Genomic DNA, 57,671 nt, shown 5'->3' on the forward strand with positions numbered 1-57,671 from the left:
AAAGAAAATACATACAAAAAGTAAACAAAAGCCTGAAAATTCAATCGTATTGATATGTATATATTGGAATTAACCTTTTATAATTAAAGTAACAAAGTGCCTTTAGAACCTATTTCTTGGCCTCTTTATGAAAGGGCTTACAAATATAGAGAATGACAAAGGGGCCAGCGCTCTTTTGATCGTGTCAAGTGAAAGCGCTTAACTATTCATAACGAAAGCAGGGATTGAATATGAGTCTAGTAAAAAAAACCTCTATCACAGAAGATTTTACTCTTTTTGAAAAAATGTCTGAGCATGAACAGGTTGTTTTCTGTAACGACCCGGCAACAGGACTAAAGGCGATCATCGCGATTCATGACACTACACTCGGTCCTGCGCTGGGCGGCTGCCGGATGCAGCCTTACAACAGCGTCGAGGAAGCGCTCGAGGATGCTCTTCGTCTTTCCAAAGGAATGAGCTATAAGTGTGCAGCGTCCGATGTAGACTTTGGCGGCGGAAAGGCAGTCATTATCGGTGACCCGCAAAAAGATAAATCTCCTGAATTATTCCGAGCTTTTGGCCAATTTGTTGATTCTCTTGGCGGCCGCTTCTACACAGGTACAGATATGGGAACGAACATGGAGGATTTCATTCATGCGATGAAAGAAACGAACTGCATCGTTGGTGTGCCGGAAGCATACGGCGGTGGCGGCGATTCTTCCATCCCAACAGCCATGGGTGTTCTATACGGCATTAAAGCAACGAACAAAATGCTATTTGGCAAAGACGATTTAGGCGGAGTCACCTATGCGATTCAAGGACTCGGCAAAGTAGGCTACAAAGTGGCAGAAGGCTTGCTGGAAGAAGGAGCTCATCTGTTCGTGACAGACATTAACGAGCAGAGCTTACAAATGATTCAAGAAAAAGCGAAGGAGACACCGGGTTCCGTAACGGTAGTAGCCAGCGATGAAATTTACTCCCGGGAAGCGGATGTTTTCGTTCCATGTGCCTTTGGCGGAGTAGTCAATGACGAGACGATGAAGCAGTTCAAGGTAAAAGCGATCGCAGGTTCAGCTAACAACCAGCTGCTGACAGAAGAGCATGGAAGACAGTTAGCGGATAAAGGCATTCTTTACGCTCCAGATTACATCATCAACTCCGGCGGCCTCATTCAAGTAGCCGATGAATTGTACGGAGTGAACAAAGAGCGTGTACTTGCTAAAACAAAGCACATTTACGATGCCATTTTAGAAGTATACCAGCAAGCTGAGCTTGATCGGGTAACGACAATGGAAGCAGCGAACAGAATGTGTGAGCAAAGAATGGCTGCTAGAGGCAGAAGAAACAGCTTTTACACTTCTTCCGTTAAGCCAAAGTGGGATATTCGCAACTAATATCGTTCGGGGAGGATACTATGAAGACTCAATATCCAATCAAAAGAATTATCGATGATGAAGGGAATTTAGTGGACGCTTCTTATGAAGAACAGCTAGATGAAGAGCTTGTCAAAACCCTTTATTACCATATGCATAGAATCAGAACGTTTGATAGAAAAGCAATCAGCTTGCAGCGTCAGGGCCGTCTCGGTACGTATGCCCCATTCGAAGGACAGGAAGCTGCTCAAGTCGGCAGTGCACTGGCACTCGGGGCAGACGACTGGATGTTTCCAACTTACCGTGATCACGGAGCAAAGCTGACGTTCGGCGCTGATATGACTAAGACCTATCTTTACTGGAACGGCCGGGTTGAAGGCTGTGTGCCTCCGGAAGGAAAAAAGATTTTCCCGCCCGCTGTACCGATCGCAACCCAGCTGCCGCATGCAGCAGGAGCCGCTTGGGCTGAAAGGCGTAAAGGAACGAAAAACGCGGCGATCGCTTACTTCGGTGACGGGGCTACGTCAGAAGGGGACTTTCACGAGGGGTTAAACTTTGCCAGCGTGTTTAAAGTGCCGGCGGTCTTTTTTAACCAGAATAACCGCTACGCCATTTCGGTCCCGATTGAAAAGCAGATGAACTCGGAAACGATTGCCCAAAAAGCCGTCGCCTATGGCATTCCAGGTGTACGCATTGATGGCAACGATTGCTTCTCGGTGTATTTTGAAGTGAAAAAAGCATTGGATTATGCACGCAGCGGCAATGGCCCAACACTTATTGAAGCGGTCACATGGCGTACAGGTGCCCATACTACAGCTGATGATCCGACGAAATATCGTCCAGAAGACCAAGGAAAAGACATCGTGGAACCACTTTTGCGCATGGAGCGTTTCATGAAGAACCATGGTTACTGGGATGAAACGTGGATGGCAGGCATTGATGAAAAGATTAAGGCAGAAGTAGAGTCTGCTGTCGAGGCAATGGAGAGCTATCCGAAAGCAAATGTTGAAGATTTATTCGACCACGTATATGCAGAAATGCCGGCTCAGCTTGCTGACCAGAAGGAATCCTATCTCGCGCATTTGAGGAGGGGGTAAAATGGCAATGGAAATGGAAGTAAGAGACGTATCGCAAAAAAAGGAAACGACTCAATTTCTCACGATTGTGCAGGCCGTAAATGATGGCATGAAGACTTTGTTGGAAACAGACGACAGCGTCATGATCCTTGGGGAAGATATCGGGAAAAATGGCGGAGTGTTCCGGGCTACAGAAGGGCTTCAGGAAAAATTCGGTGCCGACCGCGTGGTGGATACGCCGCTTGCAGAAGCCGGCATTATCGGAACATCGATCGGTCTTGCCGTGAATGGGTTTAAACCGATTGCGGAAATTCAATTTCTTGGCTTTATTTATCCAGCCTACGAGCAAATCATGACACACGTTTCTCGTATCCGGATGAGAACGATGGGGCATTTTACCGTACCGATGGTCATCCGTGCACCATATGGAGCCGGTATTCGTTCACCGGAGATTCATTCCGACAGTACGGAAACACTTTTCACGCATATGCCGGGAATTAAGGTCGTATGCCCATCCACTCCGTACGATGCAAAAGGCTTGCTGATCGCCGCGATGGAAGATCCGGATCCTGTGATTATGCTAGAACCGATGAAGAGCTACCGCGCTAAGCGGGAAGAAGTGCCGACTGGAAAATACACAGTGGAAATCGGCAAAGGGAAAAAAGTAAAAGAAGGAACAGATGTCACGCTGATCGCCTGGGGTGCGATGATGACAGTTGTCGAAAAGGCAGCCGAACAAGCAGAGAAAAAAGGCATCAGCTGTGAAATCATTGACTTGCGCACGCTGTATCCGATTGATCGCGACATTATTGCAGAATCTGTTCAAAAAACAGGCAGAGCCGTCATCGTCCATGAAGCCCAATTAACGGGCGGGCTTGGCAATGATATTGTCTCCATCATCAACGACACCTCTTTCTTACACTTACGGGCACCAATCGAACGCGTTACAGGCTTCGACGTCCCCGTTCCATTCTTCGCTCTTGAAGAAGACTTTCTTCCAACACCAGCACGTGTATTGGAAGGCATTGAAAAAGTTGTTCATTTCTAATGTTCCGGCTTAAGGCGCCACTAAGCGGGCGCCTTACGCTTTTATCTTAGAAGATTACATTTTTAAACTTATTTAGTTCCAAGTGCTAACGGCCTGAGGTTATAAGCCGTTAAGCGAGCGCCTTACACTTTCAAATAAAGGAGGAGAACGCATTGCTAGAAGTGAAACTGCATGATATTGGGGAAGGGATGACGGAAGGCGAAATTCTTCATTATCTTGTGAAACCAGGAGATCGGGTAACGGCTGATCAGCCTCTTGTTGAAGTACAGACGGATAAAATGGTAGCCGAGCTGCCATCACCAGGCGCCGGTACGGTAAAGGAAATCGTGATTGACACAGGTACAACGGTTCAAGTCGGCACGACGCTGCTGTATATTGAAGGAGAAGGCAGTCCGACAGCGGCAGAAGTAAAAACAGCACCGAAAACAGAAGTCCCGGCTGCAAAGAAAGAGGAGAAGAAAGCCTTTATTTCTTCTTTTAACCGTGTGCTGGCCACTCCATATACACGAAAAATCGCCCGCGACAACAACATCAATATTGAAGATGTGACACCTTCCGATCCTTCTGGCCGGGTAACAGAGGAAGATGTGTACCGGTTCTTAAAAGGAGAACAACAGCCACAGAAAGAAACAGCCCCAACAGCTGAAGCGTCTTTTTCCAGACAGAAAACAACACCGGATGAAATTCCATTCCGCGGCATGCGCAAGCAAATTGCGAAAAAGATGACGAAATCACTGTTCACGATTCCGCATGTTACTCACTTTGATGAAGTGAACATGACGAACCTGCTTAAATTGCGAGGAGAATTGAAAGCGGCAGGTGTATCAGTATCCGTACCGGCGTTCTTTGTCAAAGCGCTTGTCATTGCGTTAAAAGACTTCCCGGTATTCAACGCCGAACTTGATGAAGAAAATGAAAAGATTTTATTGAAGAAGGAGTACCATATCGGTATGGCAGTAGATACGGAAGACGGCTTAATCGTTCCGGTTGTCCATGATGCTGATAAAAAGTCCATTAAAACGATTCATGATGATATTAAGCAGCTAAATGAAAAAGCACGGGAAGGCAAGCTAAAGCCGGCGGATATCCAAAACAGCACCTTTACTGTCAGCAACGTCGGACCGCTTGGCAGCATTGGGGCAACACCGATTATCAACTATCCGGAAACGGCTTTAATCGCGTTCCATAAAACGAAAAAGGTGCCGCTCGTTAACGAGCATGATGAAATCGTCATTGGCCATATGATGACACTGTCTATGTCATTTGACCATCGCGTTGCGGATGGAGCCACAGCTGTTGCCTTCACGAACCGGTTTGCCAGCTTAATTGAGCAGCCGAACAAACTGATGCTGGAGATGATATAAATGGTTGTTGGAGAAATCAGTCAGGAAAGAGATCTTGTTATTATTGGCGGCGGACCGGGCGGCTATAGTGCGGCGATCCGGGCCGCCCAGCTCGGTTTGCCGGTCACATTGATCGAACAAGCGGATCTCGGCGGTGTTTGCTTAAATAAAGGCTGCATTCCGTCTAAAGTGTTTACATATGCAGCGAAAAAACAGTCAGAAATGAGCCATATGGAAGAGCTTGGCCTTTCAACAGGAGAAAGCACATTTAATGTGGAAAAGCTGCTTTCTTACAAGTCGAAGGTGACAGAACAGCTTCGAAAAGGCGTAGAAGCCCTTTGCAAAGCGAGCAAAGTAGAGGTCATTAAAGGGAAAGCAGGTTTCATTGCCGAAGATCGTGTCGGTGTTGAAAATGGCCACCAATTTGATATTTTTGTGTTCAAGCAAGCAATTATCGCCACAGGAAGCTCACCAGTTCTACCACAAGGAATATCGAAAAACGGTGAACGTATTTTACTTTCCCATGAAATTTTTGATTTACAGGAGCTGCCTGAACATTTAATTGTGTACGGCAACGACTATATTTCTCTTGAAGTGGCGACAAGCTTTCACGCTTTAGGGACTAAAGTGACGATCCTGTTAGAAAACGCAGCCGATTTTCCATTTGATGAGTCAGTCAATAAAGAACTAAACCGATTGCTTAAGAAGAAAAAGATCAAAACGATAAAAGAAGCAGCTATTCAATCAGCGGAAGAAACAGAAAGCGGCGTACGTATCATGTTGACAACTAGCGAAAAAGCAGAAGAACTAACCGGCTCTCATGTATTTATCGCTGGCAGCCGCAAGCCGAACGTACAAGATCTGGGCCTCAACCGCTTTGGTGTCGAACAAACAGACGAAGGGTTTGTGAAGATAAATGGAAACATGCAGTCTTCTATTCCTTCTATCTATGCGATTGGCGACGTAACGGAAGGTCCGCTTTTAGCAGTTAAAGCGATCAAGCAAGGAAAGGGAGCAGTAGAAGCGATCGCTGGCGGCAAGCCGGAAGTAGACTTAACGTTCTTGCCGAACATCGCTCACTCGATCCCGCCGATTGCCTCGGTCGGATTAACGGAACAACAGGCACGCGAACTTAGCATCGACATCCGTGTCAGCCAGTTTGCTCTTGGCGGAAATGGCTACGCCATGATTATGGGTAAAAAGGATGGCTTCGTTAAAGTGATTTCCGATGCTTCTAACGAGATCATGCTCGGCGTTCATATGATTGGCGAAGGAGCAGTTGAATTATCCAGCACATTCGTACAATTGCTTGAAATGGCCGCCAAAGAAGAAGACGTAAAATTTCCGGCCTACGCTCACCCAAGTTTTAACGAAGGCTTGCTTGAAGCAGTCGAAGGCCTCATCGGACAGGCGATTCACATGGTGCCGAAAAAATAAAAGCAGTCAGGCTGTTCCTTTTACGGGAACGGCTTTTTTTAGCAGGAAAAACTCAGCCGGAACGATAAACAAACCCTTATAAATGTGAGCAACCGAACTGCCATACAGAACAATTTTGCATTTTAGCGAAAAGAGATGCAAACAAGCGCTATATTTAATAGAATAGAAGAAAAGCTTTTTACTACGAGAAACAAGGGGGTGACTTTTATGAAAACGGCTATTGTAACGGATAGTACGAGCTACCTTTCGAAAGAATTGTGTGACGAGCTACATATACATATGATCCCGTTAAGTGTGGTAATCGGGCAGGAAACATATAGAGAAGAACTAGATATTACGGCAGAAGAATTTTATGAAGTCGTCCGCACAGAGGCGAAGCTGCCGACGACGACGCAGCCGCCGATTGGCGAGTTTGTGAAATTGTATGAGTGCTTGGCAGATGAAGGCTATGAGGCGGTAATCGGCATCTATTTATCGAGCGGGATCAGCGGTACGTATCAGACGTCTATCGCTGCTGCTGATATGGTGGAAGGCTTAGCCGTCCACTCGTTCGACTCGGAAATCAGCTGTGGTCCGCAGGCGTTTTATGCAATTCGTGCTGCTGAACTGGCTTTGGAAGGAAAAGGGCCGGAAGCGATTTTGCAGGAGCTGGAAGCGATGCGGTCATCTGTGAAAGCGTATTTTGTTGTCGATGATTTAAATCATTTGAAGCGGGGCGGGCGATTAAGCAGTGCTCAGGCTTTAATCGGCGGGCTTTTGCAAGTGAAGCCGTTGCTGTATTTTGTTGATAAGGTCATTGTGCCGTTTGAGAAAATTCGCACGAGCAAAAAAGCACTCAAACGGGTCGCTGATCTATTCGGAGAAGACTATGAAAAAGGTGAGCCGCTAGAAGCGGTGATTATTCATGCTAATCGGGAAAAAGAAGCCCGTCTTTGGGTAGAAGAGCTGAAGGAGCGATTCCCAGAAGCTACTTTCACGATTAGCTACTTCGGTCCAGTTATTGGAACCCATCTTGGTGAAGGCGCCTTTGGTTTTGGCTGGACAAAGAAGCGGGATTAATGTGTTTCGCTAATAAAATGGTGATGTTGGATGATAAAATTGATTTTTGGCTAATAAACTCGATTATTCCGATAAAATAAACAAGCGGCCAGCTAGCTCATTATCTATGAAAAAGCAGAGAGGGGTCGTTTCATATGTTTGACATTTCAACTTTAGGTACATTCATCGCGGTTGTAATGGGGCTGTTTTTAATTCCGGGCCCTGCTGTTTTTCTGACCATTACCCGGACGGCACAGAGTGGGCGTAAAGCGGGCATTATGGCGGGCGCTGGTATTGCGACCGGGGATTTTATCCATACGGTGTTTGCGGCTATTGGACTTTCCGCCATTCTCATGACATCTGCGCTCGCCTTCAATATCGTGAAATTTGCGGGTGCTGCTTATTTGCTTTACATGGGCATCCGGGCGATGTTGGAAAAGCCTGCTGATCCGGAAATGCCTAAGGTTTCACCGGTTTCGAGCGCTAGCGTATACGGCCAGGCGATTATTGCTGAGGTACTCAATCCCAAAACAGCTCTTTTCTTTTTAGCCTTTTTACCGCAGTTTATCCATCCAGAGCAAGGAGCTGCGATCATACAGTTCCTTGTGCTCGGTCTCATTTTTGTATTCATGAGCTTTACGTATACCACTCTAATCGCTGTCGGCATGGGTCCGCTTGGAAGATTAGTCAAGCGGATTTCCTGGATCGGCAGATGGAGCGGTAAAATTGTCGGCACGATTTATATCGCACTCGGTTTGAAAGTAGCTTTTCAAAATCAGTAAGATACAGGCTCTCCCTTCTCCTAATTAGGGAGAGCTATATAATAGAAGAAACTCATCAAAAAGGAGATAAAACATGCATCCCTCTCATTCTTCCTCTTCAATCGCCGCCTTTCTTTCCGGCCGGCTCCTGCTCCAAGAAGAAATCCCCTTTCCACTCCCAGACTCTCCGAACACCGAGCGGCTTCCCGGTATTTCAAAGAAAAAGCAAACTTTTTATTGTGAGCGTTGCGGCAATGATCAACAAGACCGATTTGCTGTTTTTCCATGTGCTCGCTGTAAAACAATGTGTCCCTATTGCCGCCATTGCCTGATGATGGGGCGTGTCTCCGGTTGTACTCAGCTCGTTCACTGGACAGGTCCAGAACCGCCGCATGAAGGAAACGGCACGCTTCAGTGGAGCGGCCAGTTATCAGAAGGACAGTCGGCTGCCTCTCGTGCTGTTGTTCAGGCTGTTCGCCATAACAGCGAACAGTTAATTTGGGCGGTATGCGGAGCCGGTAAAACAGAAGTGCTCTTTCGTGGCATCGAATCCGCCTTGCTTGCAGGAAAACGCGTTTGTATCGCCACTCCGAGGACAGATGTGGTCCTTGAGCTGGCTCCGCGTCTGCAAAAGGTCTTCCCTGGAACAACTGTTACGGCTTTATATGGCGGCAGCCCTGACCGTCACCGCTACAGTCCGCTCGTTGTCTCTACCACTCACCAATTGTTTCGCTTCTATCAAGCATTTGACGTGACGATTGTCGATGAAGTCGATGCTTTTCCTTATTCCTATGACACCTCCTTGCAATTTGCTGTTCAAAAAGCCCGCAAACCTGAATCCGCTCTTATTTACTTAACAGCCACCCCAAACGAAACGTGGCAAAAAGAATGCCGCCAAGGCAATAGGCCATTCGTCAAAATTCCTGCCCGCTTTCATCGCCAGCCGCTGCCTGTTCCTCTGCTCAGCTGGTGCGGCAACTGGAGAAAGGCGACTCAAAAAGGACGATTGCCAGCCAATGTAAAAGACTGGACGATGAAGCGTCTGCAGGAGAACAAGCAAGCCCTTCTCTTTTTCCCGCATATTGACTCTATGCAGAAAGCTCTCCTGTTGTTTCAACAGTTAGACCCTTTGATCACCTCTGTGCATGCAGAAGACCCCCAGCGAAAAGAAAAGGTCGCCCTTATGCGTACGCGGCAGCTGCCGCTTTTATTATCTACGACCATCCTAGAACGTGGAGTAACATTCCCGAACATTGACGTCGCTGTGATCGGCGCAGAAGACGATGTGTTTACTGAAAGTGCGCTCGTGCAAATCGCCGGACGTGCCGGCAGAAGTGCAGATTTTCCGGACGGGGAAGTTCGCTTTTTTCACTACGGTAAAACAAAAGCGATCGTGAAGGCGGTTTCCCATATTGAACAAATGAACAGAGAAGGGATAGAAAGGGGGTGGCTTGATCGATGAATAAGTGTTTGCTATGCGAGGAAGAAACAAATAGGATATTAAGCTGGCATCAATTTTTCCTGCTGGAGGACCCGCCTGTCATTTGCGAGAAGTGCCGGCAGTCCTTTGAAAAAATAAAGGGAGAAGGCTGTCGAACTTGTTCACGTCCGCTTGCTGCGCTTGATTCGTCTTTTATCATTGAAGGGGTTTGTCTAGACTGTGTGCGCTGGGAAGAAGATCCGCTTTATCGGGGAGCGCTTGTTGAAAACCGCTCACTATACGTTTATAACGACGCGATGAAAGAAGTGATTGCCCGTTTCAAATATCGGGGCGATTATGTGCTAGCTAAACTATTTGCCAAAGACATCAGAGAAACAGCGAAGCAGATGACGTATGATCTAGTTGTCGCCGTGCCACTTAGTGAAGAGCGCCTATATGAACGGAGATTTAATCAAGCTGAAGCATTGGCCGAAGAAGCCGGACTTGAAATCACTCCTGTTCTTGAGCGTATCCATTCTGAAAAGCAATCAAAGAAATCCCGTGTGGAACGCCTCCAAGCTCCTCAAGTTTTTAAAATAAAAGAAAAATCCTCCTTTTGTCATAAAAAAATTCTCATCCTGGACGATATATATACTACAGGCTCTACCCTAAGGCAGGCCGCTTACTTGTTGAAACAGGCAGGAGCAGCGGAAGTGAGTGCACTCACGCTTGCCAGAGGACAAGGAACCTAAGTGATTGTTGGAGGTATTAATATGGGGGAAATTGTCAACTGTCCGCGTTGCGGTGATCTTTACATGGAGAATGCATTTCGTGATGTTTGTGCGAAGTGTGCAAAAGAAGAAGAACAACTGTATGAAACAGTCTATAAATTTTTACGCCAGCGGGAAAACCGGGCAGCTACAATTGAACGAGTTGTAGAAGTGACAGGAGTGGATGAGGTGCTCATTCACAAATGGATGAAAAAAGGCCGACTCCATGCAGCCCATTTTCCGAACCTCGGCTATCCATGTGACCGATGCGGAGCCATTATTAACAAAGGCAAGATTTGCGGGAATTGTTCAAACGACATTGAAACGGATTTAAAGCAAATCCAGCGTGAGGAAGCCTTTGCAGCCGAAAAAGTAAAACATGAAAAGCACACAACTTATTTTGCGGCGAATAAAAGAAATTAAAAATAGAGATAGTAAAAATGACCCGATTTTCTTTTTTGAGCGGCAATGGACCTTTAAGAAAAATTGATAAAAACCGCCTATGAAACCGCTGTTAACTTTTTTTCCAAAAAACCGATATAATGAGTAATCAAATGAGAAAATCGGAAAAAAAGAAAGAGAGGGATCAACAGACGTGAAAATTAACCAGAATGGCGTGTCCGGCATCAATCCGTACCAAAGACAGCTAAACAAAGTGCAAGAGGCAAAAAAAGCGGTCGAGGCGCCAAAAGATAAACTGGAAATCTCTTCAGCGGCAAAAGGCATGCAGGAAGTGTCTAAATTGACAAAAGAACGTATGGAAAAAATCGCAAGCCTGAAACAACAGGTAGCCAAAGGTGAATATCAGCCGCAGCCGGAGAAAATCGCTGAGGGCATTGTGAAGTTTTATAAGAAATAGAAAAGAAGAGAGGGTCTGCTTGCAATCAAGCCCTCTCTCTTTTTTAAGTCAAACGAGCGATTGTGCTCAAGGTTGAGCAATTTTTTGTTAAATAGGACGAATGATTATCCATTTTATTGGAGAGTGAAAAATATGCAGGTGAATTTGGATCCTAAGCTTTCAGCCGTCTCATCAGAAGGGACTTCATTGATATTGAAGGAAGGAGACGTTTATCAAGCAAAGGTAAAAGAGAAACTGCCGGGTAATGAAGCTATACTACAGATTAGAGGCAAGGACGTCACAGTAAAAGTAGAAGGGGATTTGCCAGAGAGCGGAAAAGTAGCAATAGAAGTCCTTCAGACAAAAGATGGGATGCCAGTAGTCAAAGCAGCTGAAGCGGCTGGAAGGCCGGCAGAAAAAATGACGGCCGATCAACTGCTTGTCCGATTGAATAGCGGTCAGCCATTATCATCCGACGTCAAAGCCGCAGTGAGCGTTTTAATGGAAAAAGGAATACCGTTAAATAGAGAGACTCTTCAAGAGATCAAGTTATTTGTCGGGAAAGCAGAAGGGTCTCTGCCGCAAAAGCTGGAAACTATAAAAGCAGCTGCTAATAAACAGCTAGAGATAACTGCCAAACAGCTAAGCTATGTTCATGATGCTCTTCATAAAAGCTCAGTAGGCGAGTCAGTTAGCCAATTACTTAAAGAAACAGGGCTGGAGCTGGAGACGCAAGCTAAGCCTGCATATACTTCACAGAAATTAGTTGAAACAGCTATCCAAAAACTAACGGATGTATTGCAGGCGGTAGCAAAACAAAGACCAAACGATCCTGTTATTCAGCAATTAATCGAAGCACTAAAGCAAGGAGAAAGCGTTAAGAAAGTCGGAGAAGCAATCAAGCTGCAATTTGCTAAAGAATTGTTAACTTCTCCGCAAATTTCAAAAAGCATAGACGATGCTATTAAACTAGAAATGCTAGCTAATCGTATGTCCCCTGCAACAGCGGTAGCAGCAGAAAAAACAGAAATAACAGCTGCGCAAAAATTAACAGCCATCCTACAGACATTGGGGAAACAGAATCCGGGTTCCATGGCTATCGGACAATTGATTGAAGAGTTGCAGCAAGGAGCGGACCTAACTGAAATTAGTGAAGCAGTTAAGGATAAGTTTTCCAAAGAATTATCAGCTTCTCCGCAGTTGTTAAAAGAAATAGACCATCTAATTGGACAGGAAAAAGCGAAGGCAAACGTTCAGCCAGATGTTAAAGCGATTAACGCAAAAACAGAGATTAATGAAGCAATTCGTATGGTCAAAAAAGAGCCAGACATGCAAAAATTGTTGAGACAGGTTCGTGACGGACTGCTAGCAGATAATAAATTGCCTGCTGGCTTGGGTAAATCAATCGAATTAGGTGTTGAAAAAGCAGAACAGGAAATGGCAGGGGGGAAAGAGCTTGCTGCGCGTGGAGAACTAATGCACATTCTCCAAGAGGCAGATGCGAAACTGCAGCCAGCATCCCTTATTCCTGCCGATGAGGTATACACAATACCCAATGAAATAATCGCGTCTCTTCCTGCTCATTCGAAAGACTTAATTGTTACCAAAATCACTGAAAAACTTTCGCAAATGACAATCGATTTCAAACAAATAAAGCGGGACATTTCTCGGAATCTGCAAATGATGGACGGACTGATAAACCAATTCAAACAGCGTTCTCTCCCGCAAGTAAAGCCTCTGCTGGAATCGACGATTAAAATGCTTGATAAAACGATTCTAAAAGGAGACTTTCTGCTATATACAGACATGGCAACGGAGAAGAAGCTTCTAAGAGCCAGCTCACAACTCTCCGAAGCAAAACAGCTGCTTATGAAGGGACAAACTTCGGAAGCTAGTAAAATTGTTAGTGAAGTAAAAAAATTAATAGAGAATGTTATATTCAAACCGGCCGATGTCCGAGTAAAGCATTTCGTTTCAAAAGAATTGCTTCAATTTGAACCGCCATCTTTAAAAAAGGAAACAGCTGAAGGTATCAGTCAATCCTTGCGCATGATGCATGATGAGCCAACGGGCCGACGAGCATTTGAACACATGCGTACAATGGGATTGACCTACGAACATGAGCAGGCGAATGCTCTCTTATCGAAGGGGAAACCACAAGAGGAGCTAAATGCTTCATTGAAAAATATGTTAATGCGGATGGCTCAGACGGATGAAGGCAGTGCGGGTGGAAAAACAGATCAGTTGCTTTCACAAATTACCGGTCAACAGCTTTTAAGCAAAACAGATACAGGCGGCCTGCAAAGTATGATGATGTCACTGCCATTTTTACTGCAAGACAAAGTAGAAAACTTTAAAGTCTTCATTCAGTCAAAAAGCGGTCAACAGACAGTTGATTGGGAGAATTGTAGTCTTTATTTTCTATTTGAAACAAAAAAGCTTGGCGAAATAGGTGTGTCTTTAACAGCAGTTGACCGATTGTTATCAATAAAAGTGAAAAATGATAAGCCAGGTTTTAAAGAACGGATGTCTCCTCTTGCAGAAGCAGCAAAAGAACGTTTGGGAGATATCGGTTATCAAGTGGGAGCTATTCAATTTGAAGAATTGACAAAAGAAGCTGCTCCTTCAGCCAGATCTAAGAAGGAAAAATCAGAAAATACACTTCTCCCAGTGATGACAGAGAAAGGATATGACTACACAATATGATGCCAAAATATTTTAATCAGGTCAGCCGAAAGCGTATGAATGGTCCTTCTGCTGCGGTCATTCGTTATGATGAAGGCAGCGATACACCCACTGTCGTCGCCCAGGGAAAGGGGCAGCTTGCCGCAAAAATCATTGAATTGGCCAATAAGCATAATATCCATATGGAGGAAGATGAGAGCTTATTGTCCAATCTTCTTGACATCGATCTCGGTGACAGCATTCCTCCTCAGTTATATACGGCTATTGCGGAAATTTTGATTTTGATAGAAGAAATGGAAAAAAAGTATTAATTATTCTTAACGCTGTCCGATAAAAAAGATAGCTAGGAGGGGAATGGAAGTGGACTTTTTAACAAAAGAAATGATTTACCAAAAATCCTCACAAGAACTGACTGCTTTACTTTATGAAGCGGCAGTGACTAATTTAAAAACGGCAATTAAACAACTTGAAAACCAACAATACATTGAAGCAAATCAAGCGATGCAAAAGGTAAATGATATTTTACATCGCCTTGGTGTGGGGCTTAATTATGAATCTGGCATTATCGCAGATCAGCTTGATGCTTTATATAATTACATGGCAGATCAGCTTATTGAGGCAAATATTAAAAAAGATGCATCACTTGCTAAAGAAATACTGACTATTTTAGAAGAGATTACTGGTGCATGGACAGCAACGATGAAGGCTAAACCGACTCTAAAACAATCATCATTCCGGAAACAATCCAGTGCGTATGAAAAGCATGTCATGGTATCTGATCGGGAGCTAAATACAGTGGAAGTGGGGAAATAAACATGCGGATTAATCACAACATTCAGGCTCTGAATGCCTATCGTAATTTGAGCCAGACGATGTCCAGCACATCAAAAAGCTTAGAAAAACTATCGTCTGGTCTACGCATTAACCGTGCAGCTGATGACGCGGCAGGACTAGCGATCTCTGAAAAAATGCGTTCCCAAATTCGCGGACTAGATATGGCGGAGAGAAACTCCCTTGATGCTATTTCGTTGATTCAAACAGCAGAAGGAGCCCTTTCATCCACACATGAAATTCTACAGCGGATGAGAGAACTAGCCGTCCAGGCAGCAAATGGTACTTTGGAAGATACAGATCGTGAAGCTATCCAAAAAGAAGTTAACCAACTGACGTCAGAAATAAACAGAATTGGGAATTCGACTGAGTTTAACACAAAGAAATTATTAAACTCTAAAATGTCTCCTGAAGCTAGATCTTTGGAGTTGAATGGGACACTTAATAAAGGCGCGACTCAAATTGATGGCTCCACAGTCAAGTTGAACTCGGCTACAACCGAATTAGCAGACGGGGATTACCAAGTAATAATTAAAGATATTAATACAAAAGACATTTCAGTAACCCCAACAGTTGAGTTCCCGGAAGTGATGATTGATCCTACTTCCAGTCTTATTCCCGGAACCTATCAAATCAATACTTTAGAAAGCCAGACAAAGACTATTAGTGAATCTTCACAGTTGATTACAGCTTCTAGCATCTTACCTACTTCCAGCTTAGTTGATGGGGATACTAAACAAATCACATTAAAAAAAGAAAACAGCCTTGATGTAACTGGAAATACTTTGGGTATTACTAACCTTGCTGTTTCAGATGCCAATAGCATCAATGATTCCGATCAATTTGAAGTGAAGATAACAAGCGGTAATACGGCAATCACTAACGGAACTGCTTCTGCGAGTAACTTTATTACACATTTAGATATCGACCCTAGTACCTTTACTCAGACTGGAAATGGATTTCGATTAGAATTCAATGAACCTACCCCAGGACAATTCACTGTTACTTTAAAAGATGGAGCTGGTGCCGATCTTTCAAAGGCAGTTACGTTAGATTCTAGTGTACAGAATTATAAGTTTTATAAAGCAGATGGTACTGAACTTGGTGTTACTTTCACCACTGCTACAGATATTAACAGTGCGTTAACGGGAAATGACGGTAAATATAACGAATTTAATATTGAAAGAAAACTTGAATTACATCTAAACGGCGCTAAAATAGGAGAAACTTTGGCCGAAGATACAGCTGGAGACACCGTTATCACCGCTAATGGGATTGATTATACCTTCAGCCATAACGGGTTCACAGATACTCAGTTAAATCAAAGCTCGACTATTAATACTACGTCAACGTTTTCATATGAAGGTGTCGAGTTTGCGTTAGGCGATGAGATTTCTGTTGGTGATGGAATTTTGGTCAAAACCTCTATCGATCCAAGTCAATATAGTGCAGGTAATAATGATATTACTTTGACGATTGGCACGAAAAGTGTGTTTACAGGAACTCTGGTAGATGGAAACGGCAACCCAGTAGCAGGCGAGGACGCTATCACTATTGATCAAAATGGTTCTTTTACTTTTGGAGACCCAACAAACATTTCTTTTAAGACTGGTAATTTGACTGATGGTAGTTCAATTAGATTTGAGGTAGAAGGAAAAACTGTAACGAATGCAACACTGCAAACAGTGGGCGGTACAGTTGTTGATACAATCGAGAAAATCAAAACTTCTTCTACTCTTTCTTTTGTTAATGGCGATTTGACTATGGGCATTGGCGATCTATCCAATGGAACAGCTGGTTTTACGGTTAAAGGTGGCACAACGGATTTATCTATTGACCTCCAAATTGGTGCTAATGAAGGGCAGTCTTTAAAGCTAGGAATTAAAGATATGCGATCAATGGCTCTAGGTGTTTCTGCTGATCAACCTGGCAAAACAATGACTATTACCGGAAAAGATGGAGCACAACACATTATTCGCTTCACAGCGATTTCAGGTGTAGAAAATGGCAAAGAAAATGAGTATGCTGTAGATATATCTACTACAGAAAGTGCAGAGGCGGCCATCATAGCCTTTGACCAGGCAATTGCCAGAGTATCGGCAGAACGATCGAATTTAGGTGCGATTCAAAACCGATTAGAGCATACAATTGCGAACTTGCAATCTGCGAATGAAAACTTAACATCTGCAGAATCGCGTATCAGAGACCTGGATATGGCGAAGGAAATGTCTAACTTTACGAAGAATAACATTTTGAATCAGGCAGGCCAGGCAATGCTCGCTCAAGCTAATCAGCTTCCACAGGGCATTTTACAGCTATTAAACGGCTAATATAGGATAAGTAAGGAGGTAGGTCTTTTATGGCTCCTCCTTTTTTCTATAAATAAGATAAAATAAGATAAATTAATCCTCTATAGGAGGGATCTCATGGAAGTCCAGAGAGTCTCAAAAACAAATGTGAGCAATGTTCAGCATAAAGAAGAGGTAGCTAAAGAATCCGTTTCCTTTTCAGAAGTCATGTCCAAGAAAAAAGGAGATACATTGCTGGACAAAATGACGGCAATGACGAAGGAAATTGAAGAGCAAGGAAAAAAGCTTAGCAAGTCACAAACCGTTGAAGATTTAAAGAAATATAAAAAACTTGTCAAGAAGTTCATGGAAGAAGCCGTCAATAATGGTCTGCAGCTTGAGGAACAGCGGGGCTTCAATAGACGCGGGCGCACAAAAGTTTATAAGATTGTGAAAGAAGTAGACAGTAAGCTGATCGATTTAACAAACGCGGTACTTGATAAAGAAAAGAAGGGATTAGAAGTACTAGGGCTTGTTGGAGAAATTCAGGGGTTGCTCATTAATATTTATACGTGAGCCTTAAAGTGTTCAAAAAAAGAATGTGATGTCGATATAAAAGAAGGATACCTTTCTATAATTAAAATTTAATTCGTTTAGAAGCGAGGAGAAAACATCTATGTCTGTCCAATCGCTCATAGAAACACTGGGAAAAATGCTACAGCTACAAAAAAGCTTGTTTGAGATTGCCAATCAAAAAACGGATATCATTAAAAAAGGTAACATTGAAGCTCTTAACCAAATGATGAAAGATGAGCAAACACACCTTGCTGCTATTGAGATGTTAGAGAAGGTTCAAAAGAAAGTAGCTATAGAAATCATTCGTTCTGAAGAAAAACAGTCGATCTCTGAATGTCTGCAATTTGCTGACGACGCAGAAAAGATGAAATTAAAAGAACTGCAAGAAGAATTGCTGAATCAGGTAACGGCGTTAAAAGAAGTTAACTCTTTAAATCAACTGTTGCTGGAACAATCCTTGCAGTTTGTCACACTTAATCTAGATTTGGTGCTTCCAGTTGAAGATTCTTCTGTTTATACAAAAGAGATGGAAGATGACCCCGTAATGCCTGCAAGATCATTGTTTGATTCTAAAGCTTAAAAAAACGGAGGTGTATTCATGGTTTCAACTTTTCATGGGTTAGAGGTTGCCAAGCGCGGCATGTTCACCCAGCAAAGTGCGATTAGCACAACAGGGCATAATATTGCCAATGCAAACACGCCTGGTTATACGCGCCAGCGCGTTAATTTTAAACAGACTGAACCTTATCCTGCACCCGCGATGAATCGTCCGCAAATTCCCGGACAAATGGGAACAGGTGTGGAAGCAGGATCCATTGAACGTGTTAGAGAAAGCTTTTTAGATATGCAATACCGGGGAGAAAACAATAAGCTTGGCTATTGGCAGTCGAAATCAGAGGCGCTAAGTAAAATGGAGAATATTCTAAATGAGCCAAGTACAAACGGATTATCCGCTGTAATGGGCCAGTTTTGGCAATCGATACAGGATTTGAGTGTTAATCCGGAAAATGAAGGGGCTCGATCTGTGGTGCTTCAGCGTGGTCAGGCAGTAGCAGACACATTTCAATACTTACACAGTTCTTTGTCAGCTGTTCAAAAGGACATCGGCAGCCAAGTCGAAGTCACAGCCAAAGAAATTAACTCTATCCTTCAACAAATTGCTGGCTTAAATAAACAAATTGGTGAAATCGAGCCACATGGTTACCTACCTAATGACTTATATGATGAACGTGATCGCCTTGTAGATCAACTGTCCGGTCACCTTAATATAAAGATAGAAAAGGTTGTTTCTGGCGGAAATGCTCTATCAATGGCGACAGGTTCCTATAGGGTTTCATTGATAAATAAGGATGGTACAGCTGTCGAGCTTGTCAAAGGTGGAGAGTTCAATCAAATTGGGTTCGCCAACGGAACAGACACAAATGATGACAAGATTAATGATCAACTAGGCGGACCGATTACACAATTTACTGTAACAGATCCTACTGGAACTTCTATTCAATCGATTAATGTAGCTGATTTCTCCCAAGGAAAGCTAAAAGCATTAGCAGAAGCACATGGCTATGAAGAAGGCGGAGAAGTAAAAGGCACTTATCCGGATATGCTAAATGAGTTGGATAAAATGGCGTTTACCTTCGCGACTCTATTTAATGAAGTTCATAAGCTCGGTTTTCCGGTAGAAGGGTCAGCTCATACAAAGGAGTTCTTCACTTTTGGGACAGGAACAGGCCATACAGGCGCTGCTGCTTCGATTAGCTTAAATCCTACTATTGAAGCAAAGGATATTTTAGCCTCAAGCAGCCAGGATAATGCTGGGGATGGAAAAAACGCTCTTAATCTAGCAAATATTCAAAACTTTATCTTATCAGAGGGAAGCATTAAGCTTGAAGGTGGACAAATATTAGACTTGGCAGGCTTAGGATTGCCAATTAAAAATGGAACAATTAAGTCCTTCTATGAAGGCGTAATTGGCGGTTTAGGCGTAGATGCCCAGCAGGCTGCCCGAATGACAAAAAATAGCGCAGTTCTCGCTGATTCAGTAGAAGTTAACCGACAATCGATTAGCTCAGTATCGCTTGACGAGGAAATGACAAATCTAATTCAATTTCAGCACGCCTACAATGCAGCCGCGCGGAATATTACGGTCATTGACGAGATGCTTGATAAAATTATTAATGGCATGGGAACAGTAGGAAGATAAGAAAGGGGGATGGGCGATGCGTGTAACGCAATCAATGCTTTCTAATAATATGTTGACCAACTTGTCCAGCAGCTATGAACGGCTTGGGAAACTGCAGGACCAAATGAATACCCAAAAGAAAATTACCCGGCCTTCTGATGATCCCGTCGTAGCGATGAAAGGAATGACTTATCGTACGAACTTACTTGAAGTCGAGCAGTATAAACGTAATTTTTCAGAAGCATACAACTGGGCGGAGAATACAGATTCGGCGTTGGATAAAGCGTCTTTAGCCTTACAGCGTATTCGTGAGCTAGCTGTACAGGCAAGTAATGATACGTATGAAGAAACTCAAAGAGATGCTGTTGCTCAAGAGGTGAAGCAATTAAAGGAACATCTTGTGCAAATTGCTAACACCAAGTTTGGTGATAAGTATCTATTTAACGGAACAAACACGCTCAAGCAGCCGGTTGATCTGGAAGCGACAGAACCTGTCTCAACGAATGGTAACCCTGTGCAGTTGGAACTGTCTAAAGGGGTTTATATACAAGTGAATGCGGACCCGACGAAAGTATTTACGAAGGAGCTTTTTTCAGATGTTAGTGAGCTTATTGATAAGCTGAGCAAAGGTGAATCTGGCAAAGAAATTAGCGGTTTTCTCGATGATCTTGATAAACATATGGGAGCAATCACCTATGAACGTGCCAATATGGGGGCCCGCTTAAATCGAATTGAACTGATGGAAGATCGGGTCACAGAACAAGAAGTCATCGCTAGCCGCATTATGTCTGAAAACGAAGACGTTGATATGGAAAAGGTCATTACAGAACTCAAAACCCAAGAGAGCGTTCACCGTGCAGCCCTGAGCATTGGTGCCCGTATCATTCAGCCGACATTAATGGACTTTTTACGATAAACTATTCCTGCGGGGATAGTTTTTTATTTTGTTAAGGGTGGAGGGGAAAAACATGCAAGTGCCACAAATACGGATCACCTCCCAACGAGGGGAAATTCAAATAAATATTCAAAAACCGATGCAGACGATTGAACAGCCGGCTGCCGAAGTGAGCCTGCGGCAGCAGCCAGCTGAAATAAGCATCGAAAGCGCACCGGCTCAGCTGTCGATTGATCAAACAAAAGCGTGGGAAGACATGAATTTAAAGCATGTTTTTAGATTAATAGAAGAAGCAGCACAAAAGGGGCATCAAGATGCGCTTGGAGCGATTGCAAAGCAGGCGAGCGAAGGAGACGAGCTCATGAGAATTGAAAATGGCAGCAATGCGCTTGCTTCCCAAGCAGATCGAAATAGCCATGGAACAGAACTGGAATTCAATATTGGTTGGGTTCCTTCGCCTGGAAGTGTTAAAGTGTATTTCACAGCGGGTAAAGTAGATATTAAGGCTAAAACCCATGCGGCTGAGGTTACTATTCAGGCAAACAAAGTGCGTCATCACTACAAGCCGGGGGATGTACAGGTTTCTATGAAACAGCAGCCGTCTTTAACGTTTGATGTAATAAAATAATGAATGAATACTAAAAAGGAATGTGAATGGAATGAACATTGAAACGAAATATCATGGACAGATCGAAATTAAAGAAGAAGATATTTGGAATTTTCATCACGGCATTCCGGGTTTTGCGGATGAGAAACAATTTACACTGCTTGCTTTTCCTGATAATGAGGCCTTTTTCGTTTTACAATCAGTGAATACTCGGGAGCTTGGTTTCATCAGTGCTAATCCATTTGCTTTTTTTCCAGACTATGACATTCAATTGGATGAGGCCACTGTTGAAATGTTGGAGCTGCAAAAACCAGAAGATGCTGCTGTGTATGTAATTTTAACTATCAGAGAACCATTCAATGAAACAACAGCCAACTTGCAAGCACCAGTGGTTATCAATACGAGCAATCAAAAAGCAAAACAAGCTATCTTAAACGACAGCCGCTACCACACCCGCCACCTCATCATGCCGGCCGGCGCTGCAAAGGAGTGAGCGAAGGATGTTAGTCTTAACGAGAAAAACAGGCGAAGCGATCCAAATTGGCGATGATATCGAAATCACAGTCGTCAGTGTGAAAGGGGATCAGATTAAGCTTGGCATTAATGCACCGAAGAACGTTGATATTCATCGGAAGGAAGTCTATTTAGCTATCCAAGAAGAAAATGAAAAGGCATCAGCAGGAGTAAAAGACATCTTTAATCTGTTAGGAAAAGTGAATAAATGACAAACGAGAGGGCTTCTGCATAAGAGGCTCTTTTTTTATTTCAGCATCAGCTTCACAATTTCTCCGCAATCGGAAAAAATATAAAAAAATTATTCTTAAACTATTAAACTTACCCAGCGGCCTCCGATATTAAACATGTAACGGGGAACAAGGGCGGCCGACCTCGACGACCCGTTACACAATAAATAAAAGTTCACACGGACGTGAACAACACATTCAAGGAGGAAATTAAAATGAGAATTAATCATAATATTGCAGCGTTGAACACTTATCGTCAGTTATCAAGTGCAAATGGTGCTCAAGGAAAATCGATGGAAAAATTATCTTCAGGTCTTCGTATTAACCGTGCTGGGGATGATGCAGCGGGTCTAGCAATCTCTGAAAAAATGCGTGGACAAATTCGTGGGTTAGACCAAGCTTCTAAAAACTCTCAAGATGCAGTTTCATTAATTCAGACAGCAGAGGGAGCTTTAAACGAAACTCATTCAATCCTACAACGTATGCGTGAACTATCAGTTCAAGCTTCCAATGATACAAACCAAGATACTGTTGATAGAGATGCATTAGACCAAGAGTTCCAGCAACTTAAACAAGAGATTGATGATATTTCAACTCAAACGAAATTTAATAAAATGAACTTGTTAGACGGTTCATTCGGTAATAAGGTTGATACAAATGCTTCGAATACAACTGCATTAGCGGTTGCTGGTGTTGCATCAATTGAAGCTACTGGACCAGCTGGGACATATACTATTGCAGATGATGGAACTGATTTAACAATTTCTAATGGCACAAAAACAATTACTTTAGCTGGACAGTCAATGGCGGCGGGCGCACAAACTCTTAATGTTAGTGAATGGGGAATTTCTCTTCAAACTAATACTGGATTTGGTGCAGCTGGACTAGATGGAAAACAAATTGTTATTTCCGCAGGTACTGGAGGTACTTTCCAGACTGGAGCAAATTCAGGAGAAACAATGACTCTAGCCATTGGTAATATGAGTTCAACTGGTCTTTCAATTAATGGTAATGACCTACAAAATAGAACTAATGCAGATGCGGCAATTACAGCTATAGATAATGCGATAAATTTAGTATCAGCTGAACGTTCTAACTTAGGTGCTAAACAAAACCGTTTAGAACACCGTATTAATAATCTAGCAACGTCTTCTGAAAACTTAACAGCATCTGAATCTCGTATCCGTGACGTTGATTATGCTTTAGCTGCTTAAATGACAGTGACAGCACAGTCGTCCTAGCTGGTAACGGCTAGAGATCATAATCGGGTGAATTGCTGGAAAACCCTTAGAGCTTTTCTTGCCACAACGTAGTCGGAAACGACAAGCGTGAAGGTATGAAAAAAGAAAAGATTGGGCAATCAGCAGCCAAGCTCCTGTCTTGAAAGAGTGGAGAAGGTTCAACGACTAGGATAGACCATCTAAGGCGAAAGCTATGATGATGAAATCCCTAGGTGAAACAATGTCCATCAGCATTGTGAATCCGAAGTGCCCGACCCCTACTAGATATCTAAAGGGTGAAGATATAGTCTGGTCATTTGTGAAAGCAAATGTTCGCACGATGGCGAAAGAAATGATGGAACAAACTAAGAATTCTATTCTTTCTCAAGCAGCACAAGCTATGTTAGCTCAAGCTAACCAGCAGCCGCAAGGAGTTCTACAACTTCTTCGTTAATTTTAAAGAGAAGCTTAAGAAGCTCACCTCAAGGGGTGAGCTTCTTTTTATATAACTATGCTTCAGTAATAATACTCTGTTTTCCATTGGAAAGTTTTTTAGATTATATCTTTTATTTTTTCGGCGAAACAAATTAGTGTTACTTGACTCTGACTCCAGCCTGTAAGTTGTTTTATTTTATAAAGGTTTGCTCTATTTTCAGCCATAACATTGATTTGAAAACCTTTGAGCTTGTGTTGAGAGAAAAGTAAGGAATAAAAATGGCGGTACAGGTGTAAAAATGATTTTCTATCTTTTAGCTGTTGAATTATTGTATGAGTATGTGCAAATGCCTTGTTGATTTCTTTTATTGGCTTATGGAGAAGAAGATGTTCAGGTAAATATATAGTTGTTCTTTTGGTTGTAAAGATCTGCTCTTGATGTTCTTGGCTGTTTACTATTTTACGATTCATGCAGGGATGTAGGTAAGGTTCGACGAGTTTCAAAAAATAATAAATTTGTGGCTGATCGTATAAGATTAGGCGGTTCTATTGATCTAATTTAAAAGAGAGAGTAAATTTTTGATAAAGGATTTGCTGCAATTTGGTATTTTCATTCTTAGAAAAGCTGTCAGTAGATAATATAACTTTTTGAGGGATATTATTTTGCTTTGCTAGATGGCCATCATCCTGATACCACCAGGCTAAAGCTTCTTCATCTAAATGTTGATTAATAAAAGCAAAAGGGAGCCGTTTTTTACGATTGTTATACCATAGTTCTTCGAGCTCGGTAATCACTTCACTTGTTTTAGATTGAACCATATAACTCTCCGAAAAACCTTCCAAGAGTCTAAAATCAACTACCCGCTTATATGCAGGCAGATTGAGAGGAAGAAAATCTTTTAGCTTCTCATAACAATACTGACTCCACGCCATATCCTCCAGCCGGTGAATAAATTGAAACCTCGGCTTCCTGCTTACTTGCTTTGTTATACAGCCGTCACCTAATAATTTTCCAGTTATTCGAGATAAATATTTATTTGTAGCATTACTCATATTTCCTCCATTAGTACGAATATTTGTTCTTGTTTTTAGTATAACCAACAGTTTGAAAGAACACACGTTTAAACTTCCCTTCAACAAACCGATATAATGTATGAAAAAGACATTTACACTAGGTTTTATGGGATCAACACGACAAGCCTCATAAAAAGTCATTCGATAGGAGTAAAGCAAATGAATGAAAGCCCTAAAGAATATAAAACCTTTCTCGAAGAACAGCTCCAATGGTGCAGGGAACGAGATCGCATTCTAGAACAAATAAATGAGAAGCTCCATGAAATGAAGAGAATAGTGGAGTACACTCTTGAATATGAACCTACTTCAATAGAGATTGACGAGTTGAATGATCAATTGAATAAATTAAAACATGTGGTTCACTCTCTAGAAAAGCAGTTACAGTCTGTGATTCATTAGAAGAGAAAGGAGGCATTTTTATGGATATAGCATTCATGTCAATAGCACTGAGTCAGGGACAGGTTCAGCAGCAAGCTTCTATATCAGTGATGAAGATGGTAATGGGAGAGGCAAAACAGCAGGGAGAAGATCTTCAGAGGTTAATGGGTACTGGTAATGCAGTAGCTATCCAACGTGCTGCCCAACCACATTTAGGGGGCACTATTGATTTAAAAGGGTAAAAAAGTCACTAGAGTAGCCAAGATAGTTACTCTTTTTTGTTCAAGAAAAGCATATAACTAAAGCGTGTCTCAAAAATCTGATTCAATTCTTGCTCAAAATCTTTAAATAGACCTAAGAATTTTTTGTTAGCAATTTTTTAGGTAATTAAAAATGTGGGAACGGTTAAACAGCTTATCTATTTACTTGTCATGAAATACATCCCCCTCTCGAATTTGTGAAGGGGAATTTTACTGTTGTTTATCAGGTACTTTGGTATAAATGAAAATACAAACCAAATACCCTTATATAGGCAAAATGGTCCTATTTTTTTGAGAGATAAATAGTATAATAGAATCAATACTAAAATACTAAGTGAAAAAAGCAAACCATGGGAAACGATGGGACGCAAAGCCACGGGCCTGACCTATGTTTATGTTTAAACATAGATGGCAGCCGGTTGCCACAAGGGATCATAGTCTTTCTCTATGAACTTTGTTTAAAGTTCTTTTTTTGCTTGGTTTTAAAAGGAGAATCTATGTATGGGAAAACGGATGATGAACAAAGTATCGTGCCTAGTGTTACTGCTTCTTGTGCTGCAAATACTGCATCCTTTTGCGAGCGCATTCGCAGCGACTAACAGCAATATTTTACCGCCGAGTAATTTGGCTGCCCAACAGGTGACGCCGGAAAGCGTAAAACTAACGTGGAGTGCGGTCTACAGTGCGACTGGCTACAATGTTTATGAGATTAAGGAGGGACAGCTTGTTCTTCTTGGAAAGACGACAACGACTAGCTACAACCTAAACAAGCTGGCGGAAGGGTCTTACCGATATGTTGTTTCAACCTTGAGTGCGGAAGGTGAGTCGGGTCCTTGTGCACCGGTTTCAGTCGATATTGTTTATCCAAAGATGGAAGCACCGGCTACTTTAACTCATACTATTCAAAATGGCAACGACATTGTGCTGAACTGGGGAGCGTCCCAGTATGCGCAGAATTATAAACTCTATGAAGTGTCATCAGACGGTGAAAAAACTTTGCTCACTTCGACTACGTCCAGAACGTACACATTAAGCAAGGTTCCTGCCGGAACTCATACGTACTCTGTTTCAGCGGTAAACTCTACGTATGGTGAATCTCCGCTTTCTAAATCTTTGGAAGTTGAGATTGCCTATCCAACGATGAAGGCGCCCGCTAATTTTACTTATACAGTAGCGAACGGCAATGATGTTGCTTTAAAGTGGGATGCTGTTCCTTACGCTACGAATTATAAGCTTTATCAAATTATAGATGGACAACCTGTATTAAAAGACACCCTGACAACAACGACTGTCAAACTTACAAATGTATCTGCGGGTGACTATCTATATGAAGTTCGATCCAACAGCGACCGTTTTGGTGAGTCGGAAGAAAGCAGCAAGCTTACTGTCACGGTTGGCAAGATAACTATGGAAGCACCAGGAAATCTTACTTACAAGCTCCAAAACACAAATGATATTGTGTTGAACTGGGGAAGCGTTCCGTATGCGACTAGCTATAAAGTTTATCAGATCGCAGATGGAGAAAAAGTATTGAAAAGTACGGTGACAAGCACAAGTGTTACCTACACGAAAATGCCTGCTGGCAATTACCAATATGAAGTTTATTCCTACAGTGACCGTTTTGGCGAATCTGCGGAGAGCAGCAGTGTAGCCTTAACTGTTGAAGGTGTTTCCATGGAGGCACCGGGCAATGTAACTCATAAAATCCAAAATGGCAATGACGTTACTTTAAGCTGGGGCAGTGTGTCTAACGCAACTAATTATAAAGTCTATCAAATTGTTGATGGAAAAAAGGTATTAAAAAGCACTGTCACAAGCACGTCTGTTGCTTATACAAACATGCCGGCTGGCGATTACATCTATGAGGTTTATTCTTATAGTGACCGTTTTGGTGAATCAAAGGAAGGAAGCAGCCTTTCCCTCTCACTGGTGCATCCAACTATAAAGCCGCCTGCCAATTTAAAAGAAACCATTAACTCAGATACATCTTTCACCTTATCATGGGATGCGGCTGACTATGTAACGAATTACCGAGTCTATCAGATTGTCAATGGCCAAAAAATATTAAAGAGTACCTTAACAAGTACAAGTGTAACGTATACGAATATGCCGTCTGGTGATTACACGTACGCTGTTTATTCATATTCTTCCCGGTTCGGTGAATCGTCTGAAGGAACGAAAGTGGACTTTAAGCTGGCAGGACAAACGATGAAGGCGCCCGCCGATTTGAAGTATACCATCTTAAATGGCAATGACATAAAGCTAAGCTGGACAGCTGCCGAATATGCAACAAGCTATAAAATTTATCAAGTGGTTGATGGAAAAAAGGTGCTGAAAAACACTGTAAATAGCACGTCTTACACTTATTCGAATCTGGCAGAGGGAGATTATACGTACGTCATCCATTCTGTCTCCTCTTTGTTTGGTGAATCATCGGAAGGAGCGGAAACAGCTATTTCTTTGGTGCATCCTAAGATAGAGGCACCGGGAAACTTCACATATAAAATCCAGAATGTCAATGATGTCATGTTAAACTGGAACGCGGTAGATTACGCTAACAGTTACAAAGTATACGAAATCATTGACGGCCAGAAAGTGTTAAAAGCTACCGTTTCAACTCTATCAACAACGTTTACGAATGTGCCAGCCGGTGAACATACATATGTAGTTCACGCCGTCAGCACCCGCTTTGGTGAATCAGCCGAGGGAAGCAAAGTATCTTTTACGATGAACGAATACAACTTACCGGCACCCGAGAATTTAACGTACAGTGCGGCAAATACTAATGACATTACACTGAAATGGAATACAGTGACGAATGCAGCCGGTTATAAAGTCTATCAAATCGTTGATGGACAGCCGGTTTTAAAGAAAACAGTAACAGGCACATCTGTTTCGTTTACCAATCTTCCAGAAGGTGACTACGAGTATGAGGTGCGTGCTTTCAGTGACCGTTATGGTGAATCACCGGAAAGCAGCAAAGCTTCCTTTAAAATCACCTTCCCGGATGTAAAAGCGCCAGGCGATTTAACTTACAAAATTCAGAATGGCAATGACATCGTCTTAAACTGGAGTGCAGTAGAGTACGCTAACAGCTATAAGGTATACGAAATTGTGGATGACCAAAGGGTACTGAAGAGCACCGTCTCAACTTTGACAGCTACGTTAGTCAATGTGCCGGCTGGTGAACACACATACGTGGTGCATGCATTTAGCACTCGTTTTGGTGAATCACCGGAGGGCGGCAAACTTTCTGTCACAATGAATGAATACAATTTACAAGCGCCAGAGAATTTTATATACAAAATTCAAAACGGCAATGATGTCGTGCTGAACTGGAGTGCAGTAGATTATGCTAATAGTTATAAAGTATATGAGATTATTAATGACCAAAAGGTGCTAAAGAGTACCGTCTCAACTTTGACAGCTACGTTAGTCAATGTACCGGCTGGGGAGCACACATACGTAGTGCATGCGTTTAGCACTCGTTTTGGTGAATCGCCGGAGGGCAGCAAGATTCACTTCGATCTTGTATTTCCAACCATGGAAGCACCAGGAAATCCGACATATACAGTTGCAAACGGAAATGACATTACATTGAAATGGAACGCCGTTACGTATGCAGCGAGTTATAATGTGTACCAGATTATTGATGGGGAACGGGTGTTGAAAAACAAGGTAACAGGAACAGCCTTGACTTTTAGCAATTTGCCGGAAGGAAATTACAAGTACGAGATTCACTCAGTCAGCACTCGCTTTGGTGAATCACCAGAGGGCAGTCGAGTTTCCTTTGAACTTGTATTCCCGACAATGCAGGCACCAGCCAATGCAACAAATACCATTACGAACGGAAATGATATTACATTAAAGTGGAACCCGGCCACATATGCAACAAGCTACAATGTATATCAAATCACTGATGGTCAGCCGGTCTTGAAAAAAACAGTAACCGGTACGTCCGTAACATTTACTAATATGCCGGAGGACGATTACCAATACGTGATCCGCTCGGTCAGCACCCGTTTCGGTGAATCGACGGAAGGAGCAGAGTGGAACTTCAAGCTGGCTTGGCCGGTTGTACAATCGCCTCAGCTAACAGGGACTATTTCCACTGTTAATAACATTACGCTTTCATGGAAGGCTGTTACTTGGGCGAATGAATACCGTGTATATCAAATTACGGGAGAAAATAAAAAGCTTGTTTATAAAGGAACAGCACTAAGCTACAAAGGCTACAATTTGACTGAGGATATACATTCCTTCGAAGTAACAGCTTATAGCACGCGCTTCGGCGAATCGAAACCATCTAACCAGATTACTGAAAAGATTGTGTACCCAATTATGGAGCCTCCGACTGCTGGTTTAAAGCTTTTAAGTAATACAAACGCCCTGATTACCTGGGACTTTGTCACTTACGCGAATGGCTATAACATCTATGAAATCATTGATGGAAAGCCTGTGCTACTGGCGGAAAAAGTGAATAACTTGTCGTACACGGTTTCTAATTTGTCCTATGCAAATCATGAATACTATGTAACTTCTTATAGTAACTCTTTTGGCGAATCAAAACCATCCAACACTGTATTAGCAAAGTTGATCGTCGACACAGAGGCACCGGTAACAACCGCCAATGCACCAACAGACTGGACTAACCAAAATCCTGTTGTCACATTAACGGCAGCCGACAATGAAACCGGTGTGGCTAACACATATTATGCTTTGAATGATGGTGATTTCATTGCCGGAACGTCCTTTGAAATCAAAGAGGAAGGTATCCATAAAGTTTCCTTCTACTCTGTAGATAAGGTAGGAAACAAGGAGTCCGTTCAAACTATATCTATCAAGATTGATAAGGCGGCTCCGGTAACAGAAATAAATGAAACTCCTGCATGGTCGCAAGAGGCTGCTTTGAAATTAACAGCCACGGATAAGTTAAGTGGTGTAGATAAAACTTTCTATTCTATTAACGGTTCAGAATACAAAGAAGGTACATCTTTCACTGTAGATAGAGAAGGAGTCAATGAAGTTTCCTTCTATTCCGTGGACAAAGCAGGCAATAAGGAAGAAGTACAAACCGTAGAAGTGAAGATTGATAAAACAGCACCGATTACAGTCTCTAACGTTTCTGAAAGATGGAGCAAAGAAGAGGTGCCTGTGAAGTTAACAGCCACAGATGAGTTAAGCGGCACAGCCAAGACCTTCTATTCTATTAACGGTTCAGAATACAAAGAAGGCACATCTTTCACTGTAGATAGAGAAGGAGTCAATGAAGTTTCCTTCTATTCCGTGGACAAAGCAGGCAATAAGGAAGAAGTACAAACGGTAGAAGTGAAAATTGATAAAACAGCACCAGTAACAGCTTCTGATGTACCTGAAACATGGAGTAAAGAAGAGGTGCCTGTGAAATTAACAGCCACTGATAAGTTAAGTGGTGCAGATAAAACTTTCTATTCTGTTAACGGCTCAGAATACAAAGAAGGCGCATCTTTTACTGTAGACAAAGAAGGAGTCAATAAGGTTTCCTTCTATTCTGTGGATAAAGCAGGTAATAAGGAAGAAATACAGTCCGTGGAAGTGAAAATTGATAAAACTAAGCCAGTTGTTTCTTGGGATCTTTCTAGTGAATATGCGTTAGGTGCTTCATTTAATTTAGCTTACACGGCCGAGGATAAAATGTCTGGTGTTGCCAGTGAAACACTGACTTTAAATGGTAAAACGTTAACAAATGGTGAAAAAGTGATCCTTGATCAACCGGGTGCTTATAAAGCCGTCGTTACGGTAACAGATAAAGCCGGCTGGATCACAACATTGGAAAAAACATTTACTGTATACATTCCGGCTACTATTGATGTAAATCCGGGTATTATCAAAGGCAACAGTGGCGTATTTACTGTTCAGGTCACAGTACCAAAAGGCTTTGATACGGCGAAGTTTGATCTTGGCAGCGCTAAAGTGAATGCTGTCTCCGCCAATACAGGAACAAATGGATTAGTTCAGCAGGCAAAGAAAGGGCAATTTAAGTTTGATCGTGAAAACTTTTCTTGGAGTCCTGGTAAAGTAAAAGTCGAGTTCCGAGCCTTGTTGGATGGACAGCTTGTAATTGGCAGTACGACAGTAGAGGCAAAATAAGCTTTAAAGTTTTAAACTGCACCCTAATTGTTAGAGCGTTTCTAACAATTAGGGTGCTTTTTTATAGCTTCACTTACATTAATCAAGAAATGAAGAAAGGTGAATGTGAAAAAGGATAAAAAGAAGGGATTCAAACTATTTTCTGTGAACATAGGCCCGGCATTATGATAGATTAGAAAGATATATAATCACAAAAAGGCCGCTGAATCAGTCATTTCAACGGCCTTACCTTTACTATTCCAAAGAGACAGAAACACATTAATTATGAATATTCAGTTTTTTATTCTCGGGAGTAAACTCGGAAGAGAAAGAATCTTTCTTCGGACGTATTCTTACATAGTAATATAGATAACAAAGAATCATGAAAGGCACTCCGCAGTAAATGGCCATTCTTTGATCTTCAACGAATACCATGCTCACCAAGACAGCTGCGCATAGGAGAAAGCAGAGAATAGGTATAACCGGGTAAAACGGCGTGCGGTATTGTAAGTCTTTGAGTGGTCTTCCTTCTGCAAGAAAACGGCTGCGGAAAAGGTATTGGCAAATAGGAATGGATGCCCACACCACAAGACCGGCCATTCCTGAAATGGATAAGAGCCACACGTACACAGTGTCTTCTGCTACAAAGCTTGACAGCAGGCACAGGCAAGAGATCGCGAGCGTCACGAATAAAGCATTTAACGGCACTCCGCGTTTGCTTAGCTTGCGGAGAGAAGGACTTGCCATCCCATCGCCAGACATGGCCCATAGGATACGCGTTGAAGCATATAGCCCGGAGTTGGCTACGGAGAGCACCGCCGTAAGAATAACGAAGTTCATAATATCGGCTGCATATGGAATACCAACACCATCAAAAACCATCACAAAAGGACTTTCAATTACACCTGCTTTTTGCCATGGAATGAGACTAACGAGCACAATCATCGACAGCACATAAAAAAACATCGTCCGCCATACAGTGTTATTGATTGCTTTAGGAATCGCTTTATGAGGCTCCTTCGTTTCTCCGGCAGTAATTCCTATTAGTTCTGTTCCCTGAAATGAAAAAGTAACGGCAATCATGGTAAGAAATACAGCAGCAAAACCATTCGGAAAGAGTCCACCGTTATCTGTAAAATGAGAAAGACCAGGAGCGGGTTCCGTTCCCTTTATATGAACAAGNACATCTTTCACTGTAGATAGAGAAGGAGTCAATGAAGTTTCCTTCTATTCCGTGGACAAAGCAGGCAACAAGGAAAAAGTACAAACCGTAGAAGTGAAGATTGATAAAACAGCACCGATTACAGTCTCTAACGTTTCTGAAAGATGGAGCAAAGAAGAGGTGCCTGTGAAGTTAACAGCCACAGATGAGTTAAGCGGCACAGCCAAGACCTTCTATTCTATTAACGGTTCAGAATACAAAGAAGGCACATCTTTCACTGTAGATAGAGAAGGAGTCAATGAAGTTTCCTTCTATTCCGTGGACAAAGCAGGCAATAAGGAAGAAGTACAAACGGTAGAAGTGAAAATTGATAAAACAGCACCAGTAACAGCTTCTGATGTACCTGAAACATGGAGTAAAGAAGAGGTGCCTGTGAAATTAACAGCCACTGATAAGTTAAGTGGTGCAGATAAAACTTTCTATTCTGTTAACGGCTCAGAATACAAAGAAGGCGCATCTTTTACTGTAGACAAAGAAGGAGTCAATAAGGTTTCCTTCTATTCTGTGGATAAAGCAGGTAATAAGGAAGAAATACAGTCCGTGGAAGTGAAAATTGATAAAACTAAGCCAGTTGTTTCTTGGGATCTTTCTAGTGAATATGCGTTAGGTGCTTCATTTAATTTAGCTTACACGGCCGAGGATAAAATGTCTGGTGTTGCCAGTGAAACACTGACTTTAAATGGTAAAACGTTAACAAATGGTGAAAAAGTGATCCTTGATCAACCGGGTGCTTATAAAGCCGTCGTTACGGTAACAGATAAAGCCGGCTGGATCACAACATTGGAAAAAACATTTACTGTATACATTCCGGCTACTATTGATGTAAATCCGGGTATTATCAAAGGCAACAGTGGCGTATTTACTGTTCAGGTCACAGTACCAAAAGGCTTTGATACGGCGAAGTTTGATCTTGGCAGCGCTAAAGTGAATGCTGTCTCCGCCAATACAGGAACAAATGGATTAGTTCAGCAGGCAAAGAAAGGGCAATTTAAGTTTGATCGTGAAAACTTTTCTTGGAGTCCTGGTAAAGTAAAAGTCGAGTTCCGAGCCTTGTTGGATGGACAGCTTGTAATTGGCAGTACGACAGTAGAGGCAAAATAAGCTTTAAAGTTTTAAACTGCACCCTAATTGTTAGAGCGTTTCTAACAATTAGGGTGCTTTTTTATAGCTTCACTTACATTAATCAAGAAATGAAGAAAGGTGAATGTGAAAAAGGATAAAAAGAAGGGATTCAAACTATTTTCTGTGAACATAGGCCCGGCATTATGATAGATTAGAAAGATATATAATCACAAAAAGGCCGCTGAATCAGTCATTTCAACGGCCTTACCTTTACTATTCCAAAGAGACAGAAACACATTAATTATGAATATTCAGTTTTTTATTCTCGGGAGTAAACTCGGAAGAGAAAGAATCTTTCTTCGGACGTATTCTTACATAGTAATATAGATAACAAAGAATCATGAAAGGCACTCCGCAGTAAATGGCCATTCTTTGATCTTCAACGAATACCATGCTCACCAAGACAGCTGCGCATAGGAGAAAGCAGAGAATAGGTATAACCGGGTAAAACGGCGTGCGGTATTGTAAGTCTTTGAGTGGTCTTCCTTCTGCAAGAAAACGGCTGCGGAAAAGGTATTGGCAAATAGGAATGGATGCCCACACCACAAGACCGGCCATTCCTGAAATGGATAAGAGCCACACGTACACAGTGTCTTCTGCTACAAAGCTTGACAGCAGGCACAGGCAAGAGATCGCGAGCGTCACGAATAAAGCATTTAACGGCACTCCGCGTTTGCTTAGCTTGCGGAGAGAAGGACTTGCCATCCCATCGCCAGACATGGCCCATAGGATACGCGTTGAAGCATATAGCCCGGAGTTGGCTACGGAGAGCACCGCCGTAAGAATAACGAAGTTCATAATATCGGCTGCATATGGAATACCAACACCATCAAAAACCATCACAAAAGGACTTTCAATTACACCTGCTTTTTGCCATGGAATGAGACTAACGAGCACAATCATCGACAGCACATAAAAAAACATCGTCCGCCATACAGTGTTATTGATTGCTTTAGGAATCGCTTTATGAGGCTCCTTCGTTTCTCCGGCAGTAATTCCTATTAGTTCTGTTCCCTGAAATGAAAAAGTAACGGCAATCATGGTAAGAAATACAGCAGCAAAACCATTCGGAAAGAGTCCACCGTTATCTGTAAAATGAGAAAGACCAGGAGCGGGTTCCGTTCCCTTTATATGAACAAGTCCAAACATGGCTGCCGCGCCTACGATAATAAATAATAAAATGGTCGCCACTTTAATGCTTGAAAGCAGAAACTCCGATTCTGCAAAACTGCGGGTAGAGACGGCATTTAAGAGAAAGAGAACAACGGCAAATACTACACACCATATCCATATCGGCGTGTCTGGAAACCAACGCTTCATCAGCATACCGGATGCTGTAAACTCCACACCGACTGTAACCGACCAGTTTAACCAATACATCCAGCCAATAACAAAGCCAGCGCCGGGCCCAATATATTTGCTTGCGTACACTTGGAAAGAGCCGGCAACGGGCATGGCGATAGCCAACTCCCCTAAGCACAGCATAACGAGGTATACGAGAAATCCTCCTACAAGGTAAGCCAGAACCGCGCCTCCCGGTCCAGCTTGATTGATCGTATAGCCAGAGCCTAAGAAAAGCCCTGTGCCAATAACTCCTCCCAAAGAGATCATGAATAAATGTCTGCTTGTCATTGTTCTTTGCAGACCGGCAGGGGTATGATTATTATCCTCTTTCATACACATTTCTCCTTTTAATATAGTTTAGTTTTAAGAGGGTGGACATGCCAACTTTCATTAAGAAAAGGGAAATAGTATAAGTGAAACACATCTTGGTGTAATCGCTTCCATTTTTCTAGGGCTTTCTTTTTTCCTTTGGCCAATTTCCTAACAAACTAAATAATAATTAATAGAATATTTTTTAATAAATGAAAAAAGAGTCCGTATTTCCCTGAATCACCTCCGAGGGGTTATGGAATGTATTGCATTCTCTAGTTATACATGATTTTCTGAAAAACTTGCTGATTTTTGGAGATACAAGTAAAAAATATACACAATATCATAAAAGATTTTACCTGCCTAGAAAGATGGTTTATTCGATAAATATGAGGTATTCCCTATGTTCAGCAAGAAAGACCTATCTGTATTATATCGTATGGACCAGAAGTTTAACATTTTCTACAAAAAATGAACTAAGGGGGAGATTATCTAATCTCATGACCCTCCGCACACCCTCTTTATCGTTAAGAATACTATGCAGTAAAACGAGAGAAGGATGAGAAAAGGTGCCTAATGCATGACCAGTTACAATTCAAACAATTGGTTTAAATATCGGACCAAATAAAACAGTTTTCTACCCCCAAAGTTACCGGTATGAAAAATAAAGGGGTTGAAAAAGCAATAAATCGCACTATTGTTTATTAAACTCAGCAGCTAATCAACCTGCAAGTTGGAAATATGTCGACAATCGTTGAAGAAATGAAAGGTTCCTATGAGATTAAGAATAATCAGCGTGAAGTTTTAAGCTTAGCGCTCTCCAATTATACGTATCACGCTCATGCGACTCATGGAATGACCTATATCAAGTCTTCTACGTTTAATTGGCAAAACGGAAAGCTTTATCAGCTTAAAGACTTATTTGAGGCTGGAAGTGATTACGTGAAAAGACTGTCGGATTTAGTCCGTGTACAAATTCATCAGCGTGATACCCCGTTTCTAAACGGTTTTACAGCTATTCAGCCTATATTGCCGACAAAGCGCTTGTCATCTACTTTCAGCTTTATGAGATTACTCCATATGTTTTTGGTTTTCCGATGTTTCTGATTTCCGTTTATAATTTGCAGGATATCATTGATGAAAATGGCCTGCTGGGACGAATGGCGGCGAATAATTGACGCAAAAAAGGGCCGGATTTTTTCGGCCCTTTCAACTATTTAGCAAAGAAATTTTCCGTAAAGTAAGGCTGTGCTTCCTCGTTAAACGCGACTCCGACACCTAAAAAGCGGTATTCAGGCCGCAGGATGTTTTCCCGATGGCCGAGAGAATTCATCAAGCCTTCATGGGCAAAAATGCTGCTGAACTGCCCGTAGGCTAAATTTTCTCCAGCTGATGTGAAGAAGACGTGATCAGCCTTCATCCGGTCAAAGGGGGACTGGCCTCGAAGATTCGTATGGGAAAAATAATGTTGCTTCGCCATATCTGCGCTATGCTTTCTTGCCGTTCCTTTTACTTGATCATCCCATTTCAATACTGGCAGGTGATGATTTACCCGGGCAGCGTTCGTTAAATCAAATAACTGATATTCAAACCCTTCTTTTAACGGCGCACTCCCTTGTGCGTAAAAGGAAGATTTTTCTTGTTCTAACTCTTTGCTGATGATTTGAATAGCTGTCACAGTGTTCTGTTCATGCTTATCATAAAAAATGGTGACGTAGCTGTTATCCATCATAAATACATCGTAATCTTCTTTTTCTTGAAATTTCATATAGACCAAGCCTTTGCGCATTTGACTCAGGGGCTCTCCAAGTTTCTGAAGAACGGTTTCTTTCGGGCTGCCGAGTTTAATGCCGCTTGCGGAAGCGATGAGATCCTGGTTTGTATAAAGACCGGCTACCTTGTTGTGCTCATCATAAGCCACCATCAGAAAATTTTGATAGTCCTGATGATACGTGTGCCACCGCACTCCATACTCGTTATAGGAAGAGCGTTTAGGAGCACCGAGCATGTTCTCAACCTTTTCTTTGCTATCTGAAAGTTCGATATTGTGAATGGAAAACGCCTGAGCTTCAGGTTTTATTAAATCTGGCTTTTCTACTTTTGCTGCTTCTTGTTCGGTGGCTGTATCACTTGAGTGAATGAACTGCTGCAGGGTGGCAGAAAGACTGGTAATCGCTTCAGACACATAAGGGTTTTCTGTAAAAGAGAGCATTTTCTCCATAAACGGAGAAGCATCAGGTTCACCAATTTGTTTTTCAATAGAAGGCCAAGAGACAAATAAAATAAATAAAACGATGATTGTATAAAAAAAGCTCTTCAAGCAGATAGCTTCCTTTCTAACATAGGCTGATTTAATTATAGGATTCTAGTGCTGATTTTTACAATAAAATACACCTTCCAATTTTAAGCTCTCTTTCCACTAAGAGAAAACAGGAAAAGATATCGGATGTAAGGATGTGAGCATTATATCGGATTGTTTCTCTTCCACTGTTAAACTCCCTCCCAATCAACCGATATAAATACTGGAGAAGATAATATAATGATCGTTACATACTAATTATTCAAATTAGCAGATTAAACATATAAGGAGTGGAGACAAATGGTTCGAATCGGCGGATTGGCAAGTGGAATGGATATCGACCAAATGGTAAAAGACCTCATGAAAGCAGAACGAATGCCGCTTAATAAAATAAAGCAAAAAAAGCAAGTATTGGAATGGCAGCGTGATGACTACCGGGCAATGAATCTATTGCTTCAGGACTTTCGATCAGAGCTGACACAAATGAAGCTAACGACCAAATATCGGGCGAGAACAACAGCATCGACTGATGAGGCGAGAGTTACGGCGACTGCGAGCAGTGCGGCGAGTCAATCTTCATATTCTATTGAGAAGGTAGAACAGCTGGCGAGTGCTGCTACGAGAACGAGTAAAGAGTCCGTTTTAGCAAACTCCACTGATAAGATTGATCCTTCTCAAAGCCTGCGCAGCCAACAATCCAAAATTAAGGATGGGGGCAGTTTTGGTTGGTCACAAGGAGTTGTTGATCGAGCTGTCTTAGTAGCCGACGGTACAAGCAACCCAATTGCGATTGGACTTAAAACAGGAGAAGAGATTTCCACCACTGCTCTAAGTGAGATGACTGTAAAGGTGGATGGGAAAGTTTTCAATGTTGTAGGAGAGGGCGCAACACTTGGTGACAATGATGTAAGTCTGAGTAAAGATGGGAAGTTGACATTTAAGACAGTTCCTCCAAAAGATGCAAGCATTAAAGTAGACTATGTTATTAAACAAAAGGTAGATACTAAAACCTTTACCGAGGCGGGCAAGGAGATGCAGCTTTCTAAAGCGGGAATTACCGTCGATCAAACATTCTCTTTAAAGGTAACATCAGGGACAGATATAAACTTTTATAAGCTTGACCCCGCTTCCCTAGATGTTGACAAAGGAACTGTAAAGTTAGTTGATAAGGATACCAATGATGTTAAGGGTGAAATAAACCTTAATACAGGCAAAATAAGTTTTATAGATGAGCAGGCGAAGGACACGATCGCAGAGGTAACGTATACACAGGAGTACTCTGCTTTTAGTATTACTTCCCAAACGTCCAAGGGAGAGGTAAAAGAAAATTTTTTAATTAACTCTGCTGAATCAATGAATCAAATCGTCAATAAGGTAAACAGCTCAAACGCCGGAGTTTCTATGTTCTTCGATACGTTCACTGGAAACGTTTCATTAACCCGAACAGAAACGGGTAAGTTTGGAAACACGACAGGAATGGAAATTCAAACGGATGGGGATTTTATGTCCAAAATATTGAAATTTTCCGATGATCCATCATTAGAAAAAGGCGGACAAAACGCCGTGTTTACTATAAATGGCTTATCAACCGAAAGGAATTCCAATACTTTCCAAATGAATGGGGTCACATTTACGCTAAAACAAGAATTTAAGACTGGCCCAACTGTCAGCGTCTCCATTAACAATGACAGCAGCAAAGTCTTCGACAACATCAAAGAATTCGTCAACAAATACAACGAACTCATCGATAAAATCCAGAAGAAAACGGGTGAAGAGAGATACCGCAGCTACACGCCGCTGAGCGATGAGCAACGAGAGCAGCTGTCCGATAAGCAGCAGGAGCTATGGGAAGAAAAAGCCAAAAGCGGTCTCTTGCGCCGTGATCCGTTGCTTGGAAGTGTCTTGAACAACATGCGAATGAACTTTTCCCAGCCGGTTACGAATGACAAAGTGTCTGGATTATTTAATCAGATGACGAAGCTCGGCATTACGACATCCGCGAACTATTTAGAAGGCGGGAAGCTGGAAATCAGTGAAACGAAACTCCGCAAGGCCATTGAAGAAGATCCAGAATCTATTGAAAACTTTTTCCGTGGTGACGGTACGACAGATGGGCAAAGAGGAATTATGCAGCGCTTGTATGATACGGTGAAAGGAACGATGGATCAGCTGAAAGAAAAAGCGGGGGGGCCTCTCTCAACACCGCAGCAGTTCGCCATCGGCCGGACGCTTAAAGGACTGGATACTAGTATTGATAGCTTTGAAAAGCGGCTTGTTCAAGTGGAAGATCGTTACTGGCGCCAGTTTACTGCCATGGAGAAGGCGATTCAGCGCTCTAACCAACAATCGATGTATTTAATGAACCAGTTCAGCAGCGGCCAGTAAGATTTTGAGACGGGAATTAGGTGAACCTATTGGGAAAGCAACAGTTAACAGAAGAGCAGTTTAGCTTCGTGCAACAGTATGTAGATCTGCTGATGACGATTGAAGAAGGCTTTGTGTATGTTATCAACAGCTTCAAAGATTATAGTAAAACAGAAAGCGATCAAATGTTATCTGATATCTTCGCGGCTCTTTATCAGGTGGCGAATGTGAATGAGACGCTGCAAAGCATTTTTGCAGACGACATTCAAGAGGTTATTGGTAGATTCGAAACAGTCGCTGAGCAGGCTTCCAAGCTCGAGGGGTATTTCAATGATCAGCAGATGAAAGAGAAAGTCATAAAGGAGTCGTTATACCCGGCGTTTCATGCATGGGCGCAGGAAATGGAAAGAGTATTAGCCCCTTATGTGAGAATATAACATAGCTGTGCTGCTTTAAAAGGTGGTGGATGACAGGCTTTTGGAGCAGCACTTTTTTGAATTATAATCTGTGTACACCAAACGATGGAAGCTTGTATTTCTATTGGCTCCGTTAAAAGGGAATGTTATTTTTTCAATAGTCGATTGTAGTGGAAGGCGGCGACTCCTCCATCATGCATGCGCATGATGTCGTGCGGTGAGAATTCAAGGATGTGATTAAATGTCCATCGGGAAAAGCGTGTCCTGGGTGAGACCCCGTAGGAGCGCACGCGACGAGGAGGCTCACGGACCGCCCGCGGAAAGCGTCCGCCTGCAGTGAAAATCGACAACCAATTATCACAGAGCCTTTTTAGTAAGAAGGAATCCGAAAAAACAATGGATTCCTTCATTTTTTTTTCTATCGTTAATATATTAGTGATAAGCGCCGAAAACGGCCTGGCGCCTCTAGACGTTTATCACATTTATGCGGTTGCTTCATACTGTACTAGTAGAATAGATTTCAAAAGGGATGGGATCAATGCCAGCGATCGTAGGGGCGGTAAAGGTAATTAGTATCGGAAGCAGCAGTGTTTTTAATATTGGTGATGTGTATGCGATTTCTCCGTCCAGCACAGCCAAGACCTTTGCCGGGGCGGGTTCCTTCAATACAGGTGATGGCATGAGGGTAAGAAATGAGTACAGCTCAACGAATACGTATGATGCCGATGCGGCCGATTCCAATATTCAGTCCGTTATGTAAGAGTGCTCTTATAAGGGGGAGAGGGCGTGAACTTTCACATCAATCAAAACATTGTCATCCACAACTTAAAAATTGATGCGATTTCCAACTCTTCTTTTTTGCAAATTGGGAGTGCTGGGATTATTAAGGCGTTGTCCAATCTCTACAACACAGGGGGATTTACTGAACCGGCTCCACAAATCGGTCCACAGGCAGGCACACCGGGGCGGCGGCCTTTCTTTGTTCCGCTTACTCCCCCGACTCGTTCCTAAAACGATCCACCAACTTTGGCTGTAAGGAGGAGATAATATGTATTTTAATTATTCTCATATGATACATAATCTCCAACAAATGCACGAACAGATAAACTCCCAGCAGCAAAGAATTGCTCAGCTGGAAGCGAATGTTCAAAAGCTCCAGCAAGAGATTCAATCATTAAAAAAAAATCAGTCCTCCAACATTGAAAGGGTTGAATATAAATTCGATCAATTAAAAGTGGAAAGGCTGGAGGGAACATTAAATATCGGCATTACCCCGCACAATGGAGGCGGATCAATCGAGGACTTTTCCGTTGAGCAAAATGACCTATCGGTGCCGCCTATGGATCCGCAGCAGCGACTGTTGTTGTTCGGAAATGTTCAGCGGCAGGTTCAGGATTATTTAAATGGGGAGTGCTACCCTGCTCTACAGGCGATCGAGCAGCAAAAAAATCAGCCGATAAATCCAGATTACCGGCAATACATCATTGATGATATTAAAAGACAAATTGATTCGCGCATTCATTATTATTTGAATCAAATTAATATGAGCCCTATAGGGGAAGAGCAGTTCGCAGAGATTGAGGGCAGGACAGTTAATAAAGTAAAGGAAGACATTCATAAAACATACGATGAATTTATTACAAAATTGCCTAAGGAAGGGGGCTTTTTGACATGAATTTTACGGTTGTTAACAAAAATATTTGTGTAGATAACTTAGCCATCGAAGCCGTGGCGAGCTCTTCTATTGTTTTAGTGGGGGACACGGATGCGATTACGCTGTCGTCGATGTTTGATACACCGCCTGAATCTTTTATTGTCGGGCCTTTGGTTCCTCTTTCCCCTGAGTAGGAGGTGTTCCATTGTTTAAAAGAACATCCATTGTTCAAGATACCCGCGTCGTTACGGTAGCCGACAGTTCGGTCTTTGAAATTGGCGATTCAGCTACTATGACGTTACGGAATAACGTATTAGCTGTTCAGCGCCAGGCAGAGATCTTTTTCGGGAATGAAGGCAATCTCAACGATTATCCGATTTTTTCAAGACCAAGATTGATACCGCTAATAGATGAGAATCTGACGGTGACGAGGTACAATCTCTCTCCTTTCATCCGGGTGAATCATATTAGTATAGTGGGGGTCGCTTCATCGAGTGTGCTGCACATCGGATCAACAGGCATCATAGATGCGGAATCGAGAATTAAGCATATTAGACAGTTGCTACACACATAAAGCCGGCAATGGTTAGTGTGAAGCAAAAGAATCCAGATTGAAAAGGGTGTTCATATGCCTTCCATAGTGACGGGACCATTTAAAGTCAATACGAATAGCGGAATAATGAATTTTGGCGATACATTAAACATTGCCCCGAAAAGCATATTCAAACAGGTGAACGGAGCAGGAGGAACCAATACCGGGGACTTTGTTACGACGAATAACGGGATCAGCATAAGTAGTGCGATAGATCCCGATGTAGCGGATCAAACACAAGCTGGTAATTTATAAATATCGCTCTCATTAACTCATAAAAAGTGGTGAATATGGATGGATAACTACTTTGATGGATGGGATTCTTTATTTAAAAAGTTCTTTGACGGGGAAGTGGAAGAAAAGTTTAGTCAGTATTTTAAAGGAACGGAAAACCAGCTGCGCATGAACTTATATGAATCGAAAGATGAGCTAATGTGTTTGTTTCTGCTGCCGGGCGTCAAAAAAGTAGAAGATATCCGTTTGATTGTAAACGAGAAGATGCTGGAGGTCAGCTGTGATATTCGCTTTAAAGAAGGTGAGTTTCGCGTTATTCAAGAGGAGTTTAAAGAAGGAAGCTTTACACGTGTAGTGAACCTGCCTTTTTCTGTGAAAACTGACCAGATTAACGCTTCCTATAAAAAAGGCCTGCTCGCTGTCCGGTTAGTTAGACTTATGCCGATTGGCAGCAGCCAAAGTATTTTAATTAAAGAAGAGGAATGAAGTTGTATAAACGGGTCTTAAAGTGCTGCTTTTAAAGCAGTGCTTTTTTGTTTGCTACAATTGAAATAAATAACATGGGTTTCGCTCATAAACTCTATGACTCCGCTCGTATTCAACAAAGGTTCGCTCACATTCGACAAGAACTCGCTCACAAATCATGCGTTACGCTCATAAACGACAAAAGAGCGCTCACAAATCCATCATACAAGAAAAAAGCGTGCTGCTTTGAACGGGTATCAAGACAGCACGCTTTATTAGTTTTTAATATTTAAAGACAGAAATAAGCTCTTTTAATTCTTCCGCCATGGAGGATAAGGCTTGTGCGGAGGCCGAGATTTCTTCCATAGAAGCTAATTGTTCCTCGGTCGATGCGGCGACTTCCTCTGACGTCGCTGCATTGCCCTTTGCAATGATGGCTAATTCAGTCGTAACCTCAGTGACCTCTTGAACAGCTGCGGCCATTTGTTGGGCTGTAGCCGATACCTCCTCCATTTGCGGAGTGATCTCTCTCGTGCTTTGAAGGATCCGTTTAAACTTTTTGATCGCTTCATTTGAAATATCTACACCGGTTTGCACGTCGTTTGTTACACGGGACATGACTTGTACGGAGTTTTCTGTATCCTTTTGAATGCCTTGAACGATATCGAAAATTTCTTTTACTGACTGTTGGGATTGTTCGGCTAGCTTGCGGACTTCATCCGCTACAACCGCGAACCCTTTGCCATGTTCGCCAGCTCTTGCTGCTTCAATGGCTGCGTTGAGAGCGAGCAAGTTAGTTTGCTCGGCAATTCCGGTGATCGCATCTAAAATAGAGCTGACTTCTTTGGAACGTTCATATAAAGATTGAATCATCGTATTGGATTCCGCAACCGACTGATGAATAGAATGCATTTGTTTGACAGTATTGCCAAGAGCCTCGCCGCCTTCTTCTGCTTGAGTCGTTGTATGCTGGGCGAGATCAGACACTTTGACAGAACGGTCGGCAATTTGAGTCGTTCCTTGTGCTACTTCATTTAAGGAGCGGGCGGTCTGGTCAATGCCGGCTGTTTGCTTTTCTGCTCCGCCGGCGACTTCCTGGACCGACACGGCGACTTGTTCTGTCGCGGCACTCGTTTGTTCGGCACTTGCTGTTAATTCTTGTGAAGCCGCTGCGACTTGTTCTGCGTTATATTCAATTTTTTGAACGAGCCGTTTGATGTTCTCCTGCATATCGTTAAAGGCCTGTGCCAATTGTCCAATTTCATCGTTTGTCTCGATGTTAACCTGTTCTGTTAAGTTGCCTTTGCTTACGGTGATCGCTTGCTCTTTTAGTTCTCTAAGCGGTTTGATAATCGATTTAATAATGAAGAAAACAATGGCAGCACCTGCTAGTATGGAGAGCAAAATGACAAATAAGGTCTTTTTGAAAATAGGAGAAGCCACTGCGGTGACCTCTGAATATTTCACCGTTCCACCTATTTTCCAGCCAGTCAATTCATTCGTCGCAAAGCTCATGATTTTTTTATTGCCTTTGTCCTCGTATTCGAGCTGCCCCTTATTCTTGTCGTACATCTTTTGGTAGAATGCGCCCTTGACCTGTTCTCCCGCTTTAACAGAAGGATGAACAATGGCGGTCTGGTCTTTATCTAAAAGAAAGGCATAGCCTTCTTCGCCGATTTTCACCTGCTTAATAAGTCCCTGGATATAATTTAAGCTAATATCGACGCCAACAACGCCTGATCCATCTTCTGTCGCTTTGGAAACTGTGACGACCATGTCGCCTGTTGTGACATCAGGATAAGGCTTGGAGACAACCGTTTCACCTTTTTTATTCATCGATTCTTTGTACCAATCTCTTGTCCGCGGATCATAAGTGGACGTATCGGTAATTACCGGTTCCTCGATGAATAGTCCCGTATTGGTGCCGACATAGATGCTATAAACCTCCGGGTGCAGCTTGGAATACTGCGCTAGCTTTTGACGCAGCTCTGGGCTCTTCTCGCCTTTATAAGAGGAGAGTGCGACACTTTTAGAAAAAGTCTCAATGTCATGGATTTTCGCTTGGATCGTGTTATCAATGGACGTGTTCAGCAAGTTGATGCTATCGGAGAAGCCGGCCATCATCTCATGCTCTACTGCCTTTTTGGCTGTCCCATAGGAAAGAGCTCCGATTATAAGTGCGGGAATAATCAAGATAAAGGAAAAAGATAAAATTAATTTTGGCCTTATATTTTTGAAATATGTAAAGCTGCTTCCCATCAAAAAAACCTCTTTTCTGTAATCGTTCTTCTTTGGCTGTTTGGAATGAAAAGGTTTCAACCATATAGAGACAATTGTATGTATCGGTAAACAATGCAAAATTTTAATATGAACCTGCTAAAAAAATTTGTATGTAAATAGTCAAATAAATTAGATATTTCTTGCTCATAAGCTTTAAAGTTTTTATTCTAAGAGGCAGTGAAGAATATGGAATTAAATTAATTTTAAGTAAAATTATATCTTTTATTATGGTATTATTTTAATAGGTCTTTTGAATTGAAAAAACATCTTGAGGGGGAGCACGATGAAAAAACGATTAGCCGTCCTGTTAACTTTTCTCCTGAGTCTAGCTTGCTTGCCAGTTTATTCGCCACAGGCAGCAGTGAGTGGTCCGGGATCTTATACAGTAAAGGTGGATACACAGCTTAATGTGCGGGAAAAGCCAAACCAAAAGGCAAAAGTAATAGGCATATTGAAAAAAGGGACGAGGGTGTATGTATATAGTACAGAGCCTGGAGGATGGGCCAAGCTTAAATACAACAATAGAGCAGGCTATGTAGCTTCTACTTACCTAGTGCCTATAGCGAATGCAACAGGTACATTCAAAAAAGAAGCTATTGTAATGGCCTCTCCCACTCTCAGCGTTCGGGCAACCCCAAGCCAGCAGGCAAAAGTGATGGGGAAACTCAAAAAAGGAACAATTGCTTCTGTCTATGCAACTGATACGGAAGGCTGGTCAGAAATTAGATATAATGGCAAGAAAGCTTACGTAACAACTGCTCATCTGAAATTTAAAAGCCGATTAACATTGAAGGAAGCGGAACAATTGATTTTGAGTAGTGAACCATCTCCGGACAAAGAAATTAAAATGAGCTATTATGAAGGGGAGCGCGACGTTTACCGGGCAAAGGTAGGATTTAAAGGGACGCCGTATGGCTATTACTTTTTAATCGTTGATCCAGATAACGGAGCAATGAAGACGGATTAAGAGAATCTTGGAGTAAAAAAGAGAAGTGCCTTTAGGCACTTCTCTTTTCGTTCTGTCATGAACAGAGAATACACTCAAGCTTATTCCTTCCATTGTTCCTTCCAATTCGACACTTCCTTGTCGATGTTGTTTTTGGCTTCCTCCAATTCCTGCTTTTTCGTTTCATATACTTTCGTAAAGTGATCGTTGCGCAGCTCGTTCATGTCTTCAGCAAGAGCAAGGGTCTCTTCTTTGGTTTTGTCGTTGATCAGTTGATGGTTGGATAAAAAGTAAACAGCATTCGCAATCCGATTTTTTTCGTAGTTGCTTAAATCGATTAAGTGCATCTTGTAACCGGTTAGCTCGCCCGTTTTATCGACATATTCATTGAGTGGCACGCCTTGCTTCCCGACGATTTCAAAAATAGAAGGGCGCCATTTTTTGATCATTTGTTTTTCGAGTTCGTCTTTCGTTTTAACGGTGGCATATGCACCGCCGCCTGCTTCGGCTACGGCTTTCAACTGTTTTTGGCCGAGATCATCAACATCAAATCCAATAATATGTACCTTTGCTTGAATAGCTTGATCCTGTAGTTTCTTGGCGGCCGCCACAGGATCACCGTCACAGGTTTCTATGCCGTCACTAACGACATACACGCTGTTGACATATTCATCAGCAGAGTAGGCGGAAAGAATCTCTGCGGCTTTATTGATGGCTCCAGCAAGTGGGGTCCATCCGCTTGCTTGAAAGGAGTCCGTCGCTTTTTGAAAGGCCCCTTTTTCATATGCTGCCAGCGGAAATACAGATTCAATGGCTTGGCATGACTTCGCTTTATCAGCATCACTTCCAGTTCCGACATGTCCATAGACGAGCAGGGACACGTTTGTTCCTTCTGGCAGTTCAGAAACGAATTGTTGAATCGCTTCTTTCGCTAAATCCATTTTTACTCCGCCCGGCACTGCGGCTTTCATGCTGCCGCTCGCATCTACTAAGGCGATGACATTTGCCTGCTTTGGCTTCTTCTCGGCTTGATCTTCTCCGGTAGGCAAGTCAGGTGCTTGAAAGCCATGGCTAAAGGTGGAAAGGGGCTGGTAAAATCGTTCATATTGTCCTGATCCTAATGTGTAGACGAGATAGTCATATACTTCATTAGCGGTTGGCTGCTTGTGCTTTTCAAAGTAGCTGCTAACTTCTTTCTCCATAATAGGCTCGAACGTCTCGTTGTAAAAATTGCGATATTTAAACCAGTCGATCGTTTTGACCGCTTCGATCTTTTTATCAAAATGCTTCTCCATTAACCATCCAGCTTTTTGGGTAATCATGCCCTCAACTGTTCTAGCAGCTTTAGGAATTTTTTTAACCGGTTCAGCCTTTGCTGTCGTTTTCGGCTCATCAGCCTCGACAGTCTTCGAATTATCAGAACAAGCCGCAAGGAGCAGCAAGCAAACCACCCAGATAAGCAGACAGCTTTGTCTCGATATCGATTTCCTCATCTTTTTCCTCCTAGAAATGTTTATAGTTTCTATTATGACAAATGGAGGTGAGGGAAACTAGATGAAAAAGGAAACTATTAGGAGGTGGATGAGTATCTTTTATATGCGTCTTTAGTCTAGTGAAAGGACCGTGTAGGTTGGTGTTTTTCTTACAAAATAGATGCTATTATACTTGGATTCCTTCCCCTACAATCAATAGTAAAAAACTGTTCCTCTCTTTTGTTGTGGTAAGATAGAACTACTTACTAACAAATAGATAAAGCAAGAATAATTGAACGAGAGAAGGAGAATGAGGAATGGGAGCAGGACGCTGGATTGGGAAGACAGTTGGAAAAGCAGGAGGAACGGTAATTGGAGGCGCTGTAAAACTTGGGGGAAAAGCACTAAAGCAGAAGTGGATCGAAGAAGCAGGAGATAGTGTAAAGACGGCTTCTACGGCTGCTTTGGAAAATGCCGGTCAGTTTGTGGACGGAGCTGTACAAGGTACATATGGGCTCGTGAAGAAAGATGAGTATTATCAACAGCAAGGTCTCGCTGACTTAAAGGATTCAGCTGGCAAAACGATAAAAGGCATCGGCGGCACGATTAAGTACACAGCGGGCAATGCAGCAGAAGTGGTCAAAGGGGCAGCAGCAGGTGACAAGGACCAAGCGCTAAATGGACTGAAAAATATCGGGAAAGTGGCGGTAGTGACGACATTTGCTATTGGTGTGATTGACTTGGTTGACGGAGCCGATATCGCGGAGGCCGAGGAGGTCGATACGCGCAATGATCATTTGAGCGGTTACGAACATCCGGAAACCGGTGTGCCGTTTGTTGAAAAGACAGTAGAATTGCCTGATGGCGATAAAGTAGAAGGAACATTTCCTATGTTCGACTCTGAGTTTCGCGTAGTAATAGCTGAAGAGTTGTATTTGCAAAGTGATGATATCCATTTTGAAGTCGCCAATGAAACGTTATACGAGGCGATTGAAAAAAATCCAGGATTAGCAGATGAGCTTGGGTTAAGCGAAGCGGACAAGCAGGCGCTCGCTGCAGGAGATACGCCGCCTGGCTGCGTCTGGCATCATAGTGAAGAACCAGGGACGCTTGAGCTTGTAGACAAGGAAGTACATCACCAAACGGGACATACCGGCGGCCGCGAGCTTTGGGGAGGCGGAGCGGAGTATCGCTAACGGGAGAGTGGATAGCTGTCGCGGCTTTTTGAGGCAGATAGCCGCGAAATTAATCTGTACTTAAAAAAGTACAGTGATTATAATGGAATAGGAATAAATGGTAAAAAATATAAGCTGTCGCAAGGATTGATTCAAAGAAGTGCCGAAAATTAGGCACCTGAATGACAAAAATCCGGCATTGATTCTATGATAGGGATCTGTCTTAAAATGGAATAAAGTGCAGGCTGCGGACAAAAGTTTGTTTTTCTGGTTTCTTATCTAAACATATTTTAGTCGGCCTGTCGATCTTAGCTATACTTTAAGCTTTTGGTAAGTGGAAAAGGAGACTTGTTCAAAATGCTATTGAATGCAACCGACACGAAAGAGATGAAGATGATTCAGGCGATTTTGGGCACGATTGATGAAGGCATTCATGCGGTGGATGCCAATGGCATAACGATTTTTTACAATCATGTGGCTGCTAAGCATGATAACGTCGAGCGGGAGGAGGTACTGGGCAAACACTTATTGGAAGCGTTTCCTTCTCTGTCTAGCGCCACCAGTACCTTAATGAAAGTAATTCAAACAGGAGAACCGATCTATAATCAACACCAATCTTATTACAATTTGCGTGGAACATTGATCGATATGGTGAACACGACACTGCCGATCAAAGTAGACGGGGAGCTGGTCGGGGCTGTTGAGATTGCGAAAGATTTAACAAAGGTAAAGCAGCTTTCCGAAAAACTGATTGATTTGCAGGCAAGGGTGGAAACAGGGCAGCGTCAGAAAAAAACTTCGAACAGCCAGACTGGTGCAAAGTATCAAGTAACAGATATTATTACGAATGATCCTGCTCTTGAACAGTTAAAAAAGAAGGCGTTAAAGGTAGCCTTGACTTCATCGCCAATTCTAATCTATGGAGAAACCGGAACAGGAAAAGAATTGCTCGTTCAGTCGATCCATAACGCCTCTCCCCGCCAACCCAATCCCTTCATTGCACAAAACTGTGCGGCGATTCCTTCCTCACTGCTCGAAAGTATTTTGTTTGGAACCGCGAAGGGAAGTTATACGGGCGCTGTTGATCGCCCTGGTTTGTTCGAGATTGCGGATGGTGGAACACTTTTTTTAGATGAAATCAATTCCATGCCTCTCGATATTCAAGCTAAGTTATTAAGGGTGCTGGAAAACGGTGTAATCCGCAGAGTAGGTGGAACGAAGGAGCATGAAGTGAACGTTCGGATTATCGCTGCGATGAACGAGACAGCAGATGTTTGTCTTCGCGAAAAAACATTGCGGTCAGATTTATACTATCGTCTCAATGTAATCAATTTGCAAATCCCGCCGCTTCGAGAGCGAAAAGCGGATATTCCGCTGCTGACGGATCACTTTATCCAAAAATATAATTTTCTTTTTAACAAGCTTGTGATGAAGGTAGATGATGAGGTTCGAGCTGTTTTTAACCGTTATGACTGGCCGGGAAATGTTCGTGAGCTGGAGCATGCGATTGAATCGGCAATGAACATTATGGATGGCGATGTTATTACAGTAGAGTCTATTCCAATGCATATTGCCGGAAGTGCCCCGGCGCTAGCGAAGATAGAGGACATTCCGTTGCAGCCATTGCGCAAAGCACTAATCAAAACCGAAGAAAATTTGATCAGACAGGCGCTGGCAGAAACAGAGGGAAATATCCAACAGGCAGCGAAGTTACTAGATGTTCCCCGGCAAACACTGCAATATAAATTAACGAAGCTAAATATATTGTAAAATCACTCGAGCGGTTTTCCTTATTGTTTATGATATTCAAGCTTCATGCCCTCTGTCTTGAAAAAAGTGCAGCTGTTTCCCTATTTTTAACCGCCGAAAATTCGGCGGTTTTTATTGGCTTTTAGTAGGATCATTTCGCGAAATATCCGCTCTATTTCCCTCGAAAAAGTTAATTTTTCGCGCTGCTACAAGGTTTGAGAGAAGTGTCACTCCTTTTTGGCATACAACTTGCTATAGAGAAAGATGACATTCGTTTAAGCAGTGCTATTAAAAAATGCATGAGAGGAGAAAGAGAATGAATCTTACTATTACGAACTTACCTGAAGCACCTCATTCTAAAGTTGATCACACAGCGGCACCACTTTATGAGGCCCTTTGTTTATATGAAGCAAGCAAGCGTACATCAATGCACGTTCCAGGACATAAGGATGGGCGGGTATTTGACCGGGAAGCATTTGACCGCTTTGACAGCATATTAAAAATTGATGCGACTGAATCAGTAGGAATCGACGATTTGCATCATCCGACTGATTTTATTGCAGACGCACAGAATCTAGCAGCAGAAGCGTTTGGAGCCGATCATACTTTCTTTTTAGTAGGCGGAAGCACAATTGGAAACATTGGGGTAGCTCTTACGCTGTGTGCACCTGGGGATAAAATTCTCGTACAGCGTAACATGCACAAATCCGTATTCCATGGTTTAATGCTGGCAGGCGCTCAGCCAATTTTTATTGCACCGGCTATTGAATCCACAACGAAAGTAGCGAAAATGTCTGACATTTATTTTATCGAGAAAGCGTTGAAGGAAAACCCGGATGTGAAGGGAGTATGGATTACAAACCCTAATTATTACGGAATGAGCCAGGATATTACTCATTTAGCAGAGACTTGTCATAAAGCCGGTGTCCCTCTTATTGTCGATGAAGCACATGGCGCACATTTTGGGCAAGCGGAAGAAGTGCCGCCGTCGGCTCTTTCTAAAGGTGCAGATGTCGTTGTTCAGTCTACACATAAAATGCTTACAGCGATGACGATGGCTTCTATGCTCCACGTAAAAGGAAATCGTGTTTCCCGTGAGCGGCTGGCACAAGTGCTTGGAATGATTCAGTCAACAAGTCCTTCCTACCCGCTATTAGCTTCTTTGGATTTGGCAAGACGTTATTTAGTGACAGAGGGCCGAGCTCATTTAAAAGAAACCGTGAAGCGTTTGGAAGAAAGACGCATTGCTCTTGCAGACGAGTTGCAAGCGCTTTCCATCTGGGAAGGAAGCAAAGAAGTTCATTACCGTGATCCGCTAAAGTGGATTATCTCCTGTAACAATGAAATTGTCTCCGGTTATCAGCTGTTGGATATGTTTTATGAGCAAGGCTGCACGGCCGAGATCAGCGACCCGCGCAATATCGTCTTTTTGTTTTCACTAAATGAAGAACAAGAAGACATTGATAAAGTAGTGGACGCTATTAAAGCCATTGACCAAAAGCTGCAGCAGTGGGCTATGACTGAAAAGGAAGAAAAAGGAGAAACGGTTCTTTTCGCAGCAGAGGGGACGTTGTATAAGCAGGAAGTCTCTTTACGGGATGCTTTCCATATGCCGCGTAAAAAAGTGGCGCTGGAGGAGGCGGTTGGCTCCCTCTGTGGAGAAATGATTCTTCCTTATCCGCCAGGGATTCCGTTGTTAACACCTGGTGAAGAAATTACGGCCACTCATGTGCAAACCATTAGAGAGCTGAAGGAAATGGGCGCCTATTTCCAAAGCCCTTCAGATGACACGCTCAGAACATTGTACGTATTGGAATAGTTTACAATTCAATCAGCCGCCGCATCTGCAGGAGGCTGCGGCTGGTTATAGAAAAGTATGAAGACTGGAATGCACAACCGAAGAATCCGCAAGCAGAACATGACAGGTCCTCATCAGAAAAAAGGGGGAACAATGTATGCCAAATAACGCCTCGCAATCTACGATTTTATCTTCATCTGAGGCAGAGAATCAGAGAGTACAAGAGTCACCGCAGGAGTTAAAACGAAATTTAAAATCAAGACATTTAACGATGATCGCCCTTGGCGGAACGATCGGAACAGGTCTATTCCTCGCCAGTGGGAGCGCCATTCATACAGCAGGACCGGGAGGAGCTCTTCTCGCTTATGGAGCTATCGGGATTATGGTGTATTTTGTTATGATCAGTCTTGCAGAAATGGCCGCCTTTTTGCCTGTTGCCGGTTCATTCAGTACGTATGCCACCCGCTTCGTAGACCCGTCTCTAGGATTTGCTCTCGGCTGGAACTATTGGTACAACTGGGCGATTACGATTGCCTCCGAGCTTGCGGCTGTCACGCTCATTATGAAATTTTGGTTCCCAAACAGTCCTTCCGTTTTGTGGAGCGGCTTGTGTTTAGCGATTATATTTTCATTAAATTACCTTTCTGTTAAAGGATTTGGAGAATCAGAATATTGGTTTTCGATGATTAAAGTCGTAACGGTTATTGTCTTTTTAATCGTTGGGGTCATGATGATTTTTGGCATTCTTGGCGGAGAATACATTGGCTTTAAAAACTTTACGATCGGTGATGCTCCATTCCACGGTGGATTTATGACCATTCTAGGGATCTTTATGGCGGCCGGTTACTCCTTCCAAGGAACCGAGTTATTCGGGGTAGCTGCCGGTGAAACTGATAATCCGTCCCGCTCGATTCCGAAAGCGGTTCGACAAGTATTCTGGCGTATTCTGCTATTTTATATCTTTGCTATTCTTATCATTAGTCTGATTATTCCGTATACGACAGCAAGCCTGGCAAGTGATGATGTCACGGTGAGTCCGTTCACGCTTGTATTTGATCAGGCGGGAGTTGCCTTTGCTGCATCGGTAATGAATGCGATTATTTTAACATCTGTTCTATCAGCGGGAAGCTCAGGGATGTATGCTTCTACTCGGATGCTGTGGGATTTGGCTAGAGAAGGAAAAGCACCAAGATTTTTATCTAAGTTAGATCGTCGCGGGGTACCAGTAAACGCTTTGATTATGACCTCTCTTATGGGGACACTCGCGTTTCTTGCTTCTTTCTTTGGAGATGGAGCGGTTTACATTTGGTTATTAAATGCATCGGGGATGTCCGGTTTTATTGCCTGGGTCGGAATTGCGATTAGCCACTACCGTTTCCGCCGAGCTTATATAGCCCAAGGCCGCGACCTACGTGACTTGCCTTACCGGGCAAAGTGGTTCCCGTTTGGTCCGCTATTCGCCCTTACACTCTGTATTATTGTTATTTTAGGACAAAACTATAGCGCTTTCACAAGCGGCGCAGTTGACTGGAACGGAGCGATCATTTCCTACATCGGTCTTCCATTGTTCATTGCTGTTTGGTTAGGGTATAAATTTATAAAGAAAACAAAAATTGTACCGCTAGAGAAATGTAATTTTAACAAATCATAATCGTGACGGCTTTCCATTATGGAAGCGCTCACAACTTTCACGCAACGGTGAATCGAAAATAAGAAGGAGAGTGCCGAAAAAAAGGCACTCTCTTTTTTATGGAGAAGTGATTTCAAAAAAACTCACCTGAACGTAAAAAAACTCACTTTCTTCTTGAAAAGAGTGGTTTTAACGGCTTTTCTACCCCTAATGGCTATTGGCACAGCTATTGCATTATAGATAGAAAGGCATCATTTTTATGACTTACTATTGGGGAGGAGAATTTTTATGAACGTAAAAGAAGAAGCACAGCAACTGGGGTATACATTGCCTTATGAGCATTATGTAAATCCTGAAATTTTCGAAGAAGAGAGAAAAAAGATCTTTCTAAAAAACTGGATTCTTGCCGGGCATGTGAGCCAGGTAGAACAAAAAGGTGACTTTTTCATCTTTGAGATTGCAGGAGAATCCATCATTATTAGCCGAGACCAGGACGGGGAGCTACATGCTTTTTATAATATTTGTCCTCATCGGGGAGCAAAAGTGGAGCGCAGCAAAGAAGGCAACAAGAAAATTTTTATGTGTTCCTATCATGGCTGGACGTTTCATTTAGACGGCAAACTGAATAAAGCTCCTAACTTCAAAACGACGGATTTAGGAGAGCATAGCTGCATGACACCAGTCAAATTAGCGGTCTATCAATCGATGATTTTTATCAATTTAGATCCAGAAGCCTCCTCTCTCAGAGATGTTTACGAAGAATTAATGGGCGGGTTGGATCAATATCCTTTTCTTCATTCTTTGAAAAAAGTAAGAGTAAGTGAGCGGTTAATTGAGGCGAACTGGAAAGCGGTCGTCGATAATTACTTGGAATGTGACCATTGCCTGATTGCTCATCCGGCTTTCTCTAAAACCTTCGATATGAAAAATTATAATATCGATCTCTATAAGAATTATAGTTGTCAGTATTCGCGTCTAACGAATGGAAAAAGTGAAGAACCAGCCCAGTTCTATTGGGTATGGCCTAATATGATGATTAGTATTTATCCCGGTTCCGGAAACATGACAACGAGCCAGATTCTACCGCTTTCCCCTGATCAATCACTCGCTATTTACAGTTACTACTTCCCAACAGAAGAAGTATCTGAAGAGCAAGAAGAGCTCATCAAGTTTGTTGACCAAGTACGGGAAGAAGACTTTGAGCTTGTGGAGCTTTTGCAAACAGGCTTTCGTACCCAAGCTTTTAAAAGAGGCGTTTATTCACCGACTGAACACGCTTTGCATCATTTTCACCAGCAAATTAAAGAAGCGATGAAGTAAAGGCTTTAATCCATTGAAAATATGTTTGATACTTGCATTCAGCGTATCTTATATTCGAACAAAAGCTTCTTATTTAGATTGGATATCGCTGAATCTTTCTTTTCGGTAAAATGAAGGCAACAAAGGTCTTTCTAATTATAAAAGTCAGAATATACAGAAAGAGGGGGGTTGACGATGGAACAATCGAGGGTAGATCGATTTATTTTTTCAACGGCGCTGCTTGTGTTAGCAATTTTTACAGTCCCTGTACTGATTAACCCTGAAAAAGGAAATCAGTTTTTAGGAAGTATATTGGGACTGATCAGCGGCAAATTCGGCTCGCTTTATTTACTCGTTACCTTTTTAATTTTCGTGGTTTTGCTCTATTTGGCCATGAGCAAGTATGGAAATATTAAACTAGGGGATAAACATGATCAACCTGAGTTTTCTACTGCCAGCTGGATCGGGTTAATCTTTACGTCAACGGCAGGCTCGAGTTTGCTATATTGGGGGTTTATTGAATGGAGCTATTATTATACGGCGCCTCCATTCGGAATCGCTCCAAAGAGTGTAGAAGCAGCGGAATGGGCATCGACTTATGGAATTTTTCATTGGGGCTTTATGGGTTTTTCCGTATACTGTCTTCCTTCCATTGCTTTAGCCTATGCGCTCTACGTTCGCAAGATTCCCAACACACGGCTCAGCTCAGCCTGCCGAGGAGTACTAGGGGACCGGGTAGATGGTTATTTAGGAAAGTGTATTGATATTCTGTTTATGTTTGGGATCGTCGGTGGTGTTGGAACATCGCTCGGTTTAGGGACACCAATGTTATCAGAAGCGGTATCAAAACTATTTGGCATTGAACGTTCCTTAGGGCTCGATGTCGCGATTATCGTATTTTGGACACTGATCTTTTCAGCAAGTTTATATTTCGGATTGAAAAAAGGATTAAAAGTTTTAAGTGACATTAATATTCATATTTACCTTGCCTTTGCCCTGTTCTTTTTCATCGCGGGACCGACGGTTTTTATCATTAACAAGTTTACGGACAGCATGGGATTGCTGCTGCAAAACTTTTTAAGAATGAGTCTGTATACAGATTCGGTAGGCGGCTCCACCTTTGCTCAAGATTGGACGATTTTTTACTGGGCATGGTGGTTTGCTTTAGCACCGTTTATGGCAATGTTTACCGCTAGAATCTCAAAAGGAAGAACAATACGTTCTGTCGTCTTCGCCATGTGTATTGGCGGAACCCTTGGCTGTGCGTTAGCCTTCTCAGTATTTGGCAATACGAGTCTTTATTTTGAACTAAATAACATTCTGCCAGTCATTGATATTTTACAAAATGAAGGGGCACCGGCGGCAATCGTGGCCATGATTCAGGCGATGCCGTGGGGCTCACACGTTGTGCTTGCTGTTTTTATTGTTTTGGCATTTATTTTCCTGGCAACGACGATTGATTCTGCAGCGTATACTCTTTCATTTATGTCAACAAAAGCTACGACAGAAGAGAAGGAACCGGCCAGATGGATTCGGTTGTCTTGGGCGCTGATTATCGGCTCTGTCGCGATTGTATTAATGTATGGGGGCGGGCTAGAAGCATTGCAGACACTGTCCGTCATTACTGGATTTCCAATCATGTTTATTTCCCTTATCATTATGATCTCTTTATTAAAATGGCTAAAAGAGGATTATCGAACTCATGAAGTTTCGCTTGATCGATCTGAAAAAGAGGAGTATATATCTGAAAAAAAGTCGAGCTGAAAAACAGGAGCCATCCTATCTAGGATGGCTCCTGTTTTGGCTAAAATGAATGATCGCGCAGGTCTTCGCAATACTTTTGGATGAGCTTCACTGCGTTTGTCTGGCTGATTTTTAAGTCTTTGGCAACCTTTCGCGAGCTTTTATGCTTTTGGAACGATTTGCGGACAATCTCTCT

54 protein-coding genes and 1 riboswitch (1 of these 55 only partly in view) are annotated in these 57,671 nt (G+C 42.5%); of the genes, 46 read left to right on the forward strand and 8 right to left on the reverse strand.

Annotated elements, in window-relative coordinates:
- Positions 1-230 precede the first annotated feature (230 nt).
- From A8F95_RS09695 to A8F95_RS23395, 24 genes are all read left to right on the forward strand, one after another.
- Positions 231-1,373 (forward strand): Leu/Phe/Val dehydrogenase, encoded by a 1,143-nt coding sequence (locus A8F95_RS09695; RefSeq protein WP_065410317.1) that lies wholly within the window; start codon positions 231-233, stop codon positions 1,371-1,373.
- A gap of 20 nt (positions 1,374-1,393) precedes the next feature.
- Positions 1,394-2,449, forward strand: coding sequence for a pyruvate dehydrogenase (acetyl-transferring) E1 component subunit alpha (pdhA, locus tag A8F95_RS09700; RefSeq protein ID WP_065410318.1), 1,056 nt, complete (start codon positions 1,394-1,396; stop codon positions 2,447-2,449).
- Between the two features lie 7 nt (positions 2,450-2,456).
- A complete protein-coding gene (locus A8F95_RS09705; protein ID WP_065410468.1) occupies positions 2,457-3,476 on the forward strand; it encodes an alpha-ketoacid dehydrogenase subunit beta in 1,020 nt (339 codons plus the stop codon).
- Positions 3,477-3,628: 152 nt separating this feature from the next.
- The gene (locus A8F95_RS09710; RefSeq protein ID WP_065410319.1) at positions 3,629-4,840 is read left to right on the forward strand and encodes a dihydrolipoamide acetyltransferase family protein; all 1,212 of its coding nucleotides are present in this window, start codon (positions 3,629-3,631) and stop codon (positions 4,838-4,840) included.
- Positions 4,841-6,256, forward strand: a complete 1,416-nt coding sequence (lpdA, locus tag A8F95_RS09715; RefSeq protein ID WP_065410320.1) for a dihydrolipoyl dehydrogenase — start codon at positions 4,841-4,843, stop codon at positions 6,254-6,256.
- 207 nt (positions 6,257-6,463) lie between these two features.
- Positions 6,464-7,315, forward strand: coding sequence for a DegV family protein (locus A8F95_RS09720; protein WP_065410321.1), 852 nt, complete (start codon positions 6,464-6,466; stop codon positions 7,313-7,315).
- 134 nt (positions 7,316-7,449) lie between these two features.
- The gene (locus tag A8F95_RS09725) at positions 7,450-8,076 is read left to right on the forward strand and encodes a LysE family translocator (protein WP_065410322.1); all 627 of its coding nucleotides are present in this window, start codon (positions 7,450-7,452) and stop codon (positions 8,074-8,076) included.
- Positions 8,077-8,149: 73 nt separating this feature from the next.
- Entirely contained in the window at positions 8,150-9,517 is a 1,368-nt protein-coding gene (locus A8F95_RS09730; protein ID WP_065410323.1) for an ATP-dependent helicase ComFA, read from the forward strand.
- Positions 9,514-10,227, forward strand: a complete 714-nt coding sequence (locus A8F95_RS09735; protein ID WP_065410324.1) for a ComF family protein — start codon at positions 9,514-9,516, stop codon at positions 10,225-10,227. Before A8F95_RS09730 ends, A8F95_RS09735 begins: the two co-directional genes overlap by 4 nt.
- A gap of 21 nt (positions 10,228-10,248) precedes the next feature.
- The gene (locus tag A8F95_RS09740) at positions 10,249-10,668 is read left to right on the forward strand and encodes a TIGR03826 family flagellar region protein (protein ID WP_065410325.1); all 420 of its coding nucleotides are present in this window, start codon (positions 10,249-10,251) and stop codon (positions 10,666-10,668) included.
- A 172-nt stretch (positions 10,669-10,840) separates the two neighbouring features.
- On the forward strand, positions 10,841-11,104 hold the full coding sequence (flgM, locus tag A8F95_RS09745) for a flagellar biosynthesis anti-sigma factor FlgM (RefSeq protein ID WP_065410326.1): 264 nt from the start codon (positions 10,841-10,843) through the stop codon (positions 11,102-11,104).
- 132 nt (positions 11,105-11,236) lie between these two features.
- Complete coding sequence (locus tag A8F95_RS09750; protein ID WP_065410327.1) at positions 11,237-13,789, forward strand: hypothetical protein; 2,553 nt, start codon at positions 11,237-11,239, stop codon at positions 13,787-13,789.
- Positions 13,786-14,079: an EscU/YscU/HrcU family type III secretion system export apparatus switch protein gene (locus A8F95_RS09755; RefSeq protein ID WP_065410328.1), complete on the forward strand. Its 294-nt coding sequence runs from the start codon at positions 13,786-13,788 to the stop codon at positions 14,077-14,079. The genes A8F95_RS09750 and A8F95_RS09755 overlap by 4 nt, the downstream gene beginning before the upstream one ends.
- 43 nt (positions 14,080-14,122) lie before the next feature.
- Positions 14,123-14,581, forward strand: a complete 459-nt coding sequence (gene fliS, locus A8F95_RS09760; protein WP_342669950.1) for a flagellar export chaperone FliS — start codon at positions 14,123-14,125, stop codon at positions 14,579-14,581.
- A gap of 2 nt (positions 14,582-14,583) precedes the next feature.
- Positions 14,584-16,929, forward strand: coding sequence for a flagellin N-terminal helical domain-containing protein (locus A8F95_RS09765; RefSeq protein WP_065410329.1), 2,346 nt, complete (start codon positions 14,584-14,586; stop codon positions 16,927-16,929).
- Between the two features lie 96 nt (positions 16,930-17,025).
- The gene (locus tag A8F95_RS09770) at positions 17,026-17,463 is read left to right on the forward strand and encodes a YaaR family protein (protein WP_065410330.1); all 438 of its coding nucleotides are present in this window, start codon (positions 17,026-17,028) and stop codon (positions 17,461-17,463) included.
- Positions 17,464-17,563: 100 nt separating this feature from the next.
- Positions 17,564-18,043: a flagellar protein FlgN gene (locus A8F95_RS09775; RefSeq protein ID WP_065410331.1), complete on the forward strand. Its 480-nt coding sequence runs from the start codon at positions 17,564-17,566 to the stop codon at positions 18,041-18,043.
- An 18-nt stretch (positions 18,044-18,061) separates the two neighbouring features.
- On the forward strand, positions 18,062-19,663 hold the full coding sequence (gene flgK / locus A8F95_RS09780; RefSeq protein ID WP_065410332.1) for a flagellar hook-associated protein FlgK: 1,602 nt from the start codon (positions 18,062-18,064) through the stop codon (positions 19,661-19,663).
- 16 nt (positions 19,664-19,679) lie between these two features.
- Positions 19,680-20,558, forward strand: a complete 879-nt coding sequence (flgL, locus tag A8F95_RS09785; RefSeq protein WP_065410333.1) for a flagellar hook-associated protein FlgL — start codon at positions 19,680-19,682, stop codon at positions 20,556-20,558.
- Positions 20,559-20,610: 52 nt separating this feature from the next.
- Complete coding sequence (locus tag A8F95_RS09790) at positions 20,611-21,165, forward strand: DUF6470 family protein (protein ID WP_065410334.1); 555 nt, start codon at positions 20,611-20,613, stop codon at positions 21,163-21,165.
- A gap of 31 nt (positions 21,166-21,196) precedes the next feature.
- Entirely contained in the window at positions 21,197-21,637 is a 441-nt protein-coding gene (fliW, locus tag A8F95_RS09795) for a flagellar assembly protein FliW (protein WP_065410335.1), read from the forward strand.
- Positions 21,638-21,644: 7 nt separating this feature from the next.
- Positions 21,645-21,869, forward strand: a complete 225-nt coding sequence (csrA, locus tag A8F95_RS09800; protein ID WP_065410336.1) for a carbon storage regulator CsrA — start codon at positions 21,645-21,647, stop codon at positions 21,867-21,869.
- 233 nt (positions 21,870-22,102) lie between these two features.
- Positions 22,103-23,101 (forward strand): flagellin N-terminal helical domain-containing protein, encoded by a 999-nt coding sequence (locus tag A8F95_RS09805; protein ID WP_065410337.1) that lies wholly within the window; start codon positions 22,103-22,105, stop codon positions 23,099-23,101.
- Between the two features lie 220 nt (positions 23,102-23,321).
- Positions 23,322-23,561 (forward strand): flagellin, encoded by a 240-nt coding sequence (locus tag A8F95_RS23395; protein WP_425414988.1) that lies wholly within the window; start codon positions 23,322-23,324, stop codon positions 23,559-23,561.
- 98 nt (positions 23,562-23,659) lie between these two features.
- Here the strand turns inward: A8F95_RS23395 and A8F95_RS09815 are convergent, their stop codons facing one another.
- Both A8F95_RS09815 and A8F95_RS09820 read right to left on the reverse strand, forming a co-directional pair.
- A complete protein-coding gene (locus A8F95_RS09815) occupies positions 23,660-24,013 on the reverse strand; it encodes a hypothetical protein (RefSeq protein ID WP_065410338.1) in 354 nt (117 codons plus the stop codon).
- A gap of 75 nt (positions 24,014-24,088) precedes the next feature.
- Positions 24,089-24,595: a hypothetical protein gene (locus A8F95_RS09820; protein WP_065410339.1), complete on the reverse strand. Its 507-nt coding sequence runs from the start codon at positions 24,593-24,595 to the stop codon at positions 24,089-24,091.
- Between the two features lie 180 nt (positions 24,596-24,775).
- Here A8F95_RS09820 and A8F95_RS09825 point away from each other — a divergent pair, with 180 nt between their 5' ends.
- The 3 genes from A8F95_RS09825 (at position 24,776) to A8F95_RS09835 (ending at position 31,383) form a co-directional block, all read left to right on the forward strand.
- Positions 24,776-25,015 (forward strand): hypothetical protein, encoded by a 240-nt coding sequence (locus A8F95_RS09825; protein ID WP_065410340.1) that lies wholly within the window; start codon positions 24,776-24,778, stop codon positions 25,013-25,015.
- Positions 25,016-25,035: 20 nt separating this feature from the next.
- Positions 25,036-25,236 (forward strand): YjfB family protein, encoded by a 201-nt coding sequence (locus A8F95_RS09830; RefSeq protein ID WP_065410341.1) that lies wholly within the window; start codon positions 25,036-25,038, stop codon positions 25,234-25,236.
- Positions 25,237-25,586: 350 nt separating this feature from the next.
- Positions 25,587-25,681, forward strand: a riboswitch (cyclic di-GMP riboswitch).
- A gap of 74 nt (positions 25,682-25,755) precedes the next feature.
- The gene (locus A8F95_RS09835) at positions 25,756-31,383 is read left to right on the forward strand and encodes an OmpL47-type beta-barrel domain-containing protein (RefSeq protein ID WP_065410342.1); all 5,628 of its coding nucleotides are present in this window, start codon (positions 25,756-25,758) and stop codon (positions 31,381-31,383) included.
- Positions 31,384-31,641: 258 nt separating this feature from the next.
- Here A8F95_RS09835 and A8F95_RS09840 read toward each other — a convergent pair whose 3' ends face one another.
- Positions 31,642-32,556: an amino acid permease gene (locus A8F95_RS09840; protein WP_245671226.1), complete on the reverse strand. Its 915-nt coding sequence runs from the start codon at positions 32,554-32,556 to the stop codon at positions 31,642-31,644.
- 40 nt (positions 32,557-32,596) lie between these two features.
- On the opposite strand from A8F95_RS09840, the gene A8F95_RS09845 reads away from it, so the two are divergent.
- Positions 32,597-33,685 (forward strand): OmpL47-type beta-barrel domain-containing protein, encoded by a 1,089-nt coding sequence (locus A8F95_RS09845; protein ID WP_065410344.1) that lies wholly within the window; start codon positions 32,597-32,599, stop codon positions 33,683-33,685.
- A gap of 258 nt (positions 33,686-33,943) precedes the next feature.
- Here A8F95_RS09845 and A8F95_RS09850 read toward each other — a convergent pair whose 3' ends face one another.
- Entirely contained in the window at positions 33,944-35,383 is a 1,440-nt protein-coding gene (locus tag A8F95_RS09850; protein ID WP_065410345.1) for an amino acid permease, read from the reverse strand.
- Positions 35,384-36,100: 717 nt separating this feature from the next.
- Here A8F95_RS09850 and A8F95_RS23320 point away from each other — a divergent pair.
- Positions 36,101-36,466 (forward strand): polysaccharide deacetylase family protein, encoded by a 366-nt coding sequence (locus A8F95_RS23320; RefSeq protein WP_342669951.1) that lies wholly within the window; start codon positions 36,101-36,103, stop codon positions 36,464-36,466.
- Positions 36,409-36,537 carry a hypothetical protein gene (locus A8F95_RS23325; RefSeq protein WP_342669952.1) on the forward strand — a complete coding sequence of 43 codons (129 nt, stop codon included), beginning with the start codon at positions 36,409-36,411 and terminating at the stop codon, positions 36,535-36,537. The genes A8F95_RS23320 and A8F95_RS23325 overlap by 58 nt, the downstream gene beginning before the upstream one ends.
- Before the next feature lie 35 nt (positions 36,538-36,572).
- Here the strand turns inward: A8F95_RS23325 and A8F95_RS09860 are convergent, their stop codons facing one another.
- Positions 36,573-37,679, reverse strand: coding sequence for a CAP domain-containing protein (locus A8F95_RS09860; protein WP_065410346.1), 1,107 nt, complete (start codon positions 37,677-37,679; stop codon positions 36,573-36,575).
- A gap of 279 nt (positions 37,680-37,958) precedes the next feature.
- On the opposite strand from A8F95_RS09860, the gene fliD reads away from it, so the two are divergent.
- The 9 genes from fliD to A8F95_RS09905 all read left to right on the forward strand — a co-directional run bounded on the left by fliD (position 37,959) and on the right by A8F95_RS09905 (position 43,404).
- Positions 37,959-40,043 (forward strand): flagellar filament capping protein FliD, encoded by a 2,085-nt coding sequence (fliD, locus tag A8F95_RS09865; RefSeq protein ID WP_065410347.1) that lies wholly within the window; start codon positions 37,959-37,961, stop codon positions 40,041-40,043.
- 29 nt (positions 40,044-40,072) lie between these two features.
- A complete protein-coding gene (locus A8F95_RS09870; RefSeq protein ID WP_077247301.1) occupies positions 40,073-40,459 on the forward strand; it encodes a DUF8042 domain-containing protein in 387 nt (128 codons plus the stop codon).
- A gap of 517 nt (positions 40,460-40,976) precedes the next feature.
- On the forward strand, positions 40,977-41,198 hold the full coding sequence (locus A8F95_RS09875) for a spore germination protein (RefSeq protein WP_049664875.1): 222 nt from the start codon (positions 40,977-40,979) through the stop codon (positions 41,196-41,198).
- 26 nt (positions 41,199-41,224) lie between these two features.
- Positions 41,225-41,449, forward strand: coding sequence for a spore germination protein GerPB (locus A8F95_RS09880; RefSeq protein WP_065410348.1), 225 nt, complete (start codon positions 41,225-41,227; stop codon positions 41,447-41,449).
- A gap of 37 nt (positions 41,450-41,486) precedes the next feature.
- Complete coding sequence (gene gerPC / locus A8F95_RS09885) at positions 41,487-42,113, forward strand: spore germination protein GerPC (protein ID WP_065410349.1); 627 nt, start codon at positions 41,487-41,489, stop codon at positions 42,111-42,113.
- The gene (locus A8F95_RS09890; RefSeq protein ID WP_065410350.1) at positions 42,110-42,286 is read left to right on the forward strand and encodes a spore gernimation protein GerPD; all 177 of its coding nucleotides are present in this window, start codon (positions 42,110-42,112) and stop codon (positions 42,284-42,286) included. The genes gerPC and A8F95_RS09890 overlap by 4 nt, the downstream gene beginning before the upstream one ends.
- Before the next feature lie 11 nt (positions 42,287-42,297).
- Positions 42,298-42,666, forward strand: a complete 369-nt coding sequence (locus A8F95_RS09895; protein ID WP_065410351.1) for a spore germination protein GerPE — start codon at positions 42,298-42,300, stop codon at positions 42,664-42,666.
- A 54-nt stretch (positions 42,667-42,720) separates the two neighbouring features.
- On the forward strand, positions 42,721-42,939 hold the full coding sequence (locus tag A8F95_RS09900) for a spore germination protein (RefSeq protein WP_065410352.1): 219 nt from the start codon (positions 42,721-42,723) through the stop codon (positions 42,937-42,939).
- A gap of 39 nt (positions 42,940-42,978) precedes the next feature.
- On the forward strand, positions 42,979-43,404 hold the full coding sequence (locus A8F95_RS09905; protein ID WP_065410353.1) for an Hsp20/alpha crystallin family protein: 426 nt from the start codon (positions 42,979-42,981) through the stop codon (positions 43,402-43,404).
- Between the two features lie 261 nt (positions 43,405-43,665).
- On the opposite strand, the gene A8F95_RS09910 is transcribed toward A8F95_RS09905, so the two are convergent.
- Positions 43,666-45,642 carry a methyl-accepting chemotaxis protein gene (locus A8F95_RS09910; RefSeq protein WP_065410354.1) on the reverse strand — a complete coding sequence of 659 codons (1,977 nt, stop codon included), beginning with the start codon at positions 45,640-45,642 and terminating at the stop codon, positions 43,666-43,668.
- 304 nt (positions 45,643-45,946) lie between these two features.
- On the opposite strand from A8F95_RS09910, the gene A8F95_RS09915 reads away from it, so the two are divergent.
- Positions 45,947-46,630 carry an SH3 domain-containing protein gene (locus tag A8F95_RS09915; RefSeq protein WP_065410355.1) on the forward strand — a complete coding sequence of 228 codons (684 nt, stop codon included), beginning with the start codon at positions 45,947-45,949 and terminating at the stop codon, positions 46,628-46,630.
- An 80-nt stretch (positions 46,631-46,710) separates the two neighbouring features.
- Here A8F95_RS09915 and A8F95_RS09920 read toward each other — a convergent pair whose 3' ends face one another.
- Positions 46,711-48,102, reverse strand: a complete 1,392-nt coding sequence (locus A8F95_RS09920; protein ID WP_077247302.1) for a vWA domain-containing protein — start codon at positions 48,100-48,102, stop codon at positions 46,711-46,713.
- A 296-nt stretch (positions 48,103-48,398) separates the two neighbouring features.
- Here A8F95_RS09920 and A8F95_RS09925 point away from each other — a divergent pair, with 296 nt between their 5' ends.
- From A8F95_RS09925 to A8F95_RS09950, 6 genes are all read left to right on the forward strand, one after another.
- A complete protein-coding gene (locus A8F95_RS09925; protein WP_065410356.1) occupies positions 48,399-49,277 on the forward strand; it encodes an HNH endonuclease in 879 nt (292 codons plus the stop codon).
- Positions 49,278-49,613: 336 nt separating this feature from the next.
- Positions 49,614-51,026, forward strand: a complete 1,413-nt coding sequence (locus A8F95_RS09930) for a sigma-54 interaction domain-containing protein (RefSeq protein ID WP_065410357.1) — start codon at positions 49,614-49,616, stop codon at positions 51,024-51,026.
- A gap of 295 nt (positions 51,027-51,321) precedes the next feature.
- Positions 51,322-52,824, forward strand: a complete 1,503-nt coding sequence (locus tag A8F95_RS09935; RefSeq protein ID WP_065410358.1) for an aminotransferase class I/II-fold pyridoxal phosphate-dependent enzyme — start codon at positions 51,322-51,324, stop codon at positions 52,822-52,824.
- 136 nt (positions 52,825-52,960) lie between these two features.
- Positions 52,961-54,454, forward strand: a complete 1,494-nt coding sequence (locus A8F95_RS09940) for an amino acid permease (protein ID WP_065410359.1) — start codon at positions 52,961-52,963, stop codon at positions 54,452-54,454.
- Positions 54,455-54,721: 267 nt separating this feature from the next.
- Positions 54,722-55,753, forward strand: a complete 1,032-nt coding sequence (locus A8F95_RS09945) for an aromatic ring-hydroxylating oxygenase subunit alpha (protein WP_065410360.1) — start codon at positions 54,722-54,724, stop codon at positions 55,751-55,753.
- A gap of 174 nt (positions 55,754-55,927) precedes the next feature.
- The gene (locus A8F95_RS09950; RefSeq protein WP_065410361.1) at positions 55,928-57,496 is read left to right on the forward strand and encodes a BCCT family transporter; all 1,569 of its coding nucleotides are present in this window, start codon (positions 55,928-55,930) and stop codon (positions 57,494-57,496) included.
- Between the two features lie 40 nt (positions 57,497-57,536).
- Here the strand turns inward: A8F95_RS09950 and A8F95_RS09955 are convergent, their stop codons facing one another.
- On the reverse strand, positions 57,537-57,671 hold the end of the coding sequence (locus A8F95_RS09955) for a sigma-54 interaction domain-containing protein (protein WP_065410362.1). It continues 1,248 nt past the right edge of the window; only the last 135 of its 1,383 coding nucleotides appear in the window; its start codon lies off the right edge, out of view — the gene reads right to left on this strand; it ends in the stop codon at positions 57,537-57,539.

It is taken from the genome of Pseudobacillus wudalianchiensis (assembly GCF_001685015.1).
Lineage (GTDB): Bacteria > Bacillota > Bacilli > Bacillales > Domibacillaceae > Pseudobacillus > Pseudobacillus wudalianchiensis.

Excerpts from the sequence above, each read along its gene's own strand:
- A8F95_RS09820 (WP_065410339.1), bottom strand. The coding sequence starts at position 24,595 with ATGAGTAATGCTACAAATAAATATTTATCTCGAATAACTGGAAAATTA.
- A8F95_RS09835 (WP_065410342.1), top strand. The coding sequence starts at position 25,756 with ATGGGAAAACGGATGATGAACAAAGTATCGTGCCTAGTGTTACTGCTT.
- A8F95_RS09850 (WP_065410345.1), bottom strand. The coding sequence starts at position 35,383 with ATGAAAGAGGATAATAATCATACCCCTGCCGGTCTGCAAAGAACAATG.
- A8F95_RS09930 (WP_065410357.1), top strand. The coding sequence starts at position 49,614 with ATGCTATTGAATGCAACCGACACGAAAGAGATGAAGATGATTCAGGCG.
- flgL (WP_065410333.1), top strand. The coding sequence starts at position 19,680 with ATGCGTGTAACGCAATCAATGCTTTCTAATAATATGTTGACCAACTTG.
- flgK (WP_065410332.1), top strand. The coding sequence starts at position 18,062 with ATGGTTTCAACTTTTCATGGGTTAGAGGTTGCCAAGCGCGGCATGTTC.
- A8F95_RS09695 (WP_065410317.1), top strand. The coding sequence starts at position 231 with ATGAGTCTAGTAAAAAAAACCTCTATCACAGAAGATTTTACTCTTTTT.
- A8F95_RS09920 (WP_077247302.1), bottom strand. The coding sequence starts at position 48,102 with ATGAGGAAATCGATATCGAGACAAAGCTGTCTGCTTATCTGGGTGGTT.
- A8F95_RS09925 (WP_065410356.1), top strand. The coding sequence starts at position 48,399 with ATGGGAGCAGGACGCTGGATTGGGAAGACAGTTGGAAAAGCAGGAGGA.
- fliW (WP_065410335.1), top strand. The coding sequence starts at position 21,197 with ATGAACATTGAAACGAAATATCATGGACAGATCGAAATTAAAGAAGAA.
- A8F95_RS09720 (WP_065410321.1), top strand. The coding sequence starts at position 6,464 with ATGAAAACGGCTATTGTAACGGATAGTACGAGCTACCTTTCGAAAGAA.
- pdhA (WP_065410318.1), top strand. The coding sequence starts at position 1,394 with ATGAAGACTCAATATCCAATCAAAAGAATTATCGATGATGAAGGGAAT.
- A8F95_RS09725 (WP_065410322.1), top strand. The coding sequence starts at position 7,450 with ATGTTTGACATTTCAACTTTAGGTACATTCATCGCGGTTGTAATGGGG.
- A8F95_RS09900 (WP_065410352.1), top strand. The coding sequence starts at position 42,721 with ATGCCTTCCATAGTGACGGGACCATTTAAAGTCAATACGAATAGCGGA.
- A8F95_RS09905 (WP_065410353.1), top strand. The coding sequence starts at position 42,979 with ATGGATAACTACTTTGATGGATGGGATTCTTTATTTAAAAAGTTCTTT.
- A8F95_RS09730 (WP_065410323.1), top strand. The coding sequence starts at position 8,150 with ATGCATCCCTCTCATTCTTCCTCTTCAATCGCCGCCTTTCTTTCCGGC.
- fliD (WP_065410347.1), top strand. The coding sequence starts at position 37,959 with ATGGTTCGAATCGGCGGATTGGCAAGTGGAATGGATATCGACCAAATG.
- lpdA (WP_065410320.1), top strand. The coding sequence starts at position 4,841 with ATGGTTGTTGGAGAAATCAGTCAGGAAAGAGATCTTGTTATTATTGGC.
- A8F95_RS23395 (WP_425414988.1), top strand. The coding sequence starts at position 23,322 with ATGATGATGAAATCCCTAGGTGAAACAATGTCCATCAGCATTGTGAAT.
- A8F95_RS09775 (WP_065410331.1), top strand. The coding sequence starts at position 17,564 with ATGTCTGTCCAATCGCTCATAGAAACACTGGGAAAAATGCTACAGCTA.
- gerPC (WP_065410349.1), top strand. The coding sequence starts at position 41,487 with ATGTATTTTAATTATTCTCATATGATACATAATCTCCAACAAATGCAC.
- A8F95_RS09755 (WP_065410328.1), top strand. The coding sequence starts at position 13,786 with ATGATGCCAAAATATTTTAATCAGGTCAGCCGAAAGCGTATGAATGGT.
- A8F95_RS23320 (WP_342669951.1), top strand. The coding sequence starts at position 36,101 with ATGTCGACAATCGTTGAAGAAATGAAAGGTTCCTATGAGATTAAGAAT.
- fliS (WP_342669950.1), top strand. The coding sequence starts at position 14,123 with ATGGAAGTGGACTTTTTAACAAAAGAAATGATTTACCAAAAATCCTCA.
- A8F95_RS09805 (WP_065410337.1), top strand. The coding sequence starts at position 22,103 with ATGAGAATTAATCATAATATTGCAGCGTTGAACACTTATCGTCAGTTA.
- A8F95_RS09765 (WP_065410329.1), top strand. The coding sequence starts at position 14,584 with ATGCGGATTAATCACAACATTCAGGCTCTGAATGCCTATCGTAATTTG.
- A8F95_RS09890 (WP_065410350.1), top strand. The coding sequence starts at position 42,110 with ATGAATTTTACGGTTGTTAACAAAAATATTTGTGTAGATAACTTAGCC.
- A8F95_RS09705 (WP_065410468.1), top strand. The coding sequence starts at position 2,457 with ATGGAAATGGAAGTAAGAGACGTATCGCAAAAAAAGGAAACGACTCAA.
- csrA (WP_065410336.1), top strand. The coding sequence starts at position 21,645 with ATGTTAGTCTTAACGAGAAAAACAGGCGAAGCGATCCAAATTGGCGAT.
- A8F95_RS09825 (WP_065410340.1), top strand. The coding sequence starts at position 24,776 with ATGAATGAAAGCCCTAAAGAATATAAAACCTTTCTCGAAGAACAGCTC.
- A8F95_RS09910 (WP_065410354.1), bottom strand. The coding sequence starts at position 45,642 with ATGGGAAGCAGCTTTACATATTTCAAAAATATAAGGCCAAAATTAATT.
- A8F95_RS09940 (WP_065410359.1), top strand. The coding sequence starts at position 52,961 with ATGCCAAATAACGCCTCGCAATCTACGATTTTATCTTCATCTGAGGCA.
- A8F95_RS09790 (WP_065410334.1), top strand. The coding sequence starts at position 20,611 with ATGCAAGTGCCACAAATACGGATCACCTCCCAACGAGGGGAAATTCAA.
- A8F95_RS09915 (WP_065410355.1), top strand. The coding sequence starts at position 45,947 with ATGAAAAAACGATTAGCCGTCCTGTTAACTTTTCTCCTGAGTCTAGCT.
- A8F95_RS09945 (WP_065410360.1), top strand. The coding sequence starts at position 54,722 with ATGAACGTAAAAGAAGAAGCACAGCAACTGGGGTATACATTGCCTTAT.
- A8F95_RS09830 (WP_065410341.1), top strand. The coding sequence starts at position 25,036 with ATGGATATAGCATTCATGTCAATAGCACTGAGTCAGGGACAGGTTCAG.
- A8F95_RS09950 (WP_065410361.1), top strand. The coding sequence starts at position 55,928 with ATGGAACAATCGAGGGTAGATCGATTTATTTTTTCAACGGCGCTGCTT.
- A8F95_RS09875 (WP_049664875.1), top strand. The coding sequence starts at position 40,977 with ATGCCAGCGATCGTAGGGGCGGTAAAGGTAATTAGTATCGGAAGCAGC.
- A8F95_RS09935 (WP_065410358.1), top strand. The coding sequence starts at position 51,322 with ATGAATCTTACTATTACGAACTTACCTGAAGCACCTCATTCTAAAGTT.
- A8F95_RS09735 (WP_065410324.1), top strand. The coding sequence starts at position 9,514 with ATGAATAAGTGTTTGCTATGCGAGGAAGAAACAAATAGGATATTAAGC.
- A8F95_RS09770 (WP_065410330.1), top strand. The coding sequence starts at position 17,026 with ATGGAAGTCCAGAGAGTCTCAAAAACAAATGTGAGCAATGTTCAGCAT.
- A8F95_RS09815 (WP_065410338.1), bottom strand. The coding sequence starts at position 24,013 with ATGAATCGTAAAATAGTAAACAGCCAAGAACATCAAGAGCAGATCTTT.
- A8F95_RS09750 (WP_065410327.1), top strand. The coding sequence starts at position 11,237 with ATGCAGGTGAATTTGGATCCTAAGCTTTCAGCCGTCTCATCAGAAGGG.
- A8F95_RS09740 (WP_065410325.1), top strand. The coding sequence starts at position 10,249 with ATGGGGGAAATTGTCAACTGTCCGCGTTGCGGTGATCTTTACATGGAG.